This is a genomic window from Brevibacterium samyangense (assembly GCF_039529845.1).
In the GTDB taxonomy this organism is placed as follows: domain Bacteria; phylum Actinomycetota; class Actinomycetes; order Actinomycetales; family Brevibacteriaceae; genus Brevibacterium; species Brevibacterium samyangense.
The window spans coordinates 114,563-166,214 of record NZ_BAAANO010000013.1 but is presented as its reverse complement, the minus strand read 5'-3'; the positions used below and the strand labels follow the sequence as shown (position 1 = coordinate 166,214).

Annotated in this window: 40 protein-coding genes; 10 read left to right on the top strand and 30 right to left on the bottom strand. The window is 69.6% G+C overall.

Annotated features, from left to right (window positions below):
* The 3 genes from ABD172_RS07505 to ABD172_RS07495 form a co-directional block, all read right to left on the bottom strand.
* Positions 1-1,432 (bottom strand): ABC transporter transmembrane domain-containing protein (locus ABD172_RS07505; protein WP_344308384.1); only part of this gene is annotated, 1,432 nt, incomplete at its 3' end.
* A 205-nt stretch (positions 1,433-1,637) separates the two neighbouring features.
* Complete coding sequence (gene cydB, locus ABD172_RS07500; RefSeq protein ID WP_344308530.1) at positions 1,638-2,684, bottom strand: cytochrome d ubiquinol oxidase subunit II; 1,047 nt, start codon at positions 2,682-2,684, stop codon at positions 1,638-1,640.
* Between the two features lie 15 nt (positions 2,685-2,699).
* The gene (locus ABD172_RS07495; protein ID WP_344308382.1) at positions 2,700-4,271 is read right to left on the bottom strand and encodes a cytochrome ubiquinol oxidase subunit I; all 1,572 of its coding nucleotides are present in this window, start codon (positions 4,269-4,271) and stop codon (positions 2,700-2,702) included.
* A gap of 379 nt (positions 4,272-4,650) precedes the next feature.
* Here ABD172_RS07495 and ABD172_RS07490 point away from each other — a divergent pair, with 379 nt between their 5' ends.
* Positions 4,651-5,010 carry a BlaI/MecI/CopY family transcriptional regulator gene (locus ABD172_RS07490; RefSeq protein WP_344308380.1) on the top strand — a complete coding sequence of 120 codons (360 nt, stop codon included), beginning with the start codon at positions 4,651-4,653 and terminating at the stop codon, positions 5,008-5,010.
* 35 nt (positions 5,011-5,045) lie between these two features.
* The gene (locus ABD172_RS07485) at positions 5,046-5,957 is read left to right on the top strand and encodes a M56 family metallopeptidase (protein ID WP_344308378.1); all 912 of its coding nucleotides are present in this window, start codon (positions 5,046-5,048) and stop codon (positions 5,955-5,957) included.
* A gap of 38 nt (positions 5,958-5,995) precedes the next feature.
* On the opposite strand, the gene ABD172_RS07480 is transcribed toward ABD172_RS07485, so the two are convergent.
* Positions 5,996-8,146 (bottom strand): DNA gyrase/topoisomerase IV subunit B, encoded by a 2,151-nt coding sequence (locus tag ABD172_RS07480; protein ID WP_344308377.1) that lies wholly within the window; start codon positions 8,144-8,146, stop codon positions 5,996-5,998.
* A gap of 120 nt (positions 8,147-8,266) precedes the next feature.
* Here ABD172_RS07480 and ABD172_RS07475 point away from each other — a divergent pair, with 120 nt between their 5' ends.
* Together ABD172_RS07475 and ABD172_RS07470 are read left to right on the top strand one after the other, a co-directional pair.
* Positions 8,267-9,112 (top strand): N-acetylmuramoyl-L-alanine amidase, encoded by an 846-nt coding sequence (locus ABD172_RS07475; RefSeq protein ID WP_344308375.1) that lies wholly within the window; start codon positions 8,267-8,269, stop codon positions 9,110-9,112.
* A 22-nt stretch (positions 9,113-9,134) separates the two neighbouring features.
* Complete coding sequence (locus ABD172_RS07470; protein ID WP_344308373.1) at positions 9,135-10,013, top strand: VOC family protein; 879 nt, start codon at positions 9,135-9,137, stop codon at positions 10,011-10,013.
* A 174-nt stretch (positions 10,014-10,187) separates the two neighbouring features.
* Here the strand turns inward: ABD172_RS07470 and ABD172_RS07465 are convergent, their stop codons facing one another.
* Complete coding sequence (locus ABD172_RS07465; RefSeq protein WP_425546664.1) at positions 10,188-11,540, bottom strand: RNA polymerase sigma factor; 1,353 nt, start codon at positions 11,538-11,540, stop codon at positions 10,188-10,190.
* A 322-nt stretch (positions 11,541-11,862) separates the two neighbouring features.
* Positions 11,863-13,026 (bottom strand): DUF4192 family protein, encoded by a 1,164-nt coding sequence (locus ABD172_RS07460; protein ID WP_344308369.1) that lies wholly within the window; start codon positions 13,024-13,026, stop codon positions 11,863-11,865.
* Positions 13,027-13,292: 266 nt separating this feature from the next.
* Between ABD172_RS07460 and ABD172_RS07455 the strand changes: the two genes are divergently transcribed.
* Entirely contained in the window at positions 13,293-15,530 is a 2,238-nt protein-coding gene (locus ABD172_RS07455; protein ID WP_344308367.1) for a HelD family protein, read from the top strand.
* 950 nt (positions 15,531-16,480) lie between these two features.
* Here the strand turns inward: ABD172_RS07455 and nrdR are convergent.
* The 22 genes from nrdR to mraZ all read right to left on the bottom strand — a co-directional run bounded on the left by nrdR (position 16,481) and on the right by mraZ (position 42,222).
* Positions 16,481-17,035, bottom strand: a complete 555-nt coding sequence (nrdR, locus tag ABD172_RS07450; RefSeq protein ID WP_344308365.1) for a transcriptional regulator NrdR — start codon at positions 17,033-17,035, stop codon at positions 16,481-16,483.
* Complete coding sequence (gene hisD / locus ABD172_RS07445; protein ID WP_344308529.1) at positions 17,035-18,345, bottom strand: histidinol dehydrogenase; 1,311 nt, start codon at positions 18,343-18,345, stop codon at positions 17,035-17,037. Before hisD ends, nrdR begins: the two co-directional genes overlap by 1 nt.
* 110 nt (positions 18,346-18,455) lie before the next feature.
* Entirely contained in the window at positions 18,456-21,989 is a 3,534-nt protein-coding gene (dnaE, locus tag ABD172_RS07440) for a DNA polymerase III subunit alpha (protein WP_425546669.1), read from the bottom strand.
* A 97-nt stretch (positions 21,990-22,086) separates the two neighbouring features.
* The gene (locus ABD172_RS07435; RefSeq protein ID WP_344308361.1) at positions 22,087-23,016 is read right to left on the bottom strand and encodes an RluA family pseudouridine synthase; all 930 of its coding nucleotides are present in this window, start codon (positions 23,014-23,016) and stop codon (positions 22,087-22,089) included.
* A complete protein-coding gene (locus tag ABD172_RS07430) occupies positions 23,013-23,585 on the bottom strand; it encodes a signal peptidase II (RefSeq protein ID WP_344308359.1) in 573 nt (190 codons plus the stop codon). The genes ABD172_RS07435 and ABD172_RS07430 overlap by 4 nt, the downstream gene beginning before the upstream one ends.
* Before the next feature lie 147 nt (positions 23,586-23,732).
* Positions 23,733-24,521 (bottom strand): DivIVA domain-containing protein, encoded by a 789-nt coding sequence (locus ABD172_RS07425; protein ID WP_344308357.1) that lies wholly within the window; start codon positions 24,519-24,521, stop codon positions 23,733-23,735.
* A 134-nt stretch (positions 24,522-24,655) separates the two neighbouring features.
* Positions 24,656-24,955: a YggT family protein gene (locus tag ABD172_RS07420; protein WP_344308355.1), complete on the bottom strand. Its 300-nt coding sequence runs from the start codon at positions 24,953-24,955 to the stop codon at positions 24,656-24,658.
* Positions 24,956-25,071: 116 nt separating this feature from the next.
* Positions 25,072-25,575, bottom strand: coding sequence for a cell division protein SepF (locus tag ABD172_RS07415; RefSeq protein WP_344308353.1), 504 nt, complete (start codon positions 25,573-25,575; stop codon positions 25,072-25,074).
* A gap of 82 nt (positions 25,576-25,657) precedes the next feature.
* Positions 25,658-26,428 carry a peptidoglycan editing factor PgeF gene (pgeF, locus tag ABD172_RS07410; RefSeq protein WP_344308352.1) on the bottom strand — a complete coding sequence of 257 codons (771 nt, stop codon included), beginning with the start codon at positions 26,426-26,428 and terminating at the stop codon, positions 25,658-25,660.
* Between the two features lie 7 nt (positions 26,429-26,435).
* Positions 26,436-27,608: a cell division protein FtsZ gene (gene ftsZ / locus ABD172_RS07405; protein WP_344308351.1), complete on the bottom strand. Its 1,173-nt coding sequence runs from the start codon at positions 27,606-27,608 to the stop codon at positions 26,436-26,438.
* Between the two features lie 105 nt (positions 27,609-27,713).
* Positions 27,714-28,580 (bottom strand): cell division protein FtsQ/DivIB, encoded by an 867-nt coding sequence (locus ABD172_RS07400; RefSeq protein WP_344308349.1) that lies wholly within the window; start codon positions 28,578-28,580, stop codon positions 27,714-27,716.
* Positions 28,564-30,006 (bottom strand): UDP-N-acetylmuramate--L-alanine ligase, encoded by a 1,443-nt coding sequence (gene murC / locus ABD172_RS07395; protein WP_344308527.1) that lies wholly within the window; start codon positions 30,004-30,006, stop codon positions 28,564-28,566. The genes ABD172_RS07400 and murC overlap by 17 nt, the downstream gene beginning before the upstream one ends.
* A gap of 10 nt (positions 30,007-30,016) precedes the next feature.
* Entirely contained in the window at positions 30,017-31,189 is a 1,173-nt protein-coding gene (locus tag ABD172_RS07390; RefSeq protein WP_344308347.1) for a UDP-N-acetylglucosamine--N-acetylmuramyl-(pentapeptide) pyrophosphoryl-undecaprenol N-acetylglucosamine transferase, read from the bottom strand.
* A 3-nt stretch (positions 31,190-31,192) separates the two neighbouring features.
* A complete protein-coding gene (gene ftsW, locus ABD172_RS07385) occupies positions 31,193-32,503 on the bottom strand; it encodes a putative lipid II flippase FtsW (protein ID WP_344308345.1) in 1,311 nt (436 codons plus the stop codon).
* A complete protein-coding gene (gene murD / locus ABD172_RS07380) occupies positions 32,503-34,074 on the bottom strand; it encodes a UDP-N-acetylmuramoyl-L-alanine--D-glutamate ligase (protein WP_344308343.1) in 1,572 nt (523 codons plus the stop codon). Before murD ends, ftsW begins: the two co-directional genes overlap by 1 nt.
* Positions 34,064-35,170: a phospho-N-acetylmuramoyl-pentapeptide-transferase gene (mraY, locus tag ABD172_RS07375; RefSeq protein ID WP_344308341.1), complete on the bottom strand. Its 1,107-nt coding sequence runs from the start codon at positions 35,168-35,170 to the stop codon at positions 34,064-34,066. The genes murD and mraY overlap by 11 nt, the downstream gene beginning before the upstream one ends.
* Complete coding sequence (locus tag ABD172_RS07370; RefSeq protein ID WP_344308340.1) at positions 35,167-36,618, bottom strand: UDP-N-acetylmuramoyl-tripeptide--D-alanyl-D-alanine ligase; 1,452 nt, start codon at positions 36,616-36,618, stop codon at positions 35,167-35,169. The genes mraY and ABD172_RS07370 overlap by 4 nt, the downstream gene beginning before the upstream one ends.
* 27 nt (positions 36,619-36,645) lie before the next feature.
* Positions 36,646-38,160, bottom strand: coding sequence for a UDP-N-acetylmuramoyl-L-alanyl-D-glutamate--2,6-diaminopimelate ligase (locus tag ABD172_RS07365; RefSeq protein ID WP_344308338.1), 1,515 nt, complete (start codon positions 38,158-38,160; stop codon positions 36,646-36,648).
* Positions 38,157-39,992 (bottom strand): peptidoglycan D,D-transpeptidase FtsI family protein, encoded by a 1,836-nt coding sequence (locus ABD172_RS07360; RefSeq protein WP_344308337.1) that lies wholly within the window; start codon positions 39,990-39,992, stop codon positions 38,157-38,159. The genes ABD172_RS07365 and ABD172_RS07360 overlap by 4 nt, the downstream gene beginning before the upstream one ends.
* Positions 39,993-40,050: 58 nt before the next feature.
* The gene (gene ftsL, locus ABD172_RS07355; protein ID WP_344308336.1) at positions 40,051-40,599 is read right to left on the bottom strand and encodes a cell division protein FtsL; all 549 of its coding nucleotides are present in this window, start codon (positions 40,597-40,599) and stop codon (positions 40,051-40,053) included.
* A complete protein-coding gene (gene rsmH, locus ABD172_RS07350; RefSeq protein ID WP_344308334.1) occupies positions 40,596-41,576 on the bottom strand; it encodes a 16S rRNA (cytosine(1402)-N(4))-methyltransferase RsmH in 981 nt (326 codons plus the stop codon). Before rsmH ends, ftsL begins: the two co-directional genes overlap by 4 nt.
* 214 nt (positions 41,577-41,790) lie before the next feature.
* Positions 41,791-42,222, bottom strand: a complete 432-nt coding sequence (mraZ, locus tag ABD172_RS07345; protein ID WP_344308332.1) for a division/cell wall cluster transcriptional repressor MraZ — start codon at positions 42,220-42,222, stop codon at positions 41,791-41,793.
* A gap of 512 nt (positions 42,223-42,734) precedes the next feature.
* On the opposite strand from mraZ, the gene ABD172_RS07340 reads away from it, so the two are divergent.
* Genes ABD172_RS07340 through ABD172_RS07330 form a run of 3 tightly spaced genes read left to right on the top strand, consistent with a single transcriptional unit; the run spans position 42,735 to position 47,283 of the window.
* On the top strand, positions 42,735-43,694 hold the full coding sequence (locus ABD172_RS07340; protein ID WP_344308330.1) for an AAA family ATPase: 960 nt from the start codon (positions 42,735-42,737) through the stop codon (positions 43,692-43,694).
* A 5-nt stretch (positions 43,695-43,699) separates the two neighbouring features.
* Positions 43,700-44,923 (top strand): DUF58 domain-containing protein, encoded by a 1,224-nt coding sequence (locus tag ABD172_RS07335; protein ID WP_344308328.1) that lies wholly within the window; start codon positions 43,700-43,702, stop codon positions 44,921-44,923.
* Positions 44,920-47,283, top strand: a complete 2,364-nt coding sequence (locus ABD172_RS07330; protein WP_344308326.1) for a transglutaminase TgpA family protein — start codon at positions 44,920-44,922, stop codon at positions 47,281-47,283. The genes ABD172_RS07335 and ABD172_RS07330 overlap by 4 nt, the downstream gene beginning before the upstream one ends.
* A 414-nt stretch (positions 47,284-47,697) precedes the next feature.
* Here the strand turns inward: ABD172_RS07330 and ABD172_RS07325 are convergent, their stop codons facing one another.
* Positions 47,698-48,144: a DUF3040 domain-containing protein gene (locus tag ABD172_RS07325; protein WP_344308324.1), complete on the bottom strand. Its 447-nt coding sequence runs from the start codon at positions 48,142-48,144 to the stop codon at positions 47,698-47,700.
* A 245-nt stretch (positions 48,145-48,389) separates the two neighbouring features.
* Positions 48,390-49,691 carry a DNA polymerase IV gene (gene dinB / locus ABD172_RS07320; protein ID WP_344308322.1) on the bottom strand — a complete coding sequence of 434 codons (1,302 nt, stop codon included), beginning with the start codon at positions 49,689-49,691 and terminating at the stop codon, positions 48,390-48,392.
* 39 nt (positions 49,692-49,730) lie between these two features.
* On the opposite strand from dinB, the gene ABD172_RS07315 reads away from it, so the two are divergent.
* Positions 49,731-50,330 (top strand): hypothetical protein, encoded by a 600-nt coding sequence (locus tag ABD172_RS07315; RefSeq protein ID WP_344308320.1) that lies wholly within the window; start codon positions 49,731-49,733, stop codon positions 50,328-50,330.
* On the top strand, positions 50,327-51,451 hold the full coding sequence (locus ABD172_RS07310; protein ID WP_344308318.1) for a polyprenyl synthetase family protein: 1,125 nt from the start codon (positions 50,327-50,329) through the stop codon (positions 51,449-51,451). The genes ABD172_RS07315 and ABD172_RS07310 overlap by 4 nt, the downstream gene beginning before the upstream one ends.
* Positions 51,452-51,652: the final 201 nt, after the last annotated feature.

Sequence of the window (51,652 nt, the reverse complement as noted above, 5' to 3'; positions counted from 1 at the left end):
CGACGAGAAGCGCCTCGGCGGTGCCGTCGAGAACGCGTCCGAAGGCGCGTGCGAGGGCGAGGCGCCGGAGCTCCCCCGGGCTCAGTTCGGCACACGGGGTGGACGGCGGCAGGTCGAGACCGGCAGCCGCGAGGGCGGCCTCGCGGGCCTGCGGGTCCCCGACGTGGAGCGCGAGCTCCTCGCCGATCGTCTCCTCGGAGGTCCGGGGGGCCTGGGAGGAGTGGGCGAGCGCGGTGGGCCCCGTGACGGTGCCCGTCACCACCTGGTCGTTCTCCTGCCGGACGAGCCCGGTGAGCACGCCGAGGAGCGTCGACTTCCCCGCACCCGAGGCCCCGCGGAGCACCGTGAGGCCGGGACCGGTCGAGCCGGTGAACCCCTCGAGGGCCGCGCCCTCGCGACCGGGATAGGCGACCGTGAGGTCCGCGAAGGAGAATCCCGGCGCCGAGGGGCCCGCGTTCTGCACGAGGGGCGGCGCCACCGGGGCGTCCGTGACGTCCTTCGCCCGACGGAAGGCACGCATGCCGTTCTCGGTCGAGTGGAACGCGGCCCCGAGGCGCCGCAGCGGCAGGAAGCACTCGGGGGCGAGAACGAGGGCGAAGAGTCCGTCCTGGAGTTCCATGCCGCCGTGGACGAGGCGGACGCCGATGAAGACCGCAACGACCGCGACCGAGATCGTCGAGAGCAGTTCGAGCGCGAGTGCACTGAGGAACGCGACGCGGAGTGTCTGCATCGTCGTGTCCCGGTAGGTGCGGGTGACCCGGCGCAGCGCCGCCGTCTGGGCCCGCACCCGCCCGAGGCCGACGAGCACCGGCAACCCGCGGGCGAGCTCGACGAGATGGGTCGAGAGGCGGTCGAGAGCGGTCTGTGCGTGGTCGACGCGATCGGCGGTGTAGGTGCCGATGAGGATCATGAAGATCGGGACGAGCGGCAGGGTGAGGACGAGGACGAGCGCACTCACCCAGTCGGCGACGAGGATGCGGGCGACGAGGAGTGCGGGGATCGCCGCGGTCGTCGTGAGGGCCGGGAGGACCTTCGTGAAGTAGTCGTCGAAGTCGTCGAGGGACCGGGTGGCCAGGAGTGTGAGCGCACCGTCGGACATCCCGGTGTCCCGGCCCGAACCGGAGAGCACCCGGGCGACGAGACCCTCCCGGGTCGCCTCCCGTACCCTGACCGCGGCGCGGGCCCCGGTCGTGCTCGAGGCCCAGGCACACAGGGCCCGCACGAGAGCGCCGAGTGCGGCGACGGCGATCGCTGCCATGGTCCCCGCGTCGTGGACGCCGCCGAAGAGGTCGACGATCCCGCGGGAGAGTCCGTCGGCGACGAGAACGAGACCGAGGGCCTTGCCGACGGCGATGAGGCCGAGGACCCAGAGGGCCCGGCGCCCGGCGTCGGAGGCGAGAGCGATGGAGACGGGGGAATTCCTGCGAGCCACGGAGGGCCACCACCTGGAGGACGAGGGAGAGGAACTGTCGGAAGGGGTCCGCCTGCACGGTGCCCGGCGGGGCACCGCGGTGACGGAGGCGACCCCGGGAGGACGCCCCTCGGCCGCCGACCTCCACCCTAGTGGTGGGGCCGACGGCCGAGGCGGTGGCCGGCATCCGTGGAACGGAGCCGATCGGACTGTGGCGTCCGCGGGATCAGAGTGCCGAACCCTGGTAGCCGCGGATGGCGACCGGCACCTCGTGCGCGGTCGGGATGTGCTCCACCTTGAGGCGCTTCGCGAACACCGTGTAGCTCCAGATCTGGTAGGCGAGCACGATCGGGACGAAGATGCACGCGACGACGAGCATGACGCCGAGGGTGTAGCCGCTCGAGGACGCGTTCGCGACCGTGAGGGAGAACTCCGGATCGATCGTCGAGGGCAGGACGAGCGGGTACATGTTCGCGAACACCGCGAGGACGCCGAGGACGAGGAATCCGGCCTGGGCAAAGAACGCCGGCTTCTCCGCGTCGCGCATGACGAGCATCCACATGACCACCATGCTCACGGCGGCGAGGGCGATGATGCCCCAGCCCCACCAGGAGCCGTGGAGGACCTGCACCCAGACGACCCACACGACGAGCGGCAGGAGCAGGACGGGAGCCCAACGGGCGGCGGTCCGGCGGGCCCTCTGCCGGACCGGTCCGTCGGTCTTGAGGGAGACGAAGAGCAGACCGTGCAGCCAGGTGAATCCGACGACACCGAGTCCGCCGATGACGGCCGGCACCGTGAGCCAGGCGAAGGGACCGCCGATGTTGTCGCCGTTCGCGTTGAGCGGCAGCCCGGTCGTCGTGAGGGCGAGCATCGCTCCCACGCAGAACGCCGCGAGGCCGGAGCCGAGGCCGAGTGCCCACGACCAGAACGACCGCCACCGCTGGGTGTGGCCCTTCCCGCGGTACTCCATCGCGACCGCCCGGAAGATGAGCGCGAGCAGGGCGAGGGTGAGTGGCAGGTAGAGCGCGGAGAAGAGTGAGGCATACCAGAACGGGAAGGCCGCGAAGGTCGCACCACCGGCGGTGAGCAGCCACACCTCGTTCCCGTCCCAGACCGGGCCGATCGTGTTGATGAGGACGCGGCGTTCGCGTTCGTCCTTCGTGTAGAACGCGCTCAGCATGCCGACGCCGAGGTCGAAGCCCTCGAGGAAGAGGTACCCGAGCCAGAGGACGCCGATGAGGATGAACCAGATCGTCGGGAGGAGTTCCATCATGATTCGTTCCTTTTAGTACGCGAAGGAGAGGACGTCGTCGTCGCTGCCGTCGACGGTGGGCGTGTAGTTCTTCGTGTCGAGTTCCGGCATCGCGGACACGACACCGCCGCGGGCGTACTTCATGATGAGTTTCAGTTCGACCACCATGAGTGCGCCGTACACGAGCGTGAGACTGATGAGCGAGAACAGCAGCTCGCCCGGGGTGAGGGTCGGGGAGATCGCGGACGCGGTGAACAGCCACACCCCGTCGATTCCGGACGGGTCCGGGTTCGGAGCGACGACGAAGGGCTGACGGCCCATCTCCGTGAAGACCCAGCCGGCGGTGTTCGCGATGAACGGAGCGGTGATGCTCCACAGCGCGAGGCGGGAGAGTGCCTTGCTCTCGGGCACCGTGCCCTTGCGGGAGAGCCACAGGGCGACGGCGGCGAAGCCGGCGGCGAGGACACCGAAGCCGATCATGAGGCGGAAGCCCCAGTAGGTGACGATCATCGAGGGCTGGTAGTCGATCTCCTGCCCGGAGTACTCGCCGTACATCTCACCCTCGGGGAGGGTGGTGCCGTACTGCTCCTCGTACTCCTCGATGAGGGTCGTGACGCCCGGGACCTCGGTCGTGAAGTCGCCCTTCGCGAGGAAGGACAGGAGACCTGGCACCTCGAGTGCCGGGACGACGTCGTCGCAGGAGTTCGATCCCACGTCACCGAAGGTGAGGACGGAGAACGCGGTCCCGTCGTGGCAGGCCGCCTCGGCCGAGGCCATCTTCATCGGCTGCTGCTCGTACATGAGCTTCGCCTGGATGTCACCGGTGACGGCGACCGCGAGGAACGCGGCGACGGCGACCCAGCCGGCGATTCGGAGGGACTTCCACCACACGGTGTGGTCGGCCTTGTCACGCCCGGGCACGTCGGCGGCCTCCCCGACGACGACACGTCCGTTCGCGTCGACGGTGTCGATCCCGTCCTTGCGGCGACGCCACAGGTGGTGCCAGGCGATGCCGAGCATGAAGCCGGCGCCCACTGCGACCGAACCGGCGAGGGTGTGCGAGTACGCCGCGAGTGCGGTGTTGTTCGTGAGGACCGCCCACACGTCCGTCATGACGGCGCGGCCGTCGATGAGTTCGACCCCGACCGGGTGCTGCATCCACGAATTCGCGACGATGATGAAGTACGCAGAGAGCCAGGAGCCGATGACGGCTGCCCACAGCACTGTGAGGTGCAGGCGCTTGCTGACCCGGCCCCAGCCGAAGATCCAGATTCCGAGGAAGGTCGACTCGAGGAAGAAGGCGATGAGCGCTTCCATCGCGAGAGGCGCGCCGAAGACGTCACCGACGAACCGCGAGTACTCCGACCAGGCCATACCGAACTGGAATTCCTGCACGATGCCGGTCGCGACGCCCATGATGAAGTTGATGAGGTAGAGCTTCCCCCAGAACTTCGTCGCCCGGAGCCAGTACTCGTTGCCGGTGCGGTGGTACATCGTCTGCATGACGGCCACGAGCAGACCGAGTCCCAGGGTGAGGGGGACCATCCAGAAGTGGTAGACGGTGGTGATGCCGAATTGCCACCGGCCGATGAGTACCGGATCCACGTGTGCCTCCTGAAAGCCCGTGGTGGCTCCCGGCGATCGAGGTCGCGGAGCCGACGGACGAAACGTGTCCTTGAATGATGGTGAGGGTGAAGGAGATCCACGGGAACGTGGACTTCTACGCTTCGTAGAATAAGTGTTCGCCGTGAGATTCCCATCGGATTCCGCCAGTGATCACGATTCGTCCCGACTGGTGGACGACGACCCGGAACAGGCCCCGAATGGGCTCCGGCCAGGGCCCGGGGCAAGCCTCCGGTGCGGTACCCGAGGGGCCCGATCGGGGACTTCCCTGTGAGGTGCGGTGCCCCATGCACCGCACTTCTCGACACGGCGTAGAATAGGCGGGAAGCAAGGACCGGACCCCGACCGAAAGACACAACGAGTGGAAACCCTGGGCGAACTCGAACGCACCGTCATGAACGCACTGTGGAACGACGCGGACGGACTCACGGCCGCACAGTTGCGCGACGCCCTCGCCGACCGTGATCTCGCGCTCACCACCGTGCACACCGTGCTCACCCGTCTGGAGAAGAAGGGCTTCGTCCACCGCGACCGCGGAATGCGCCCGCACAAGTACCTCGCGACCACCTCCCGTGAGGATCACGTCGCCGAACTCATGAGCGAGGTCCTCGCACAGGCACCCGACCGTCAGGCGGTCCTCGCCCGGTTCCTCGGATCCGTCTCCGAATCCGACACCGCGTTCATCGGGTCGCTCCTCGGGTCCGGTTCCCGCCGCCACTGACCCGCGCACCGCCCGCCGGCCAGTAGGCTCCTCTCATGGTCCTCACCGGAACGGTCCTCCTCGTCCTCGCCATCGTCCTGGCGTGGTCCGTTCCCCTCCTCCTCGCCTCCCGCACCCGCACGTACTCCTCGGGCCGGGCCGCTCTCGACCCGATCTCCGAGGTGCTCATGTGGCAGGCCGTCGGCCTCGCCGGCGGTCTCTCGCTCATCGGTGCCGCAGTCGTCTTCGCACTCGCCCCCTTCGCCGACAATCTCCACGCCGGGTTCTCGCGTCTGCTCGACCTCGAGGGTCTGCGGGTTCTCGCGTGGTGGCAGTGGATCCTTCTCGTCGCGGCGGTCGCACTCTCCGCACGGCTCCTGGGATGTCTGTTCCTCCAGTGGCGGGACGTCTCCCGGCACCGCAGACGGCACGCCGCACTCGTGGATCTCCTCACCGAGCCCTCGGAGGACCTCCCGAACACCCGGGTCCTCGCCGCCGATGAACCCGTCGCCTACTGTCTCCCCGGGCGCCGCTCGGGTACGACGGTCGTCTCCACGGGGCTGCTCGCGGTCCTCACCCCGGACGAACGGCGCTCCGTCGTCACCCACGAACACGCGCATCTGTTGTTCCGGCACGAGCTCCTCGTTCTGCCCTTCGCCGCGTGGAACCGCGCATTGCCCTTCCTCCCGGCGACCTCGGTCGCGCTGCGCAGCGTCTCCTCGCTCATCGAGCTCATGGCCGACGACCTCGCACGGAGGTTCGTCGCCCCCGAGGTGCTCTCGAGTGCGATCGCCCGGACCGCCGAGGTGTACCCCGGCGAATACCGCAACGACCTCACGGTGGCCCGGATCGAGCGCCTCGCCGCACCGCTGCCGCCGCGCACCGCGCGGGTGCGCGCGACGAGCGCCGTCACCGCGGCCGTGCTGCTCCTCGCCCCCACCGCGATGCTCGTGGCGCCGTTGTTCTGACACCCGGCATCGACGCCCGAACGCCGGTGGGGCTGCTCTCAGGCGTCGATGCGGTCGGCGTCGAGGACGGCGGCACCGGCGACGATGAACTCCTTGCGCGGTGCGACGTCCGAACCCATGAGAAGACCGAAGACCTCCTCGGCACGTTCCGCATCCGCCATCGTCACCCGGCGGAGGGAACGCATCGAGGGATCCATCGTCGTCTCCGCGAGCTGATCCGCGTCCATCTCCCCGAGACCCTTGTAGCGCTGGATGGGCTCCTTGTACTGCTTCTTCGACTTCTGGAGTTTCTTCAGCAGCGTGTGGAGTTCCTGCTCCGAGTACGTGTAGACGATCTCGTTCGGCTTGCCGCGCCCCGTGACGATCTCCACGCGGTGCAGCGGCGGCACGGCCGCGAACACCCGACCGGCCTCGACGAGGGGACGCATGTACCGGAAGAAGAGGGTGAGGAGGAGTGTCCGGATGTGCGCACCGTCGACGTCCGCGTCGGTCATGATGATGACCTTCCCGTACCGTGCGGCGTCGAGGTCGAAGGACCGACCCGCGCCGGCGCCGATCACCTGGATGAGCGCGGAGCACTCGGCGTTCGCGAGCATGTCCGCAACGGAGGCCTTCTGCACGTTGAGGATCTTGCCGCGGATGGGGAACAACGCCTGGTGCTCGGAATCCCGGGCCGCCTTCGCGGTGCCCATCGCGGAGTCGCCCTCGACGATGAAGAGTTCGCTGTTGCCGACGTCCGTATTGCGGCAGTCGTAGAGCTTCGCCGGCAGTGAGGAGGATTCGAGCGCGGTCTTGCGGCGCTGGTTCTCCTTGTGGGTGCGGGCGGAGATCCTGCTCTTCATCTCCGCGACGATCTTCTCGAGCAACTGGTTCACCTGGAGCTTGTCGCTCTTCTTCGCGGACTCGAGGACAGTGAGGAGTTCGGACTCGACCGTCCTCGCGACGATCTGCCGGACGGCCGCGGTCCCGAGCACCTCCTTCGTCTGCCCCTCGAACTGCGGTTCGGCCAGACGCACGGTCACGACCGCGGTGAGACCGGCGAGGACGTCGTCCTTCTCGATCCGGTCCTTGCCGAGCTTGAGCCGACGGGCGTTGGCATCGATGACCTTGCGGAGGGTCTTGAGGAGCGACTGTTCGAACCCGGTGAGGTGCGTACCGCCCTTGGGCGTCGCGATGATGTTGACGAAGCTGCGCACCTTCGTGTCGTAGCCCTTGCCCCACCGCAGGGCGATATCGACGCCGACCTCGCGCTCGACGTCCCGGGACACCATGTGCCCGTGGTCGTCGAGCACCGGAACGGTCTCCGTGAACGTCGCCTCGCCCCGGAGTCGCCAGGTGTCCGTGACGGCCTCGTCGTGGGCGAGGTGGTCGACGAACTCGGAGATGCCGCCCTCGAACCGGAATTCCTCCCTCCGGTGGAGGATCGGTTCCCCGGCCTCGTCGCGGGCGACGCCCCGGTCGTCGTCGATGGTGATGCGCAGACCGGGCACGAGGAACGCCGTCTGCCGGGCACGATTCACGAGGTCCTCGTAGGCGAACTGGGCGTCCTTGAGGAAGATCTGCGGATCCGCCCAGTAGCGGGTGCGGGTGCCGGTGACCCCGCGCTTCGCCTTCCCGACGACCTCGAGGACGCCGGCGCCCTCGAACGGGGTGAAGGTGTTGTCCGGAGAGGGGGTGCCGGAGGAGTCGTCGAAGGTGCCGGGCGTGCCGCGGCGGAACGACATCCGGTGGACCTTCCCACCACGGGTGACCTCGACGTCGAGGCGGCTCGAGAGGGCGTTCACCACCGAGGCACCGACGCCGTGGAGCCCGCCCACCGCGGCGTAGGAACCGCCCCCGAACTTGCCGCCTGCGTGGAGTTTGGTCATGACGACCTCGACACCGGTGAGTCCGGTCTTCGGCTCCGTGTCGACGGGGATCCCGCGCCCGCTGTCCGACACCTCGACCGAACCGTCCGGGTGGAGCCGGATCCCGATGTCGTCACCGTGCCCGGCGAGGGCCTCGTCGACGGAGTTGTCGATGATCTCCCACAGGCAGTGCATGAGTCCCCGGGAGTCCGTCGACCCGATGTACATGCCCGGGCGTTTGCGGACCGCGTCGAGTCCCTCGAGGACGGACAACTGCCGCGCGCCGTACTCGGAACCGGCGGAAGCGGCGACGGACACTCCGGTCGAAACTGCTGGGGGCACGGAATCACCTTTCGATTGCGGACTCGGACAAGTGTACGAAAAAGCACGGACACACTCGTTCAGGCGCACCGGGGCACGCCGGGAGCGGAACAGCGGAGTCCGGTGGGCAATACTGGGGCCGTGCTGCCTCTCCGTCCTGCCCACGCCCTGCTCCCCCTGCTCCTAGCCTCCGTGCTCTCCGGATGCGCCCTCGGCGCGGCGGATCCGCAGACCCGGCCGAGCGAGAATCCCCGGACGGCCGGCGCCTCGGCCTCCACTCCCGGCACACCGGGGACCGTTCCCCCCACCACCGAGGCGCCCCGCCCTCTCGAAGGGAGGACGGTGGCCCTCGACCCGGGGCACAACGGCGGCAACGCCGGGAGCGCCGAGATCACCCGGCAGGTCGACGACGGACGCGGCGGCACGAAGGACTGCAACACGACGGGCACCGCGACGAACTCCGACTACGCCGAGCACGCATTCAACTGGGAGGTCGCGCTCGAAGTGCGCGAACAGCTCGAGAAGCACGGCGCCTCGGTCGTCCTCAGCCGCGACGACGACGAGGGCGTGGGGCCGTGCGTCGACGAACGCGGGGCCTTCGCGGACGACGCGGACCTCCTCGTGAGCATCCACGCGAACGGGACCGAGGACACGAGTGCGCAGGGGTTCCACGTCATCGTGCCCGAGCCCCTCGACGACGAGGTGGCGGCCACCGACCTCGCAGCGGATTCCGCGGACCTCGGCGAGGTGCTCGTCGCGGCGTTCGAGGACGCCGACCTCTCCCCCAATCCCGCGTACGGCGAGGACGGGCTCGTCGCACGCAGCGACATCGCGGGCCTCAATCACGCATCGGTTCCCGCCGCGATGGTCGAGTGCGGGGAGATGCGCAATGTCGAGGACGCGGCGCGCATGGAATCATCCGAGGGGCGGAGCGTGTACGCCTCGGCGATCTCCGCCGGGATCGAGGAGTACCTCATCGGCGACTAGAGGCAATTAGACTTGCCGCGTCATGCAGTCGACAGTTGGGACACCTGTGTTCACCCCACCGAACAATCACCCGTGCTGGATCGAGCTCAGCTCGCCGGATGTCACCGCCGCTCGGGCCTTCTACGGCGGACTCCTCGGGTGGGAATTCACGGAACCGGGGCCGATGGGCTTCGGCCTCACCGCGCTCAAGGACGGCGCCCGGGTCGCGGGCATCAGCCCCCAGCCGGCGGATGCGCCCGAGGGACAGCCGGCGTTCTGGTCCGTCTACTTCCGTGTCGGCTCGCTCGACGATTTCGTCGCCGCGGTGTCCGACGCCGGCGGACAGCCGATGATGGCGATTCCCGAGTTCGACGGCACTGCAGGTGTCGCACTCGTCGCCGACCCCGCCGGAACGGCCTTCGGGGTGCTCGAGTACCCGGACGAGCGCGGCTTCACGACGCTCGACGTCACGGGCGCCCCCGCGTGGTTCGAACTGCACACGAAGGACTTCACGGTGCGCGAGTTCTACGCGAGGACCTTCGGCTGGGAGTTCACCGTCGACGGCGACACCGACGACTTCCGGTACGCCTCCTTCGCACTCGGCGCCGCCGGGGACGATTCCGGAACGACCGACGCGCAGAGCCCGATGGTCGGCGGAGTGCTCGACAACTCTCGATTCCCCATCCCCGCCCACTGGGAGTCGTACCTGCGCGTCGACGACGTCGATGCACTCGTTCCCCGGGTGCAGGAACTCGGCGGAGCCGTGCTCACCGAGCCGCACGACTCGCTCCACGGCCGGGTCGGCCGGTTCATCGACTCGCAGAACGCCGCGTTCACGGTCATCGGACCGAACACGGACTCCCCCGCCGAGGCGCCCGCCGGCGGAGAGCAGACCGGCGGAGAACCGACCGCCGGGGCCTGAACCCGACCCGCCGAGGCGCCTGCCCCACCCGGGCCGGCGCCTCGGCGGGCAGGAGCCGCACCGGATGCGCACACATACGACGAAGGGCCCCGCACCCCTCGGGATGAGGAGTGCGGGGCCCTTCGGCGTGGTCGGGGAGCTCGGGTGCAGAACCCCGGCCGAGGTCGCGGGACCTCAGTCGAGGTAGTCGCGCAGGACCTGCGAACGCGAGGGATGGCGGAGCTTCGCCATCGTCTTGCTTTCGATCTGGCGGATCCGTTCACGCGTGACACCGTAGACCTTGCCGATCTCGTCGAGCGTCTTCGGCTGACCGTCGTTGAGACCGAACCGCATGGACACGACGCCGGCCTCCCGCTCGGAGAGGGTGTCGAGCACCGAGTGCAGCTGCTCCTGGAGGAGCGTGAAGCTCACAGAATCCGCGGGCACGACGGCCTCGGAGTCCTCGATGAGGTCACCGAACTCGGAATCCCCGTCCTCACCGAGCGGGGTGTGGAGGGAGATCGGCTCACGGCCGTACTTCTGCACCTCGACGACGCGCTCGGGCGTCATGTCGAGTTCCTTCGCGAGTTCCTCGGGGGTGGGTTCGCGACCGAGGTCCTGCAGCATCTGACGCTGGACGCGGGCCAGCTTGTTGATGACCTCGACCATGTGGACCGGGATGCGGATGGTGCGGGCCTGGTCGGCCATCGCACGGGTGATCGCCTGTCGGATCCACCAGGTCGCGTACGTCGAGAACTTGAAGCCCTTCGTGTAGTCGAACTTCTCGACCGCACGGATGAGACCGAGGTTCCCCTCCTGGATGAGGTCGAGGAAGAGCATGCCACGACCGGTGTACCGCTTCGCGAGGGACACCACGAGGCGGAGGTTCGCCTCGAGGAGGTGGTTCTTCGCGATCCGCCCGTCGTGGACGATCCACTTGTAGTCACGCACGTCACGGGAGTCCGTGACCGCACCCTCCTTGAGGAGGTGCTCGGCGTACATGCCGGCCTCGATGCGCTTGGCGAGGTCGACCTCCTCGGCCGCATTGAGCAGTGCGACCTTACCGATCTGCTTGAGGTAGTCCTTCACCGGGTCCGCGGTGGCACCGGCGGACACGACCTGCTGGGCCGGGGCGTCGTCCTCGGCGTCGGAGACGACGAAGCCGCCCTTCTCCTCGACCTCGGTCTGCGGCTTCTCGGTGGTGGCCTCCTCGGTCGGCTCCTCCTCCGGCGGTGCAGCTGCCTCCGCCATGACCTCCGCGACAGGATCCTCGGACTTCTTCCGGCGGCCCTTCGTGGCAGTGGTCTTCGCCGCGGTCGTCTTCTTCGCGGCGGTCTTCTTCGTCGTGGTGGCCTTCTTCGTCGTGGTGGCCTTCTTGGCGGTCGTCGACTTCGCGGCGGTCTTCTTCGTGGTCGTTCTCGTACCGGTCGTCTTCGAGGCGGACGCCGAGGTCGCGGACTCCTCTGTCGTAGTTTCAGCAGCCATGCTCGAATCCTTCTGGTCTGTCGGCACGAGTACACCTTTCGGAAGAGTCTTGCGGTGGTCCACCGGATCCGGCAGAGCGCGCCGGGCACAGGTAAGACCCAAGTCAAACCCGGACCGACTCGCTGCGCGCTTCTCGCCACGTGCATCGCGCTGCACGTACCTCGTTGCGAACAACTCGTCACGGACGACTTCACGCCCACCCGGTCCGGAACGACTGGGTCAACACAGCATTCTGGCACGTTATTCCGACGCAGGCGAATTACCACCGCTGCGCGACTCGCGCAAGAGAGACCTTCGTCATCCACTCCACACCGCGGTCCGACGCCCCCTTCCGGCACCACCGCCTCCTGCCGTCGCACCGGCATGCCGTCGCCCCGTTCCGCCGTCACCCCGTTCTACCCAGGATGCAGGCCGGCCCCGCCACCCAGCCGGGCGTCACTCCGGCGTTGACCGCGTCCCGGACGAGGAGAGCGAGCGTGTAGTCGGGGTCGAGGGCGAGGGACTCCGCTGCGTACCACTCGGCGAAGGAGTTCCGCATCCGCGCCCATTCCATCCACGCGAGAACCGCGAGAACCGCCGGCCGGATTCCCGACCGCACGAGGAGCACGAGGCTCCGTAGGTAGTCGACGGACCGTCCGAGCAGGTCGAAGTCGGGCGGCAGCGGGGAGAGCCCGACCATGGACCGGACCGATTCGTCGCTGCCGGCCGCCTCACGCGCGAGCGGGAGGAACTCGGACGCGGAGAGCACCCGGAGATCCTCGGGGTGGAAAGCCGGATGGTCGAACCCGAGGATCATCTGGAGCGCGTCCCGGCTCCAGGGTTCCTCGCACATGTGCTCCACCCCGAGGAGCCCGAGCGGGCTCGGCCGGAACCTGCCGGGGACAAAGTCGACCTCGTCGTACAGACGCAGGACGTCGGTGACGACCGCCCACACGAGGTCCTCCGCCGCGTGTCCGCGACCGCGCAGGGCGGCGGCCTCGTCGACGAGGGAGAGATCCGCGGGTGCGAACCGCACCGCCGCATCGAAGTCCTCGACGACCTGCGACCCCTCGAAGATCATCGAGACTGCGGCCTGCGATTCGTCCGCGGTGGCACGGGTGTGCACGACGTCGGGGTCGAGCACACTTCCGTGGAACTCCGCGGACGCCCACAGCGGTTCCGCGACGTGCACACCCGCGCGGACGAACGCTTCGCAGAGCGCGTGCACCGGAGCATCGATGAGGTCCCGCAGTCCGGGGTCACCCTCGCCTCCGTCGAGTCCGAGCGCCACCGCGTACACCTCGGAGAAGACGACCGGGACGATCGCATCGAGCGGGTCCGGGCTGCTCGTGAGGACGGTGTCGACGACGTACGCGGTGTGTTCGTCGTTCCAGCGCTCGGCGAGCGCCGTGTCGAAGTCCCACCGGCTGCTCGCCCCCATGAGGACGGTCCCCTCCTTCGTCCGGGAGGCGGTGACGAGAACGAGGGAGTCACGGGGACGGAACCCGAGGAGGTGGGGCAGGGCACCGACGATGTCGAACGAGGTCCGGAGAGTCTTGAGTTTCTTCATGGCTCCACGCTGACGCGGTCTCCGGCCGACCCGACAGGCTCTGCGTCGCCCTGTGGAGGGCCGGCTCCCGGACCGGTGTGTTGTGACCGCCGGAGCGCCTCGGGTGTGGACCGAGGTGGATGCGCCGGTAGCGCCGGTGCGGGACGCGTCCGGGCCGACCGGACCATCGTGTGACGACCGCGTGAACATTTCTCGGAATCCGGGCCGGATCACACGGAATCCACCGCCGGAGACGGCATAATTGAATGCCGATCGAAAGGTGGAAGGTGAGCGAACAGACCGAGATCAACCACGAACAGGAGAACCTGGACGTGGTGTACCGCCGGCTCGACGAGATCCGGGAGGAGACCCGGGGCAAGCTCGGGACCGTACGCCGGACCCAGGTGGGCGGGAATCATCAGAACCGCTCCGAACGCGATGCCTTCGCGACGATGTACGAGGACGACCTCATCCGGCTCGACAACGCCGAGGAAGGTCTGTGCTTCGGCCGGATCGACTCCGAATCCGGGGAGACCACGTACATCGGGCGGATCGGGATCTCCGACCGCGACCGCACCCAGCTCCTCATGGACTGGCGCGCCCCGGCATCCGAACCGTTCTACCGGGCGACCGCCGCGAACCCCGGCGGTGTCGTCCGCCGCCGGCACATCGCCACCCGCCGTCGTACCGTCACGGGCATCGAGGACGACGTCCTCGACCTCGACGCGCTCAGCGACGACCAACGCGGCAGTCTGCACGGCGAGGGTGCACTCATCGCCTCGCTCTCGGCGCACCGCACCGGACGCATGGGTGACATCGTCGCGACCATCCAGTCCGAACAGGACCGCATCATCCGGCAGGACCTCGAGGGCGTCCTCGTCGTCCAGGGCGGTCCGGGAACCGGCAAGACCGCGGTCGCGCTCCACCGCGCCGCGTACCTGCTGTACCAGCACCGGAGGAAGATCGCGAAGTCCGGCGTCCTCCTCGTCGGCCCCTCCCCCGTGTTCCTCAAGTACATCGAACAGGTCCTGCCCTCGCTCGGGGAGACCGGCGCCGTGCTCCTCACTCCGGGACAGCTCCTTCCCGGCGTGGAGACCACGCTGCGCGATGCCGGTCCGGCGGCGGCCGTGAAGGGCGACCTCCGGATGGTGCAGGTCATCGCGAAAGCGGTCCGGAACTACCAGCGCATCCTCCCGGAGGACCGCCAGGTGCGGGTCGGGCAGTACACGCTCACCCTCACCCGCGGCATGCTCCGGAAGGCGCGCGAACGGGCCCGCCGCACGGGTGATCCGCACAATGTCGCCCGCAGCACCTTCGTGAATGCGACGCTCCGTGCACTCGCCCCGGCCCTCGCGACCCAGATGGGGGTCGAGGCGGACGAGGCCCGGACGCCCGAACTCATCGACGAACTGCGGAACTCCCGGGACGTGCGCGTCGCCGTCAACCTCGCCTGGCTGCCGCTGACCCCGGCAGGGGTCCTCGATGCGCTCTTCTCCAAGCCGCACAAACTCGTGGCCGCGGCAGAGGGCATCCTCTCCTTCGAGGAGATGGCGGAGCTGCGTCGCGAGGCGGGGTCACCGATCACCGTCGAGGACGTCCCGCTGCTCGACGAACTCGCCGAGCTGCTCGGCGAGGCCGAGGTGAACCGGGCCCGCAAGGACTCCGAGGAACTCGAGTACGCCCAGTCCGTCATCGACATGATGGGGGTCGAGGGCATGCTCGCCGGCAGCTCCGTCACCGCGGAGTCGCTCGCAGGACGCTGGGAGGGCGGCGGTCCCGCTCTCACGGTGGCCGAACGCGCCGTCGGTGACCGCGAGTGGACGTACGGGCACCTCGTCGTCGACGAGGCCCAGGAGCTCAGCCCCATGCAGTTGCGACTGCTGTTCCGCAAGGTCCCGAGCAAGTCCGCCACCCTCGTGGGAGACCTCGCGCAGGCGTCCGCGGTGGACGCCTCCCGCACCTGGCGGTCGGTCCTCGATCCGCACGTCGGGTCGCGGTTCCGCCTCGAGGAGCTCACGGTGTCCTACCGCACCCCCGGGCGGATCATGTCGCTCGCGAACGCGCTCCTGCGGGAGCACTTCCCGGCACTGTCCGCCCCGGATTCGGTTCGGGAGGGTGCGTACCCGCCGGTGTTCGACCGGCTCGACGACGTCTCCCGGGTCTGTGCTTCCGTTCCGGCGGTCGTGGCGGAGGAACTCGAGATCCTCGGCGGCGGGCGGGTCGCCGTCATCGCAGCGCCCCAGCACATCGAACTGCTCGGGCACGCGTTCGGGGAGGACGGTCGCGTCGACCACGGTTTCGGCCCGGCGGGCATCGACCACACGGTCGCCGTCCTCACCCCGTACGAGGCGAAGGGCCTCGAGTTCGACGGCGTCGTCATCGTCGAACCGGCATCGATCGCCCCGGCCGGGGACGACCGCGGGATCGGAGAGCTCTACGTCGCCCTCACCCGCTCGACGTCACGGCTGCGCATCGTCGAGGCGCACGACAGCGTCCTCGCCGCGGGCCTCGCCGCCGCGTCCTGAGGAACTCCTCCTCCCCTTCCCCCACCCACGAGGCCCCACCGGTTCCGCACGACCGGTGGGGCCTTCTCGTCGGCCGAGGCGCAGCTTCGAGGAATGCGTGGACCGTGCTTTCGTACCGACGGTGCTTTCGTACAGAAACGGCGCGAACATTTTCACAGTCCGGGGACTTCCGGGCGCACCCGGGGACTTCCGGCCGGCACTCACGCGTGCTTCTCGGCCTGCGTCGACACCTGACTTTGCGCCGTCGGCACCGCGGGTGATGGTTCGACTGCACGTACTCGCCCGAGTGGAGTCGAGTGCCCGAGCGTGTGCGATCGACGATCTTCACATCGCGATTCGCTGCGGGCGCCGCTGTTGAGATCGCAATCGATGGTGGGGTTTCGGCGAGATCGCGCAGCCGATCGCGACCTGAATCCCGCATTCGCAGCCGATTGCGATTTCGATGCACGGTCGGGCTCATCCGGGAACAAGGAATGCGAAGACGTACCAGTCCTGGCCGCCTCTGACGGCATCCCACGATCAGCTGCACGATTTGGCACGATCCAGCCGTATGAAATCGTGCCAAATCGTGCAGCTGATTCCGAGATCGTGCCGACGTGCACAGCTGATTCCGGCTGCCTCCGGATCTCCACCCGGGAACTCCACCGGGGAACGTGGAACCGCGCGCCCGGAACAGAAGGGGTGAGTAGCGAGGGGGTGAGTGCCCAAGAAAAGGGCCGCGGGGCATCGGCTTCCCCTCCGATGCCCCGCGGCTGAGTCCTAGCATACATGGAAATCCAGCTCGGTCACACCTGACCCTCAGGAATTCCGGTTCCGCTCGAGTTTTTTCTGCGGGCCGTCCCACCTGGGGTTTCGCACCGTTCCCGGCGTGTCGTCACCCGCGCGTTCCGGCCGTCACCGACCCGGCCGCACGGAGGTCCGATCTCTCACCGGCCCCGCCGTCGGAGGGCCTATGCCCCGGGATTCGTCTCTGCCGAGCCCGGTGCAGCACCCGCGGTCCCGGCACCGGAACCCGAGGAGTCCCGGGCCCCGTGTGCACCCTCGGTACTCCCGGAATCGCGGGCCTCCGACCGGAGCGACTCGATCGCGGCCTCGAAGTCCTCGAGGGTCGCGAAGGACTGATAGACACTCGCGAATCGCAGGTATGCGACGTGATCGAGTTCCCGCAGCGGATCGAGGATCGCCAGCCCGATCTCGTCGGCATCGATCTCCGCGATCCCGCGCGACCGGATCGTCTCCTCGACCCGCTGGGCGAGCTTCGCGAGGTCGTCCTCGCCGACCGGGCGTCCCTGGCAGGCCTTGCGCACTCCCCCGACGACCTTCTGGCGGGAGAACTCCTCGGACACGCCCGAACGCTTGATGACGGTAAGACTCGTCGCCTCCATCGTCGTGAAGCGCCGACCGCAGTTCGGGCACTGACGGCGCCGGCGGATCGAGGAGCCGTCCTCCGCGGTGCGCGAGTCGACGACCCGGGAGTCCACGTGACGGCAGAAGGGGCAGTGCATTACACGTCACCCCCGAAGCGGACGGTCACCGCGGTGCCGTGGGCCGGCAGATCCTCCTCCGTCGCGAGCACCGTGACGTGCTCGGCGACGGCGGCGAGGGCGTCCCGCGGGTAGTCGACGACCTGGCTGCCCTTGAGGAAGGACTGCACACCGAGCGCGGACGAGTAGGCAGCGGTCCCGAGTGTCGGCAGGACGTGGTTCGACCCCGAGCAGTAGTCCCCGAGCGCAACCGGCGAGTGATCGCCGAGGAAGAGGGTGCCACCGTTCGTCACCCGTGCGGCGACGGCCTGCGGATCGGCGACCATGAGCTCGACGTGCTCACCCGCATAGGCGTTGAGCACGGCGATACCGGCATCGAGGTCGTCGACGAGCACGATCCCGGACTGGTTCCCGGCGAGAGCCCGCCGCACCCGGTCGGTGTGGGCCGTGGCGGCGACCTGGGTCCGCAGTTCGTCCTGGACCGCCTCGGCGAGGGAGGCCTCCGCGGTGACGAGGACGGAAGCGGCGAGCGGATCGTGCTCGGCCTGGCTCACGAGGTCCGCGGCGACGAACCGCGGGTCCGCCGTCGCATCCGCGAGCACGATGATCTCCGTGGGCCCGGCGACCGCGTCGATCCCGACGACCCCGCGCACACTCGCCTTGGCCGCGGCGACGAAGGCATTGCCCGGACCGGTGATGAGGTCGACGGGTTCGAGGTCCTCCCCGTCGTCGAACCCGTAGGCGAACGCCGCGATCGCCTGGGACCCGCCCATCGCCCACACCTCGTCGACGCCGAGCATCGCCGCAGCGGCGAGCACGGTCGGGTGCGGAAGCCCGTCGGCCTGCGGGGGCGAAGCGATCGCGAGAGAGGGCACCCCGGCGGCCTGCGCCGGGACGACGTTCATCACGACGGTCGACGGGTAGACCGCGAGGCCGCCGGGCACATAGAGCCCCACACGATCGACCGGCAGCCAACGGGTCGTCACGGTGCCGCCGCCGGTGAACTCGGTCGTCACGGCGGACCGGACGTCCGCCTCGGCGACCGCCCGGGCACGGGTGATGGTCTCCTCGAGAGCACTACGGACCGCGGGCGCGAGGCCCTCGAGCGCCGCCGCGAGTGCCGCGGCGGGGACCCGCAACGTGTCCGGCTGCACGTGGTCGAACCGTTCCGTGTACTCGAGGACGGCGGCGCGGCCACGTTCGCGGATGTCCTGGATCATGGGTCCGACCGCGGAGATCGCGTCGGAGATGTCGACCGAGGCGCGCGGCACCCGGGTCCGGAGCGTCCGGCGGTCGAGCGGCGAGTTGCGGAAGTCGAGCACATTCATCATCGGTTCAGTCACCCGTGCATTCTACGTCCGCACGTCCCACCACCGGTGTCGGGACCGTCACCCGAACGGCGCCCACCACCGGGCGTCCCCGGCGCCGGTGCACCGAGCGCTCAGGCGAACGGGTTCGTGGCGCCGGAGGCGACGAGGCACCGGGGACCGAGGAGTCCTTTGAGGTCCCCGAACAGGTTCGGTCCCGGCGTCACCCGGAGGGAACGGTCGAGGCGCATCACGGTCGTCCGCCCGGGCCCCGTGAGCTCGAGGTGGACCTCCGAGCTCCCGGCGTTCGCGACGAGGACGTCCTTGAGGCGACGGGCGAGGTCCTCCGTGCACCGTTCGATCGGCAGCGTGATCCCGACCGGGCGGTCCTGCGGATCCGTGACGTCCGGGATCGTCATCGACTGCGCCATGAGGGAGGTCCCGCGGTCCTCCGAGGTCCGGATGCGTCCGGTGACGGTGATGACGAGGTCGTTCTGCAGGAGCGTCGCGACGGGTTCGTAGACGTCCCCGAAGAACATCACCTCGATGCTCGCGTTGAGGTCCTCCATCGTCACGATCGCGTACGGCTTGCCGGAGTTCTTCGACACCTTCCGGGTGACCGTCGTGATCATGCCGCAGATCCGGGTCTGGGATCCGTCGGGACGGTGGCTCTCGGGATCGACGATCTCCGCGATCGAGGCCTCGGCCTCCGAACTCAGCACGCCCTCGAGGCCGTTGAGCGGATGGTCGGAGACGTAGAGACCGAGCATCTCGCGTTCGAATGCGAGCTTCTCCTTCTTCTCCCAGTCCGGCCGCTCCGGGATCGTCACGGAGAACACCGCTTCGTCCTCGCCGCCGTCGAGCGCGGCGAAGAGGTCGAACTGGCCGGCCGCCTCCTGCCGCTTCACCCCGACGACCGCGTCGACGGCCTCCTCGTGGATCTCGACGAGCGACCGGCGGGTGTGCCCGAGCGAGTCGAAGGCACCGGCCTTGATGAGGGACTCGATCGTGCGCTTGTTGCACACCTGGCTCGGCACCTTGTCGAGGAAGTCGTTGAAGGAAGTGAACGCACCCTTCCCCTCGCGCGCCTCGACGATCCCGGCGACGACGTTCGCACCGACGTTGCGGACCGCACCCATGCCGAAACGGATGTCGGAACCGACCGGGGTGAAGGTCTGGGCGGATTCATTCACATCGGGGGCGAGGACGGTGATGTGCATGCGACGGCACTCGTTGAGGTACATCGCGAGTTTGTCCTTGTTGTCACCGACCGAGGTGAGGAGGGCCGCCATGTACTCCGCTGGGTAGTGCGCCTTGAGATACGCGGTCCAGTAGGACACGACACCGTACGCGGCCGAGTGGGCCTTGTTGAACGCGTAGTCGGAGAAGGGCAGGAGGATGTCCCAGAGGGCCTGCGCGGCCTCCTTCGAGTACCCGCGTTCCTTCATGCCCCCGAAGAAGCCGACCTGCTGCTTGTCGAGCTCGGACTTCTTCTTCTTGCCCATCGCGCGGCGCAGGATGTCCGCCTGGCCGAGGGAGTAGCCGGCGACCTTCTGCGCGATCGCCATCACCTGCTCCTGGTAGATGATGAGGCCGTAGGTCGTGTCGAGGATCTCGCGGAGCGGTTCCTCGAGCTCGGGGTGGATCGGGGTCTTCTCCTGCAGACCGTTCTTGCGCAGCGCGTAGTTCGTGTGCGAATCGGCACCCATCGGGCCCGGCCGGTACAGTGCCAGGGTTGCGGAGATGTCCTCGAAGTTGTCGGGCTTCATGAGCCGCAGGAGGCTCTGCAGACCGCCGCCGTCGAGCTGGAACACGCCCACCGTGTCACCGCTCGCGAGGAGTTCGTACGCCTTCTTGTCGTCGAGCGCGAGGTGCTCGAGATCGAGGTCGAAATCGCGGTTGTACCGGATGTTCTCGAGCGCGTCGGAGATGATCGTGAGGTTGCGCAACCCCAGGAAGTCCATCTTGATGAGGCCGAGGCCCTCGGACGTCGGGTAGTCGAACTGCGTGATGACCTGGCCGTCCTGGAACCGGCGCATGATGGGGATGACGTCGATGATGGGGTGCGAGGACATGATGACGCCGGCGGCGTGGACGCCCCACTGCCGCTTCAGCCCCTCGAGGCCCTTCGCGGTCTCGAAGGTCTCCCGTGCCTCGGGGTCGGTGGCGATGAGTTCCCGGAACTCACCGGCCTCGCCGTAGCGCTTCGCCTCCGGGTTCTCGATGTCCGCGAGCGGGATGTCCTTCGCCATCTGTGCCGGCGGGAGGGCCTTCGTGAGGCGTTCGCCCATGGAGAAGGGCTTGCCGAGCACACGTGCGGAGTCCTTGAGTGCCTGCTTCGTCTTGATCGTGCCGTAGGTGACGATCATCGCGACGCGTTCGTCGCCGTACTTCTCGGTGACGTAGTCGATGACCTCGGAACGCCGACGGTCGTCGAAGTCGACGTCGAAGTCGGGCATCGACACACGGTCGGGGTTGAGGAAGCGCTCGAAGATGAGGCCGTGCTGGATCGGATCGAGGTCGGTGATGCGCATCGCGTACGCGACCATCGAGCCGGCACCGGAACCACGACCGGGACCCACGCGGATCCCGTTGTCCTTCGACCAGTTGATGAAGTCCGCGACGACGAGGAAGTAGCCGGGGAACCCCATCTGGATGATGATGTCGAGCTCGTAGTCGGCCCGTTCGCGCACATTCGTCGGCACGCCGTCGGGGTACCGGTACTGGAGTCCCCGATTGACCTCCTCGATGAGCCACGAGGTCTCGTCGTGCCCGGGCGGGCACGGGAACTTCGGCATGTAGTTCGCCTCGGTGTCGAAGGACACCTCGCAGCGTTCGGCGATGCGCAGCGTGTTGTCGCACGCCTCGGGGAACTCGGAGAACAGCGAGCGCATCTCCGCGGGCGACTTGAGATAGTACCCGGTCCCGCTGAAGGCGAAACGGCTGCCGCCCTGGTCGTACGTCGGTTCGATGAGTTTCGACCCGGACTGGATCGCGAGGAGTGCCTCGTGCGCCTTCGCATCGGACTCATGGGTGTAGTGGAGGTCGTTCGTCGCCACGAGCGGCAGGTTCAACTGCTCGCCCAGGCGCAGGAGGTCCTTCGTCACCCGGCGTTCGATGTCGAGCCCGTGGTCCATGAGCTCGAGGTAGTAGTTCTCCGCGCCGAAGATGTCGCGGTACTTCGCCGCCGCCTCGACCGCCTGGTCGTACAGCCCGAGGCGGAGCTTCGTCTGCACCTCGCCCGAAGGGCAGCCGGTCGTCGCGATGAGGCCCTTCGAGTACGTCGTGAGGAGTTCCTCGTCGATCCGCGGCCATTTGCCGAAGACACTGTCGAGCGAGGCGATCGACGACATCTTGAAGAGGTTGTGCATGCCCTCGTTGTCGCGTGCGAGGAGGGTCATGTGGGTGTACGCGCCACCGCCGGAGACGTCGTCGCCGCGCTGGCTCTCGTCGGTGCGCCACTTCACGCGGGTCTTGTCGGTGCGGTGCGTGCCCGGGGTGATGTACGCCTCGACGCCGATGATGGGGCGGATCCCCGCCCCGGTGGCCTGTTTCCAGAAGTCGAAGGCGCCGAAGAGGTAACCGTGGTCGGTCGTCGCCATCGCGCTCATGCCGAGTTCGTTCGCCGCGGCCATGAGGTCGCCGAGGCGGGCGGCACCGTCGAGCATCGAGTACTCGGTGTGGACGTGGAGGTGGGCGAAGTCCTGGGTGGCGGTCACGAGGGGTCCTCCGATCGACGACGGGGTGGTGAGCGGTGGAACGCTCTCACCATTGTGCCGCGCGCACGGTGTCGAGTGCGTGCTGCAGGTCCTGCGGGTAGGCGCTCTCGAACTCGACCCACTCCCCCGTCTCCGGGTGCGTGAAGCCCAGTTTCACCGCGTGCAACCACTGTCGTTCGAGACCGAGTCGCGTGGCGAGGGTCGGGTCGGCACCGTAGGGAAGATCACCCGCGCACGGGTGCCCCGTGGCCGACATGTGGACCCGGATCTGGTGGGTCCGGCCGGTCTCCAGGTGCACCTCGACGAGCGTGGCGGACTTGTGGACCTCGAGCACCTCGTAGTGCGTGACCGCGTGCTTGCCGTCCTGTCGGACCGCGTAGAGACCGTCGCGCTTGGGGTTCCGGCCGATGGGTGCCTCGATCGTCCCGACGAGCGGGTCCGGCAGCCCCTGGACGAGCGCGTGGTACGTCTTCTCCACGGTGCGTTCCTTGAATGCGCGCTTGAGGACGCTGTACGCGTGCTCGCCCTTCGCGACGACCATGACGCCCGAGGTGCCCACATCGAGGCGATGCACGATCCCCTGGCGCTCCGAGGCGCCCGAGGTGGCGATCGCGTACCCGGCACCGGCGAGCCCACCGATCACCGTGGGGCCCTTCCAGCCGGCGGCCGGGTGCGCGGCCACGCCGACCGGCTTGTCGACGACGACGAATGCGTCGTCGTCGTAGAGCACCGTCATGCCCTCGACGGGTTCGGCGACGACCTCGAGCGGCTTCTTCGGGTCGGGCATCGTGACGTCGAGCATCGCTCCCGAGCGGACCCGCTCGGACTTCCCGACGACCTGACCGTCGAGTTTCACGCCGCCGTCCGAGGCGATCTGGGCGGCCGCGGTGCGAGAGAGGCCCAGCAGTCGACCGAGGGCGGCGTCCACGCGTTCGCCCTCGAGTCCCTCGGGGACGAAGAAGGTGCGTTCGTTCATGCCGTTTCCCTTTCCTCCGGCGCCTGTGGGCCCGGGCCCTGCTCATCGGTGCCGGGTGCGGGGTCCTCGCCCTCGCGACGGCCGTCGAGTCCGATGCCCCGGAAGGTGAGGACCACGACGACGACCGCGGCGGCGCTGATCGCGATGTCGGCGACATTGCAGATGAAGAAGTACAGATCGATGAAGTCGACGACCGCGCCGTGGAAGGCCCCGGGGGCCCGGAATAGTCGGTCGAGGAGATTGCCGGTGAGACCGCCGAGCAGAAGACCGAGGCCGAGCGCCCACCCACGCGAACCGAGCTTCCGACCGGCGAACAGGATGCCGACGAGGACGACCATCGCGATGAGGGCGAAGACCCACGTGGACCCCGCACCCATGCCGAAGGCGGCCCCCGGGTTGCGGTAGAACGCGAACCCCGCGAGATCGCCGATGACGGGGATCGGTGGCCGGTCCTCGAGGTAGTGGATCGCGAGCTGTTTCGTCACCTGATCGACGGCGACGACGAGGCCGGCGATGCCGAAGAGCGCCACGAGGAGGACCGAGCGCGGCCGGGTTCCGGGATCGTTCACGTGCAGGGTCTCTCCTCGGGGTACGCGGTGCGCTCCGCTGCTGCGGAGCGCCGGTCCATCCTATCGAACGACGCCCGCACACACGACGCGGCCCCGCTCCCTCGAGGAGGGAACGGGGCCGCGGGTGTCGACGCGACAGGGCCGGGCTCAGACGCCCTTGCTCAGGGTCTCCGGGGCAAGCGAACCGGAGGACTCGAGATCGCGCAGCTGATCGTTGAGGTAGCTCTTGAGGCGCGTGCGGTACTGGCGCTCGAAGTTCGAGAGGCCGTCGATCTCGCGTTCGAGGTTCGACTTCTCGGTCTCGAGGGCCTTGAGGACCTCCTCGCGCTTCTTCTCCGCCTCACCGACGAGGTTCTTCGCCTTGGTCTCCGCCTCACCGACGAGGGTCTTGGCCTTCGCCTCGGCCTCGCTGATGAGCTTGTCGCGGGTGGCCTCACCCTCGGCGACGTGCTCGTCGTGCACACGCTGGGCGAGTGCGATGAGTCCGTGGGCGTCCGGTGCGGAACCGGTGACGGCAGAGGCGCCGGCGGGAGCCGGGGACGCCGCGGCAGCGGGCTTCGCCGGAGCGGCCGGAGCGGTGGCCTTCGCCTCGGCGGGCTTCGCGGCCGGAGCTGCGGGCGCCTCGGCTGCGGGCTTGGCCTCGGCGGGCTTCGCGTCGGCGGCGTTCGGCTTCGACGCGGCCGGCATGACCTGGGTGGCGTCGGGGTCCGCCGGAGCAGCGGCGGGGGCCGCGGCGGCCGGTGCGGACTCGAGCTCGGCGACCCGTGCCTCGGCGGTGGAGAGCTTCTTGCGGAGGGAGTCGTTCTCCTCCGTGAGGCGGCGCAGTTCGACGACGACCTCGTCCAGGAAGTCGTCGACCTCGTCCTGGTCGTATCCGTCGCGGAACTTGACGTGCTGGAACCGCTTGTTCACTACATCTTCAGGCGTGAGCGCCATGAGGCCACCTTCGGTCGGGAGTGCTTGCTGTGGAACCGTTGTACCACGTGAGGTGCCACACCGGTCATCACGGACACACTACAACACGGCAACTCGGATTGTCGCGCGGGGCGGTACGGGCCCCTGCGGAGGCCTCAGGCCATCGAACGTGCGGCCGCGAGCAGGAACCCCGAGAGGATCTGCACACCGATGAAGATGATGATGAATCCGAGGTCGATCGCGATCTGACCGAGTCGCAGCGGCGGGATCACCTTGCGGACGAGCTTGATCGGCGGGTCCGTGACGGTGAAGACGAACTCGCACAGCACGAGGACGAATCCCTGGGGGCGCCAGTCGCGGGCGAAGGCCTGGATGAGATCGATGACGACGCGCGCGAGGAGCACGTAGACATACAGGTTGAGCAACCAGGCGAGAAGAACGAGGACAAGGCTCATGACGGGGGTGGTATCACTCTCGTACGAAATCGGACGGCGGACCACCTCCAGGGTAGTCCGCCGTCCTCGGGATTTCTCGACAACCGGCCGGGAGTTCACCCGGCGAACGGGGCCGGTCAGCTCTGGTTGAAGAAGCTGGCCTGGGTGCGTGCGGGCGAGGCGTCCTCGCCGCTCACCTCGACGTTCTCGGGCGTGAGGAGGAACACGTTGTTCGTCACCTTCTCGATGGAGCCGCGGAGTCCGAAGATGAGGCCGGCGGAGAAGTCGACGAGGCGCTTCGAGTTGGCCTCGTCCATCGCCGTGAGGTTCATGATGACGGGGATGCCGTCCCGGAACGCGGTGCCGATCGCCTTCGCGTCGTTGTAGCTGCGGGGGTGGATGGTGCGGATCCGATTCATGGCGGCCAGCGGAGCCGACTCGACCGGGCGGACCGACGAACGGATCGGGGTCACGGCCGCGGGTGCGGCGTCCTCCTCCTCGTCCTCGTAGGTGTCGAACGAATCGGCCGGGGCCTCCTCGACGACGGTGCGGCGATCACGTTCCGCGTGGGCGGGCGTGAAATCGTCCTGGTCCTCCTCGACGAAGCCCAGATACGTGCCGAGTTTCTTCATCGCGCTCATCGCAACTCCTCAGGTCGGAAATCCCTTGCCACGAAAGTACCCGAGGGGCCGGTCACCGCCGCGCAGGCACACCGGCGTGTCGTCACTCGGGGTCGCGCCGCAGCCAGACCACTCCGGCGAATCGCCCGGTCGGCGCTCCCGCACGGTGGGAGAACAGGTCCGGGTGTTCGTACGTACACGCGCGGCTCCAGTGGACGATCTCCACGCCGGCGCGGTGCAGCCCGGCCACCACCCCGGCGGCGACGTCGAGCGCGGGCGTCCCGGTCCTGGACACCGAGGCGCTCACCGGTTCCCGCTCCGCGACCTCCGCGCGCATGTCGGCAGGCACCTCGTAGCACCGCGGGCACACCGAGGGGCCGATGGCGGCACGGATGCGCTGTGCCCCGCGGGCGTGCATCCGGTCGACGGTCTCCCGGACGATACCGGCCGCCATCCCCTTCCGCCCCGCGTGGACCGCGGCGACGACCCCGGCGTCGGGATCGGCGAGGAGGATCGGGGTGCAGTCGGCGACGAGGATCACGAGACCGAGGTCGAGTGCGGTCGTGAACTGGGCGTCGGCCTCCACCGGTCCCGTGTCCGTGCCGCTCACGCCCGGGGAACCGGCACCCGGTTCGAGCACCTCGTGGACGTGGGTGCCGTGCACCTGGGAGACGTATCGCATCCGCGCCCCGGCGAGACCGAGCGCCGAGGCGAGGAGTTCGCGGTTGGCCTCGACGGCCGCCGGCTCGTCCCCGACGTGTTTGCCGAGGTTGAAGGAATCGAAGGGCGGGGACGAGAAACCGCCCCGCCGATCCGTGAAGGCCATGTGTGCGGACACACGGTCACCGGGAACGACGAGGCGGTCGTGAAGCACCTGGACCTCAGCGGAGGAACTCGGGGATGTCGATGTCGGAGGGGTCGAAGCGGCTGGGCTTCTCCTCCGGCAGCGAGGACGGGACCGCCTCGGCCGCCTGCGGCGCCGGGGAGACCTCGGCGGCGGGGGCCGGGTCCTGGGTGGGAACGGCTGCCGGGGCGGGCGCGGCGGGGGCCGCCTTCGCCGCCGGGGTCTCCTTGGGCGCGGACACCGGCTTCGTCGGCGTGGACGGACCGGAGTTGTCGAAGCCCGCGGCGATGACGGTGATCCGGCATTCGTCGCCGAGGTTGTCGTCGATGACCGTACCGAAGATGATGTTCGCCTCCGGGTGCGCGGCCTCCTGGACGAGGCGGGCGGCCTCGTTGATCTCGAAGAGACCGAGGTCCGAACCACCCTGGATCGACAGGAGCACACCGTGTGCGCCCTCGATGCTCGCCTCGAGCAGCGGGGACGCGATCGCGGCCTCCGCCGCCTGCACGGCGCGGTCGTCGCCGACGGCCGAACCGATGCCCATGAGAGCGGTGCCGGCGTCCTTCATCACGGACTTCACGTCCGCGAAGTCGAGGTTGATCATGCCCGGCGTCGAGATGAGATCGGTGATGCCCTGGACACCCGAACGGAGGACCTCGTCGGCGGACTGGAACGCCTCGATGACGGAGACGTTGCGGTCCGAGATCGACAGGAGACGGTCGTTCGGAATGACGATGAGGGTGTCGACCTCTTCGCGCAGCTGCGCGATGCCGGACTCCGCCTGCTGGGACCGCCGACGCCCCTCGAAGGTGAAGGGACGGGTGACGACACCGATCGTGAGGGCACCGAGCGCCCGGGCGATGCGTGCGACGACAGGAGCGGCACCGGTGCCGGTTCCGCCGCCCTCGCCTGCGGTGACGAAGACCATGTCGGCGCCCTCGAGCGCCTCCTTGATGGCGTCCTCGGAGTCCTCCGCGGCCTTCCGACCGATCTCCGGGTCGGCACCGGCGCCGAGGCCCCGCGTGAGTTCCCGGCCGATCTCGAGCTTGAGATCCGCCTCGGAGAGGAGGAGCGCCTGCGCGTCGGTGTTGATGGCGATGAACTCGACGCCCCGCAGACCGGCGTCGATCATGCGCTGGACGGCGTTGACACCGCCGCCGCCAGTGCCGACGACCTTGATGTCAGCTCCGGATTGTGGGAATTCAGCCAAGTCGGTTCCTCTTTCGGCGCATCGGTCCCGGATAGGACGAACGGTGGGTGTCTTGCGTGCCACCACTCTAGCGGGTGGTGCGCAGCGGTTCGGGGACGTGTCGGCTCAGTCCTCCGGCGTGTCCCGCACGACCGGAGCGTCCGGTACGGAGACATCGATCGAGGTGGCGCCCTCACCGACGAGGATGCGAGCGATCTCGAACTTCCGCTCGATGTCCTCAGCGGTGCCGAAATCGATCGTCACCTCGCGCGTGTCGGCGCTCTCCTCCCCGGCCTCCGGGCTGCCGTCACGACCGGCGTCCCCGGGGATGCCGAGGACCACCTGGAGATCGGTGGCGCTGCGGACGCGCACCGACCGGACCTGCTCCCGTTCGGTGTCCGGGATCGCCCGGAGCAGTGCGAGCGACTGGGCGACCACCTCGGCACTGTCCTCGGTACCCTCGGCCCCTTCCCCGTCCGGGGCGAGTTCGACGACGGCGATCCCCTCCGGGGCCCGCTCCGCGGTGTCGATCGCGACACCCTCGGCGTCGTACCGGGTCCACGAGTCCCCCGCGTGCAGCGCGAGGACCGGCACCCGGTCGGTGAGGGTGACGACGAGGGTACGCGGACCACCCCAGGACACCTCCGCCTCGGCGATCTGGTGGTGTGCCGCGAGGACCGCCTCGGAGACCTCACCCCGGGGCACCTGTGGCAGCGGCGTGCCGGCATAGGTCTCGGTGAGCGAATCCGCGAGTGCCGAGCCGTCGACGTACTCGCTGCCGGTCACCTCGACCGACCGGACCGCGAGCACCGGGGAGAACCACAGCACCGCGGCGGTCGCGAGGACGACGACGGCGCCGCCGATCGCGAGCGACCACGTCCGGATCCGGCGCATCCGCCGGGCCCGGAGTCGCTCGCTCAGACTCGCGGGGGCCTCCTCCGTCCCGCGCACGGCCGGTCCCGAGGCGCCCCGCGGCTCAGTCCGCCGTCCCACCGTTTCCTTCCGCGAGGGTCTCCTCGAGCGCCTCGACGAGCACCGGACCGAGCATCGTGACGTCTCCGGCACCGGCGGTGATGACGATGTCACCGGGGCGTACGCGCCCGGCCACGAACGGCACTGCCTCGCTGAACGCGGGCAGGAAGGTGACGCGGTCCGCCGGAAGCGGCACCTCGTCGGCGATGATCTGTCCGGTGACCCCGGGGATCGGGTCCTCGCGGGCGGGATACACGTCGAGCACGATCGCGTCGTCGGCGAGCCCGAGCGCCGCTCCGAACTCCGCCCGGAAATTGCGGGTCCGGGAGAACAGGTGCGGCTGGAAGATCACGTGCACCTGCGAACCGGGGTCCACGACGGACCGGGCGGCCGTGAGGACCGCGTGGAGCTCCGTCGGGTGGTGCGCGTAGTCGTCGAAGACCCGCACACCGGCCGCGGTGCCCTTGAGCTCGAACCGTCTGCGGGTGCCGCCGAACGACTCCACTCCGGCCGCCGCCTCGGTGACGTCGAGACCGAGGGCGTGGACCGCGCACAGGGCCGCGGTCGCGTTGAGGGCGTTGTAGACCCCGGGCTGGACGAGGGAGATCGGACCGACGGTGCGGTCCGGGAACGAGAGCGAGAACGTCATGCCCGACTCCCCCGGTGCCACGTCGACGAGGCGCACGTCGGCGTCCTCGGACTGCCCGTAGAGGAGGACGGTCGTCCCCGACTCACGCGCCTCGAGGGCGATCGACCGCGCACCCTCGTCGTCGGCGCACGCGACGAGCGTCCCCGCGCGCTGCCGGACCTTGGCGGTGAAGTCGACGAAAGCCTGCCGGACGGCCTCCCACGACCCGTAGTGGTCGAGGTGATCGGGCTCCGCGTTCGTGATGATGCCGACCGCGGGTTCGTAGAGGAGGAAGCTGCCGTCGCTCTCGTCCGCCTCGGCGACGAAGACGTCCCCGGAGCCCTGGTGCGCGTTGATGCCGGTCGCGGTGAGCACGCCGCCGATCGCGAAGGACGGGTCGGCACCGCACGCCTGGAGGGCGACGGTCGTCATCGAGGTGGTCGTCGTCTTCCCGTGGGTGCCTGCCACGGCGACCGTGCGGCTGTCGGTCATGAGCGAGGCGAGGGCCACCGAACGGTGGACGACCCGCAGTCCCTGTGCGTGGGCGGCCACGAGTTCGGGATTGTCGGCACGGATCGCGGAGGACACGACGACGGTGTCGACGTCGTGGATGTTCTCGGCCCGCTGCCCGATGTCGATGCGGGCACCCTGGGCGCGCAGTGCGGTGACGACCGAGGAATCCTTGGCGTCCGAACCCGTCACCGTCATGTTCCGCATGAGCATGATGCGGGCGATACCGGACATCCCCGCTCCGCCGATGCCGACGAAATGCACCCGACCGAGGTCCTCGGCGGGCACGATCTCGGTGCTGTCTGTGATCGTCACGGGTTCACCGTTCCTTCTTCGTGAGCAGATGCGCGGGGTACGCGCGGGCGGGGTGGGGACGACCGGCGGCGGCGAAGATCTTCCCCACCATCGTGCGCGCGGCGGCGAGGGGGAAGTCGAGGGCCTCCGCAGCCCGTTCCATCGCCTCGAGCTGTGCGGGGTTCGTCACGAGCGGCAGCACCGAGGTGCGCACGTGCTCGGCCGTGAAGTCGGCGTTCGCGACCATCGTCGCGGCACCGGCCTTCACCGCGGAGGACGCGTTGAGGCGCTGCTCACCGTTGCCGATCGCGAGCGGGACGTACACCGCGGGCACGCACATCACGCTCACCTCGGCGACGGTGCCGGCCCCGGCCCGGCACACGAGGAGGTCCGCGGCGAGGTAGACGTTCTCCATCCCGTCCACGTAGTCGACGACGTGGTAGTGCGGCTGGCCCGCGGCCGCGGCGCGGAGGTCCTCACCCTTGCCGCGCCCGGTGATGTGGAGGACCTGGACACCGGCGGAGGAGATGTCCTCCATCGCGCCGAGCATCGCATCGTTGATGGTCTGTGCACCGAGCGAACCACCGGTGACGATGATCGTCGGCAGGGCCGGATCGAGGCCGAGGTGCCGCGCGGCGGCCTCCCGGGTCGCCGGGTCCCGGCGGTCGAGGTGTTCGATCGCCGCGCGCATCGGCATGCCGACGTGCTCACCCGGCAGCGGAGTGCCGGCGAACGCGAAACCGATCCGCTCGGGCGGCGTGAAGCGTGCTCCCAGCTTGTTCGCCATACCCGGGTGGGCGTTCGCCTCGTGGATGACGATCGGGGTGCCGGTGAGGCGTGCCGCGAGGTACGCGGGGGTCGACACGTACCCACCGACCCCGACGACGACGTCGACGTCCCGTTCGCGGATGAGCTTCCGCACCCGGGTGATCGTGCCCAGCAGCTTGCCGGGGAACCGCACGAGGGAGGTGTCGAGGGAGCGCGGCATCGGGACCTTGTCGATCGTCACGAGGTCGTAGCCGGCCTCCGGCACGAGTCGGGTCTCGAGCCCTTCCGGGGTGCCGAGCACGGTGAGACGCGCCTCGGGGTCCTGGTACCGCAGGTCGTCGGCGATCGCGAGGAGCGGGGAGATGTGGCCGGTGGTCCCGCCGCCGGCGAAGAGGACGGAGAGACTCCCGGGGGCCTGGGAGGAGGTCATGGATCAGCGCTTTCTGGACGGACGACTGGCGAGGACGGCGAGCGAGGCGCGCAGACTCCGGGAGTGTGCGCGCATCGCCTCCGCGGCGCCCGGTTCGTTGCGGGCGAAGGAGAGGATCATACCGACGGTGAGGAGTGTGGCGATGAGCGCCGAACCCCCCGCGGACACGAAGGGCAGGGGCACACCGATGACCGGGAAGAGGCCGGCGACGACACCCATGTTCACGACCGCCTGGCCGATGAGCCAGAGGAACACGCCGGCGGTCGCGGTCTGCGCCAGTCGCGAGGGCGACCGCATGACGATCCGGACGAGGCCGTAGCCGAGCACCGCGAACAGGAGGACGACGACGAGCGTGCCGACGAGGCCGAGTTCCTCGCCGATGATCGCGAAGATGAAGTCGTTGTGCGCCTCCGGCAGCCAGTACCACTTCTCACGGGACGCCCCGAGGCCGACCCCGAACCACCCGCCGGAGGCGAGGGCGAAGAGGCCGTGGTTCGACTGCCAGTGCTGGCCGAGGGCATCGGCCTCCGGGGAGTCGGCGCCGGTGAACATCGCGGTGATACGGGCCATGCGGTTGGCGCTCGTGAGAACGAGCACGGTGACGGCGAGGAGGATCGCCGCGGTGCCGGTGAGGAAGTACCGCCAGGGCAGTCCGCCGACGAACACACATCCGATGACGAGCGCCATGATGATCATGCCGGTGCCGAGGTCGCGCCCGTAGAGCACCGGACCGAGGCTCAGCAGGATCGCGCCGATGAGCGGGACGAGGTGGGAGAACTCGCGGAGGCGGGAGGCCTTGCGGGCCATGTACATCCCGATCCACAGGGCGAGTGCGGGTTTGACGAACTCGGCGGGCTGGGCCCGGAATCCCCCGACCTCGATCCAGCTGAGCGAACCGTTGACCTCGACGCCGACCCCGGGCACGAACGGCAGGTACTGGAGGAGGATCGCGATCCCGAGAACAGGCCACGCGACAGCGGTCCAGAACCGTTCCCGTGCGAAGGACAGTGCGAACATCCCGGCGAGTCCGACCGCGGCGAACAGCGCCTGCCGGTTGAACACCGCGAAGGAGTTGCCCTCGCCGCCGGCGTACGCCTCGATCGACGAGGCGGAGAGGACCATGACGAGGCCGAGTCCGGTGAGTGCGAGCGTCGAGGAGAGAACGAGGTAGTAGCTCGTCACCGGAAGGTCGAGGACCCGGGCGAGTTGCCGCACCCAGGCCGGACCCCGCCGGCCTGGGCCCCGCTCCGCCGGAGCGCCCTGCGCACCCGCGGAGTCCCGGTCACGTCGCACCGCGTGCACGCCGCCGCCCATCAGTCCTCCGGGAGGGCCCGGACGAGCTCGGCGAAGAGGTCGCCACGGGTGCCGTAGTCGCGGAACTGGTCCATGCTCGCGGCGGCCGGTGCCATGAGGACGGTGTCACCCGCCCGGGCGAGGACGCGGGCGCGATCCACGGCCGCTGCCATGACGTCGCGACCGCGCACCTCCTCGGGGAGGTCGCCGTCGGGGACGAGATCGATCTCGACGACGGGGACCTCGGGCGCGTGCGCCGCGAGAGCACCGCGCAGGGGCTCGCGGTCGGCGCCGATGAGGACGACTCCGCGCAGACGGTGCGCGTGCGACTTCACGAGGTCCTCGTAGTGCGCACCCTTCGCGAGTCCCCCGGCGATCCACACGAGGGAGTCGAAGGACCCGAGAGCCGCATCGGCGGCGTGCGGGTTCGTCGCCTTCGAGTCGTCGACCCAGGAGACCTCGGAGAGGGAGCGGACGAGGGCGAGCCGGTGGCCGCCCGCGACGTGGGCGCGCAGGCCGTCGCGGATCGCCGCGGGCGGGACGCCGAGGCTGCGGGCGAGGGCCGCGGCTGCGAGAGCGTTGGAGACCTGATGCGGTGCCGCAGGCCGGCCCGGCGCGCCCGAGGCGGCGGCGACGTTGGCGAAGGACGCGAGTTCGGCCGCGGCGGAGTACCGGTTCGGCACGTAGGCGCGATCGACGAGGAGGTCCTCGACGACACCGAGCTCCCCCGGGCCGGGCATCCCGGTCGTGAAACCGATCGCACGGGCCCCGGCGATGACCTCGGCGTCCTCGACGAGGCGCCGGGTGGCGGGATCCTCGACGTTGTAGACGCACGCCTTCGCGACGTTCGTGTACGCGCGGCCCTTGGCCGCGGCATAAGCGGCGAGGTCGCCGTGCCAGTCGAGGTGGTCCTCCGCGATGTTGAGGACCGCGGCCGCATGGGCGCTCATCGAGAACTGCCAGTGCAGCTGATAGCTCGACAGCTCGATCGCGAGGACCTCGGCGGCGGGGTCGAGCACGGCTTCGAGGAGCGGGGCACCGATGTTCCCGCACGCGCGCGCGTTCAGGCCCGCGGCGCGGAGCATCGACTCGAGCATCGACGTGGTCGTCGTCTTCCCGTTCGTGCCGGTGACGACGAGCCAGGGCGCGGAGTTCGTACCGCGGACCCGCCAGGCGAGTTCGACCTCGCCGATGATCGGGATCCCGGCCGCGGCGGCCGCGGCGAGGACCGGCTGGTCCGGGCGCCATCCCGGGGACGTGACCACGAGGTCGGGGAGCCGACCGGTCCGCGAGGTGGGCAGGCCGGTGACGTGCGCGGCGCCTCGGCGGATGTCGACGTCGAAGACCTCGAGGATCTGTTCCTTCTCGGAGTGGTCGCGGGTCGTGTTCGCGTCGACGACGACGACCTCGGCCCCGCGTTCGGCGAGGTGGACGGCGGCGGGGTAGCCGGACACGCCCAGACCGGTGACGAGGACGGTGATCCCGGCGAGCGAGGACTCCGGGCCGTGGAGGGCGGCCGGGATCCGGTCCGCAGCCGGATAGTCGACCGGCTCGGCGCCCGGCGGGACGAGGGGCGGCAACTCAGCGACCAAGGTGGGACACCCACTCGGCGTAGAAGATCGCGATCCCGGCGACGACGAAGACGAGCGAGATGAGCCAGAAGCGGATGACGATCGTCACCTCGGCCCATCCCTTGAGTTCGAAGTGGTGCTGGAGCGGAGCCATCCGGAACACCCGTTTACCGGTGAGTTTGAACGAGCCGACCTGGATGATGACGCTCAGCGTGATGATGACGAAGAGACCGCCGAGGATCGGGAGGAGGAGCTCGGTGCGGGTCATGATGGCCAGGCCCCCGATCGCGCCGCCGATCGCGAGGGAGCCGGTGTCGCCCATGAAGATCTTCGCCGGGGAGGCGTTCCACCAGAGGAAGCCGACGCAGGCGGCCGCCATCGAGGCGGCGACGATGAGGAGGTCACGCGGGTCCCGGACGATGTAGCACCCGGGACGGGCCGCGGTCATGAGGTCGCACAGTTGCGTGGACTGCCAGGTCGTGATGATGACGTACCCGACGAACACGACCGCCGCCGCACCGGAGGCGAGGCCGTCGAGGCCGTCGGTGAGGTTCACGGCGTTCGACACCGCGGTGACGATGAGGTTCGCCCACACGATGAAGAGCACGAACGCAACGATCACCGCGGCCGTCGAGGTCCCGAGGAACGCGAGGTCGATCGGGAGGTCGCGGACGAAGGAGATCGCGGTCGACGCCGGGGTGCGACCGTGGTCATTGGGGAACAGGAGCGCGAGGACGGCGAAGGAGATGCCGACGAAGCCCTGGCCGATGAGTTTGCCCGCCGGTTTGAGACCGAGGGACCGCTGCTTCGAGACCTTGATGTAGTCGTCGAGGAAGCCCACCGCACCGAGGCCGGCGGCGAGCCAGAGGACGAGCAGGCCCGAGGGCGTCGGCATCGAACCGGTGAGCAGGTGCCCGAGGAAGTACGCGACGAGGGTCGAACCGATGATGACGACGCCGCCCATCGTGGGGGTGCCGCGCTTGATCGCGTGGGAGGCCGGGCCGTCGTCCCGGATGAACTGGCCGTACCCGCGCTTCACGAGGACCTTGATGAAGAGCGGGGTACCGACGAGGGTGAGGACGAGGGCCGCGATGGCGGCGACGACGACTGCGATCACTGTCCGGACACTCCTGCGATCTCGTCACCGAGGAAGCGGAGCCCGGCGTCACGTGAACTCTTGAACAGCACGATGTCCCCCGGCTGCAGCTCCGCCTGGAGGAGCTCGCGGGCGGCCGAGATGTCCTCGACCCACACCGCCTCGTTGCCCCAGGAACCCTCGAGGTTCGCGGAGTTGAAGATCGGCTTGGCGGCCGGCCCGACCGCGATCGTCCGGGCGATGTTGAGGCGGACGACGAGCTCGCCGATGTCCGAGTGCGCCTTGAGGGACTCGTCCCCGAGCTCGAGCATCTCGCCGAGGACCGCGACGGTGCGCCGCGGCGGGGTGTTCTCGTCACCGGCGCCCATCGCCGCGAGGGTCTTGAGGCTCGCGCGCATGGAGTCCGGGTTCGCGTTGTAGGCGTCATTGAGGACCGTCACGCCCGAGGGCGAGTCGATGAGTTCCATCCGCCACCGGCTCGCGGCGTCGGAGGTCGCGAGGGTCGTCTGGATCGACCGGGCCGGCACGCCGCACAGGTGGGCGACGGCCGCCGCGGCAAGGGCGTTCGACACGTGGTGCTCGCCGAGGAGCGCGAGGACGACCTCCGCGGGTTCGGCGTCCGGGACGTGGAGGGTGAAGGTCGTCCGACCCGAGGCGCCGATCCGCGCATCCGTCGCGCGCAGCACCGGTGAGCGGTCGTGCGCATAGCCGGAGGGGCTGAACCACAGGGTGTTGACCCCCTCGGCGAGGGCGTCCTGCATCGCGACGACCCGGGGGTCGTCCGCATTGAGCACGGCCCAGCCGCCCGCGGCGAGGGACTGCACGAGTTCGGTCTTCGCCTTCTGCGTGTTGTCGATCGACCCGAACACGCCGGAGTGGGCGGAGCCGACGTTGAGCTCGACCGCGATGTCCGGCCGGACGAAGGACGTGAGGTACGCGAGGTTGCCGATGTTGCGGGCACCCATCTCGAGCACGAGGAAACGGGTGTTCTCGTCGGCGCGCAGGGCGGTGAGCGGCACTCCGACCTCGTTGTTGTACGAGTTCGGGGGCCACACCGTCTCCCCCACACCCGAGAGCAGATCGGCGACGAGGTCCTTCACGGTCGTCTTCCCGGCGGAACCGGTGATCGCGATGACGGTGATCTCCCCGCTCGCCCGGAGGGACTCGACGTTGAGCCGGGCGAGTCGACCCAGGGCCTCCGTGGCGTCGGCGACCTGCAGCGTCGGGAGGTGGACGCCGTCGACGGTGGGCACCGCCTCCGCGATGACGAGCGCGGCACCGGCCTCGACCGCCGCGGGGGCGAAGTCGAGTCCGTCGAGGTTCTCACCCCGGCGGGCGACGTAGATGTCGCCGGGGCCGACGTCGCGGGAGTCCGTGACGACACCCCCGGTCAAAAGCGTGTCGGGAGCGATTCCGTAGAGTTCGCCGTCGAGTGCGGTTGCCACGTCCTGGGCTGAGAAATGCTTCATATCACCTCGAAACCTTACCGGGTGGAGTCATCGGGAGAGCACGTGCGCGATCGCTGCGCGTGTCTGTTCGCGGTCGTCGAAGGGGTGGACGATGTTGCCGACCGTCTGCCCCGTCTCGTGCCCCTTCCCCGCGACGAGGAGGGTGCCCGAGGCCCCGGCGGCCTCGACCCCGGCGGCGATCGCCGCGGCCCGGTCGCCGATCTCGTGGACCGCGGTGGATCTCACACGCGCGTTCCCCGCGGCGATCTCCGCCTGCACCCCGAGGAGCACCGCGGCCCGGATGGTCGCGGGGTCCTCCGAACGCGGGTTGTCGTCGGTGACGATGATCACGTCCGCGTGTCGGGCCGCGGCAGCACCCATGAGCGGGCGTTTGAGCGGGTCGCGATCACCGCCGGCGCCGAACACGACGACGAGCGGCGAGGATTCCCGCAACCCGTGGAGGACCTTCTCGAGCGCGTCCGAGGTGTGGGAGTAGTCGACGACCACACGCGGAGCCTCCGGGTGGACGACCTCCATCCGACCGGGCACCGCGACGTCGAAGGACGCGGCGACGGGAGCGAGGTCCTCGGGCGCGACCCCGTGGAGCACGAGGAGGACGAGCGCGAGCGCGGTGTTCATCACGTTGAAGTCGCCCGGCAGCGGCGAGCGGGCCACGATCCGCTCCCCCGCGGGGCCGACGAGGACGAAGTCGCTGCCCGATTCGCCGGTGACGTGCCAGTCCGGTCGGTCGGACTCCTCGCGGGAGATCGTCACGACCGGGATCGGCGCCTCGGCCGCGAGCTCGCGTGCCCAGTCGTCCGCGAGCACGATCGCACCGGTGCGCGCGAACCGCGGCGTGAAGAGCAGGGCCTTGGCCTCGAAGTAGTCGCGCATCGTCGGGTGGTAGTCGAGGTGGTCCTGCGTGAGGTTCGTGAACCCGACGACGTCGAAGAACACCCCGTCGACGCGGTGCTGGTGGAGGGCGTGCGAGGACACCTCCATCGCACAGTCGTCGACCCCGCGGGCGCGCATGCGCGCGAGGAGCGAGTGGAGTTCGGGGGCCTCCGGGGTGGTCCGGGCGCTCGGCAGGCGTTCGCCCGCGATGAGGGTCGCGACGGTCCCGATGACCCCGGTCGTCCGGCCGAGCGCCCGGAGGAGCCCGTCGACGAGGTAGGTGGTCGTCGTCTTGCCGTTCGTTCCCGTGATCCCGAGGAGGGACGGGGCCACCGGGTCCGTCCCGTAGACCTGTGCCGCGATCCCACCGAGGTGGGCACGGGGTTCCTCGATCACGAGGAAGGTGACGTCCGCGAGGGAGATGCCCTCGGCCTCGGCGGCCTCCCGCACGATCGCAAGACCCGCCTCGTCGGTGAGGACGGCCCGCAGACCCTGTGCCACGAGGGGCGCGGCGAAGGAGGCGCCGTGGACGTTCGCACCGGGCAGGGCGGCGTAGAGGAAGCCCGGGCCGACCGTACGGGAATCGAGGGACACCCCGTTCACCGTCCGGTCGAGGGTTCCGAGCACCCGGATCCCGTCGGGCAGCGTGAGGTCGTTGAGCAGCATCATTTCCATTCCCTGGGCGGAAGCACCGGCTCGGTGGTCGACGGAGGCACCCGGAGGTGTCGCAGGGCGTAGCCTGTGACGTCCGAGAACACGGGCGCAGCGGACGTTCCACCGTAATAGCCGTCGCGCGGCCGCTGCAAAGTCACGGAGACGACGAGACGGGGGTCCTCGACGGGCGCGATCCCCACGAACGACGCGGTGTAGCCGTCGTATCCCCCGCCCTCGTCGGCCGGGGCCTGCGACGTACCCGTCTTCCCCGCGGCCCGGTACCCGGGAACGGACGCCGGAGCACCCGTTCCCCGGGCCACGACGGATTCGAGCATGTTCAGGACGGTGTCGGCGGTCTCCTCGCTCACGACGCGTTCGGGCGTACCCGTCGACACCGGGGTGACCTTGCCGGAGTCGTCGACGGTGCCGGACACGAGCTGGAGGGGTGCGCGCACTCCACCGTTCGCGATGACCCCGAAGGCCTCGTTCGTCTGCACGGCCGTCGCCGCGACGCCCTGCCCGAACATCACGGTGTACTTCGTGCGCCCGTCCCAGTCCTCGACCGGATGGAGGATGCCGGCGGTCCCGCCGGGGAAGTTCACGGCGTTCCGGGTCCCGAACCCGAAGCGGTGGAGGTAGTCGTAGCGCTGGTCGAGCGTGAGCTTGTCCCCGGCGAGGATCGTCCCGGTGTTCGAGGAGTCCTCGAGGATGCCGGTGAACGTGAGCTTCTGCTCCTCGTGCTCGTGCGAGTCCTTGAAGACCTCGTCGTTCGGCGCCGTCCACTCGTAGGGCACCGTGAATTCGGACTCCGGGGTCACGAGTCCTTCCTCGATGAGACCCGCGGCGGTGATCATCTTCGCGGTCGAACCGGGTTCGAAGAGCGCGGTGAAACTGCGGGATCCGGTCGCGCCGGGGTCCGCGGACCCGAAATCGTTGGGATCGACCGAGGGCGCCTCGGCGACAGTGAGGATCTTCCCGGTCTCCGCCTCGGAGATGACGATGGATCCCCATTCGGCCTTGTGTTCCTTCACGGCGTCCGCGATCGCCTGCTGGGCGTAGTACTGGATCGTCGGGTCGATCGTGAGCTGCAGGCCCTGTCCGTTCTCGGCCGGGGTCACGTTGTTCGCCCCGAGCGGGATGAAGTCGCCCTTCGCGCCGCGCTCGTACTGCTGTTCCCCGTCCGTGCCGCGCAGGGTGTCGTCGTACGCGAGTTCGAGACCCGCGAGGGCCTGACCGTCGGACCCGACGAAACCGAGGAGATTCCCGCCGACCGCGCCGGCCGGATACGTACGGATCGCGTACTCCTCGACCGTGATCCCGGGGATACCGAGCGCCTCGATCTCGGCCCACACCTCACTCGTGATCCCGGTGGCGACGACGTTCCACAGTCGGTCGCCCTCGAGTTTCTCGTACACGAGGCCGGGGTCGGTCGAGAGGATGCCCGCGATCCGTTCGGCTGCGCCCCAGGCACCGACGAGTGTGCCGTTCTCGTCGGTGTAGCGGGCGACGTTCCGCTGGTCGACCACGAGTCGGTAGCGCATCGCGTTGTCGGCGAGTACGGTCCCGTCCGCGGCCATGATCGTGCCGCGCGAGGCGGGCAGGGTCTTCGTCACGAGGCGCGAGGACAGCGCCTTCTCCGCGAGCTTCATCTGGTCCATGCCCTGGATCGCGACGAGGCGTCCGGCGACGAGCACGAGCAGCAGTGCCGCCGCGACGACGAGGAACCACATGCGACCCCGGGGGTTCGCCGCCCGAGGTGCCTCCACCCGCGGTCCGCGGCCCGTCCCCGAGCGCGGGGAGGACGCGGCAACGCGTTTCGGAGGATTCCGCTTCGTGGTTCCGGGCATGTCACCTTCCGTCGGTCGGTCGGGCACGCGCTCGGTGCGTGCGTCGGTTCGGTGCGCGTCAGTTCGGTGCGCGCTGTGCCGGTGCCGGCAGCGGATCGCTCGATCCGCCGACCGCCGGCAGCACCTCCGACGATCGTAGATTGGGGCGGACGGCTTCCCGGGTATCGGCGCGCGGTCCCGGTACGGATCCGTTGTCGACCTTCGTGCGACCGGGGACCTCGCCGATATCGACGATCTTCCCGTCGGACAGCCGGATGTACTGCGGTGAGTTGTCGCGCTCCATCCCCTGCGCCTCGGCCGCAGCCGCGATGTTCTGCGGACTCTCCTTGTAGGAGATGTCCTCCTCGAGGCGTTCGCGTTCGGCGTGCAGCTCCTGCTGCGTCGCCGTGAGTTCCTCGGCACGGTAGGAGGAGTGCGAGATGAGGATGTTGAGGAGGAGAACCCCGACGAGCCCGAGCACGAGCATGCCGATGCACACGACGGAGAACGGGACCGAGCGGCGGGCGATGTCGGGGACGAGGAGGCGGAGCCGACGGCTCTCCCCCGCCCCGAGCGGCAGGGCGCGGGGTGCCGGAAGCGTCGGGACGCGTGCGGTGTTGTCGCTCATTCCTGCTCCTCCCGGACCCTCTGTACCGCGCGCAGGCGGACGCTCGCGGCGCGCGCGTTGTGGGCGATCTCGTCCGCGTCGGCCTTCTCCGCGCCGCGGACGATCTCCTTCAACCACGGCTGCAGGTGCTCGGGGACGACCGGCAGCCCCGGGGGTGCCTTCACCGATGTCCCGTCCTTGAAGACGCGTTTGACGATCGTGTCCTCGAGGGACTGATAGGACTCGACGACCACGACCCCGCCGAGGTGGAGCGCCGTGAGTGCGTCCGGCAGTGCGGTGCGCAGGATGTCGAGTTCGCGGTTCACCTCGATCCGGAGCGCCTGGAAGGTGCGTTTGGCGGGGTGGGACCGTTTGCGGGCGTTCTTCTGCTCCGGGATCACCCGCTGGAGCATCGCGGCGAGCTGGTCCGACGTCTCCCACGGACGCTCGGCGCGGTCGGCCACGACGATCCGGGCGATCTTCCGGGCGAAGCGTTCCTCGCCGTACTCGGAGATGATCCGAGTGAGGTCGTCCTCGGAGTAGGTGTTGAGGACGACGGCCGCCGTGAGCGGGTCCTCACGGTTCATCCGCATGTCGAGAGGTGCGGGACGGGAGTAGGAGAATCCGCGTTCGTCCTCGTCGAGCTGGAGCGAGGACACGCCGAGGTCGAAGAGCGCACCGGAGAGTCCGTGGTCGGGCACACCGTTCTCCGCGAGCACCGTGAGGAGTTCGTCGTCGGTCGTGTGGGCCGCGACGAAGCGGTCACCGAAGCGGTCGAGGCGCTCGCTCGCGAGGGCGATCGCGTCCGGATCGCGGTCGATGCCGATGAGGAGGACGTCGTCGAAGGCCTCGAGGACGCCCTCGCTGTGCCCGCCCATGCCGAGCGTGCAGTCGACGACCACCGGCCGCCGCCCCTGTTCCCGTGCGGCCTCGATGCCGACCCCGAGGAGTTCGACGCAGCGGTCGAGGAGGACGGGGACGTGTGCGTATTCCGACATCGCTGGGCTCCTCCTCGTCGTTGGCGTCCGCACGGCTGCCGGACCGCACCTGCCGTACCGCTGCTCGCGTGCGGGTGTTCCGGACCGCTGGTGCCAGATCCAGAACCCCGTCCGTCGGTGCCCTGCCACCGGGGAAGTGCGTCAGGACGTGTGGCTTCGGAACCGGGGAAGTGCCCCGAAACCCTCCACGACGGACGGAGATCTGGACCGGGCGTCAGATGACTCCCGGAATCACTTCGTCCGCACGGTCTGCAAAGCCCTGCTCGGTCTGCTCCAGGTACTGCTCCCAGGTGGAGGAGTCCCAGATCTCGACACGGTTGCCCATGCCGATGACAGCGACGTCCCGGTCGAGGCCGGCGTACTTGCGCAGGAGCTGCGGAACCGTGAACCGCCCCTGCTTGTCCGGTTGCTCGTCCGAGGCGCCGGAGAGGAAGACGCGCAGGTAGTCACGGGCGTCCTTGCTGGTCAAGGGCGCCGAGCGCATCTGCTCGTGGATGGACTGGAACTCACGGGCCGGGAACAGGGTGAGGCAGTGTTCCTGGCCGCGCGTGATCACGAGACCCTCCGCGAGCTCCTCCCGGAACTTCGCAGGCAGGATGAGCCGGCCCTTGTCATCGAGCCGCTGCATGTGCGTGCCCAAGAACATCGCCGTCTCACCCCTTTCGAAACCCCAATCGGCTCCGATGGCCACCACTGTACTCCACTTTCCCCCACAATTACGGCCGTTTCCGTGGCACCAGCGCTCAAGCACCTTGTTTTCCCAGGTGAGAGCAGTGGTGGAAAGTGGGGGATTTTCGGGACGCGCGTGTTCCCGTCGCTCTCCGGAGGTGGAGTGGAGGCGCCACCGCCGCGCCGGGACACACCCGGCGACACCGCCTCGGATCCGCGGAATCACGGGGATCCCGGGCCGTCCGTGCGCCTGCGGCACGCCGTGGGGAGCGAAGTGGAGGGTCCCGGTGAGGCGAAGTGGGGAGGAAAGTGGGGACCGACCGGGCAAGGCAGCGGGGAGGGATGTGGGGAGGGGCCGGGAGGAGAGTGGGGAGGGATGTGGAGGGTCGCCTCGGCGGCGCTGTCATCGGCGCGTCCTCGGCCGGTTCGTCCGCGCTTTCCACGGCCCTTTCATTGGCCCGGACGGGACCGATACGGGAGAATGGAGGAATGACTCCTGCTTCCGCCCCCGATGAGACCCAGGTCGCTCACGTCCGCGGGATCGCCGCGCAGATGGAAACGGCGATGAACGCCGTCCTCGAAGGCAAGGCGTCCGTCGTCCGGACCGCCGTCATCACGCTGCTCGCCGGCGGCCACCTCCTCCTCGAGGACGTGCCGGGGGTCGGGAAGACGCTCCTCGCGAAGTCGCTCGGTCGGGTCGTCAACGGCAGCGTGCGTCGTATCCAGTTCACCCCGGACCTCCTCCCCGCGGACGTCCTCGGCGTGAACGTGCTCGACCCGCGGACCCGCGAGTTCGAGTTCCGGGCGGGACCGGTGTTCGCGAACGTCGTCATCGCCGACGAGATCAATCGCGCCTCCCCCAAGACCCAGTCCGCGATGCTCGAGTGCATGGCGGAGAACCAGGCGAGCATCGACGGCACCACGTACCTCATGCCCGCACCGTTCCTCGTCGTCGCCACGCAGAACCCGATCGACATGGAGGGCACGTACTCCCTGCCGGAGGCCCAGCGCGATCGCTTCCTCGCCCGGGTCTCGATGGGATACCCGGACGCCGCCGCGGAGTCCGCGATGCTCGATCACCACGTCGACCACGACCCGCTCGCGTCCCTCGGCGCGGTCACGAACCCCGAGGAGGTCACCCACGCCCGGGAGGTCGTCCGGCACATCGCGGCGAGCCAGGACCTGCGCGACTACGTCGTCGACCTCGTCACCGCGACCCGGACGGATCCCGCGGTGACGCTCGGGGTCTCCCCGCGCGGCGGCGTCCAGTTGCTCCGCGCGGCGAAGGCCCTCGCAGTCCTCGAGGGACGGTCGTTCGTCACTCCCGACGACGTCCAGGCCCTCGCCGTCGACGTGCTCTCGCACCGCATCATCGCGCGGGACGGCGACGATGCCGGGATCGCCACGGAGATCGTCCGCGGAGTCCTCGCACGCACCCCCGTGCGGTGAGCGCCGTGTCGGCGGTCCAGCCCAGAAGCGTCGCCCGTCGGGTCAGGATCCGCACCTCCGGCGTCCTCTTCCTCCTCGTCGGAGCGACCCTCGTCGTCGCCGCGTACCGGTTCTCCCTGCCGGGCCTGCTGCCGGCCGGGATCCTCCTCGGTGCGCTCGTCCTCGTGAGTCTCCTGACGGCGCTCGTCACCGTCTCCCGGCTCGATGTCCGGGTCCACGTCGGTGCGCGCCGCGTCGACGGGATCCCCGTGGTGCACGCCTTCGACGAGGTCGTGCTCCACACCGTGCTCACGAACCGGTCCCCCGTCCCCCTCGGCCCCTTCGCCGTGCGCCTCGAACCGCGGCCCGGGTTCGACGACGAGAAGTCCGCTCCGGTCCCCGGGCTCGCACGCGGCGCGTCCATCACGGTCGAGGCCGCGTTCCGCCCGACCCGCCGTCGGCTGTCGGGCCTCGAGGCGGTCCGTGCCGATGTCGACGGTCCCTTCGGACTCGTCTCCGTGAGCCGGACGATCGGCCGGTCGGTCGAGGTCGCGGTCGGTGCTCCGATCGCCGCCGTCACCCCGAGCCGCCCCGGTGGCTCCGCCCACGAGGACTCCGCGCGGCCCCGGGACACCCGTGGCACCACCGACAGGGACTTCCGCACCCGCGAGTACGTCCCCGGCGACGACCTGCGCCACGTCCACTGGAAGTCGAGCGCCCGGGCGGGCGAACTCCGGGTCCGGGCCGAGTTCACGGAGGAGAACCCGCGTGCGGTCCTCGTCCTCGACACCCGGGGTGCCACGGAGGAATCCCCCGGGCACCCGGATCCGGCGACGGAACTCGCAGTCCGCGGAGCCGCCTCGATCGCGGTCGCGCGCATGAATGCCGGGTACGACGTCCAGTGGATCGACGGTGACGGCCCGGTGCTGCTCACGGGCGCCTCGGGCGAGGAACGCCTCCGGCTGCGCACTGCCCGGCTCGTGCCGGGCACCGGCCCGGAACCCGAGGTCCTCGCGCGGTTCGCGGCCGTCGCCGAACCCGTCGTCGTCGCGGTGACCCGTCAGGCCGCGGACGAGGCGCGCGCCGCCTTCCGCAGGCCCGCCGAGGTCCGCGTCCTCGTCGCCGAGGAGGCACCGCTCACGGACGAACTCGCGGACACCGTGTTCGGCGGACCTCCCGGTCTGCCCGAGGACTGGACCCACGACACCCGTCCCGGCGGTGCAGGTCGTACCGGAAGGAGCTCCCGATGACCCCCGACTCCCCTGCCGCGGGAGGTACCTCGCATAGCACCGCCGGAGGGACATCGCCGGGCGGTCCGCTGCTCGGGAGCGCCCTGCTCGTGTGCGTGGCGATGGTTCTCACGGCACTCAGCCTCTCCGCGGTGTTCTCCGACTCGGTGTGGTTGCTCCAGGTCGCGTTCGTCGTGCTCGCGGTCGCCGGCAGTGGTGCAGTCCTCCGGTCGATCCCCGTGGTCCGCAACCTCGGTGTCACGGTGATCCCCCAGGCGCTCGTCGCGGTGTACGCGACCCTCGTCCTGTGCGTGCCGGACACCCTGGCCCTCGGGTTCCTGCCGACGCCCGCCTCGCTCGGGGCGGAGGTGGATCTCCTCGGACAGGGCCTCGACGACGTGTGGGCCACCGTCGCGCCGGCGGAGTCCACGCCCGGGTTCAGGGCTCTTCTCGTCGCCGGTTTCGCGCTCATCACGCTGCTCGTCGACGGCCTCGTGACGGACCTGAGGACGCCGAAGGCCGCCGGCATCCTCCTCCTGCTCGTCTACGTCATTCCCGTGACCATCGCACCCGCGCAGTTGAAGTGGTGGCACTTCGTGTGCATCGCCGCTGCGTTCCTGCTCCTCATGCTCTCGCCGCACCTCGGGCGGACCCACCTCCGCGTGCCGCTCACCGCCTCGGCCGCCGGGCTCCTCGCCCTCGTCCTCGGGGTGGTCGTGCCGCTCGCCCTGCCGCAGATCACTCCGGCTCCCGAACCGGTCGCGCAGCAGCAGAGCGATCTCACGGTCGTGAATCCGTTCCTCGACCTGCGGGAGGACCTCGAGAGCGATTCCGACGAGGTCGTGTTCTCGTACACGAGCGACGATCCGCTCGCCCCACCGATGCGTCTGACCTCGGCGTCGGTGTTCGACGGCGAGGTGTGGGCGCCCGCCCCCTTCGATCTCGACCCCTTCGCGGTCGCCGTCGACGGCCTGCCGTATCCGACCGGACTGAACGGCGGGGTCACGCGGACACAGCGTTCGGCACAGGTGTCGGTGGCGTCCCTCGACCAGCAGTACCTGCCGGCCCCCTACGCCCCGCAGTCCGTCGACGGTCTCACCCGTCGGTGGATCTACGACCCGCGCACGCTCACGGTCGTCGGAAATGGGGAGATCACCGCGGGCCAGCAGTACGGCGTCGACTACCTGTCGGTCGAACCCGACGCCCGCACCCTCGCCGAGGCGCCTGCCCCCGACGCCTCCGCGTTCGCCGAGGAGCTCGAGGTGCCCTCCGGGACCCCCGAGGTCGTGCAGGCCACGGCCGAGGAGGTGACGGCGGGGTCCGCGAACACCTGGGAGGCAGCGGTCGCCCTGCAGGACTACTTCCAGAGCGACGAGTTCGAGTACACGCTCGATGCCCCGGACAGCGCCTCCGTCTCCGCGGTCGCCGACTTCCTCGAGACGAAACGCGGTTACTGCGTCCAGTTCTCCGGGAGCATGGCCCTCATGGCCCGGACGCTCGGCATCCCGAGTCGCGTCGCCATCGGGTTCACCCCCGGCACCCCGACCGAGGACGGCACGTACGAGGTCCGCCTCGATCAGGCGCACGCGTGGCCGGAACTGTGGTTCGAGGGCGCCGGCTGGGTCCGCTTCGAACCCACTCCCGGCGGCCCGGCGGGCACGCCGCCGCCGTGGACCCTCGAGGACGCCTCCGAGGCGCCGGAACCCACCGAGAGCCCGGAGCCGACCGAGTCCGAGGCACCCGCACCGAGCGAGTCGGCGGCACCGGAACCGAGCACCGCCCCGCCCTCCCAGGCGGCTGCTGGAGAGGAGGACTCCGGGAGTTTCCCCGTCCCGGGCTGGGTGTGGGTCACGCTCGCGGTCCTCGCGGGGATCGTGGTGCTCGGAGCGATCCCGTCGGTGCTGCGGGCAGCCGCCCGTCGGCGCCGGCTCGCGGACCCGCTCGACCCCGAACGCGTGTGGGAGGAGGTCCGGGCCCTCGCCCTCGACCACGGACACCCGCTCGATCCCGCCGTCACGGTGCACGACCACGGCGAAGCGCTCGCAGGGGTCATCGGGAGCGGCGCCGGTGGCAGCAGCGCGGTCGGGCGCACCGAAGTCGGGCCCACGGACTCGGTCGGTGGGGACACGCTCCGCGGTGACGCCGGCGATGGGGACATCCGCGGTGACATTCCTGGTGACGTGGACGGCTTGCGGGCTCTCGCCTCGGCGGTGGAGCAGGTGCGCTATGCACCGGGTTCGGGAATGCCCATGCTCGACCGCGAGCGGACGGTGTCGGCGCTCGATGCTCTCCACGCGGCGTGGTCGGAGGACGAACCGATGGGTCGGCGCCTGCGCAACCGTCTGTTCCCCGCGAGCGTGTTCACCCTGCGTCGGGGGTGAGGGCTCGACTCCCTGTCGTTGTGCCTGTCGCTGCGCGGGCCGAGTGCTCGATTCTCTGAGACCGGCCCCGTCGAGATCGCGATTGGATGCTGGAGAATCGTGGGACCCAGCATTCAATCGCGATCTCGACGAGGAAACCGCAGGGAATCGTGACCTCAGCACCGAACACTCGGTCCTCGGAACTCAGCACTCAGCACCCGAGAAGTACGCCCACCTCCAGAACGTCCCCGCCCTCCGGGTACGAAACCGCTGTCCCCACCGGTGCGGTCCCCGGAACGAACGACACCGACGAAGACAACGAACCCCCGAACACACCGAACCCCCGGAGCGTCTCTGCTCCGGGGGTTCGTCGTATTCAGCGCTCCTGTATTTCGCGCGCTGTGTTCAGCGCTGCTGCGCTGTGCGGGGACCGGGTCACTCGCCGCGGCGGCGACGCTCCCAGCGGTCCTCCATCCGGTCCATGAAACCGGGCCCCTGCTTGGGAGCGGAGCCCGACGGCGACGAGGGGCCGCGACCCGGGGTTCCACGACCGCCGTCCTTCGAGGCGTTCGGGCCCGCACCCTCGGATGCGGAACCACGATCACCGGACATCGCCCAGAAACCGGCACCGACCATGATCGCGAAGCCGAGAACACCCCCGATGACGCCCCAGGGCATCCCGATGATCCAGATGGAACCGATGGCGACGGCGACGCCGGCGATGACGCCGAGGACACCCCCGACGAACCGCTTGGCCGAGACGGAACCGCCTGCCGCAGTGGGACGCGGCTGGGAGATGTTCTGGGCGAAGCGGGGGTCCTCGCTGCGCAGCTGCTTCTCGAGTTCGTCGAGCAGTTGCTGTTCGTGATCAGAAAGCGGCATCCCGATCCCCCTTGTTGAGCTGAAGAGCTTGAGAGTGCTCGTTCCTCGACGACGTACACGGTGTGTACGTGCGCGATGGAGCGAGAACACGGCACGGACAGTGCATATCAATGATAGTCGGCAGCTCGACCCGCCCGCATCCCGAATGTGGCGAATTCATCACGTTCGCCGGATTTGCACAGGGACGACACACTGCGGGTGGGGTCCGGGTCACCCGGAGGCGCGTGCGGCACACCGACCGGCCGTCAGTGGTCGAGTCCACGCTCCCCGCCGAGGCGCTTCTGCCCCGGCGCAGTCCCCGTGCCGTGTCCCCCGTCGGGGTCGGGCCCGCGCAGCAGGGACGCCGAACCGATCGCCGCCCGGCCGAACCGGTCGCGGACCGCGTCGAGGGCCAGTTCGGCCTCACGGGGTGACCGTTCGGGTTCGTCGAGCGTCGCCTGCCGGCCGCTCGCCTCGAAGTCGACGAGGTCCGCCGCCCGCAGACCGAGGAGCCGCACCGCCGCACTGTGGGAGTCGTAGAGGGTCCGGAGCGCCGGCAGCAGGGCCTCCTGGAGTTCGCGTGCGACGTCCGTGGGCGCCGGCAACGTGACCGAGCGCGAGTACGTCGTGAAGTCCGCGAGGCGGTACTTGAGGCCCACTCCCCCGGCGGCCTTGCCCTCCTTCCGGAGTCGGTAGGCGACGGTGTCGGCGAGGCGCAGCAGTTCGAGTTCGAGCTTCCCGAGGTCGCGCACGTCGTGCCCGAAGGTGTGCTCGGCGCTCACCGAGTGGTCCTTCGCATGCATGTGCACCGTGCGGGAGTCGCGCCCGTGCGCGTGGTTCCACAGGGAGCGGCCCCAGGCACCGAGCGTCCGCGACACCCAGTCCTCGTCCGCGTCCGCGAGATCCGCGATCGTCCTGATCCCGTACCTCGCGAGGGTCGACTGGGTCTTCGCCCCGACGCCGGGCAGCGCCTCGACGGGCATGGGCCGGAGGAAGTCGTCGACCCGTGCGACGGGGACGACGAGGAGCCCGTCCGGCTTCGCCCGGGTCGAGGCGAGCTTCGCCACGACGAGCGTGTTCGCGACCCCCACGGAGGCGACGAGGCCGGTCTCCCGGCGGATCCGTTCCCGCAGCCCGGCGGCGATCGTCGCCGGGCTCCCGAGGCGCCGCACCGCGGAGGCGACGTCGATGTATCCTTCGTCGACGCTCACCTTCGCGAAGTCCTCGGTGACCTCGGCGATGAGGCCGAACACCCGCCGGGAGTACGCGGAGTACTGACCGCGGGAGGGTGGGATGACGGTCGCCTGCGGACACAGGGTGACCGCCCGTGCCATCGGCATCGCGGCGTGGACGCCGTACTCGCGGGCTTCGTAGGAGGCGGACACGACGACCCCGCGACCGCCTCGGCCGCCGACGATGACGGGGGTGCCGCGGAGTTCGGGACGGGTGAGCAGCTCGACCGACACGAAGAAGGAATCCATGTCGAGATGGAGGATCGTGCACCCGGTGTCGTCGGTGCCGAGGGCGTGGAGATCACCGCCCGAGCGGGCGAGTTGCTTGCGACTCATTTTTCGACTCATCTCACGGCCGCCGGTACTGTGGAAGGCATGATAACCGCTTCCGCTCTGCGTCGTGGCCTCACCGCCGGCACGCTTCTCCTCGCCGGTGCCACGGTCCTCGCCGCATGCACCTCCGGTACCGGGGATTCCGGTACCGCGAGCCCCTCCTCCTCGGCGTCCACGGGCGCGAGCGCGGAGGCCTCCCCCGCAGCCGCCGAGGTGCCCGGCGTCTCCACCACGCACGGCGCTCTCGTCCCGGACTTCCCGGCGACGATCGAGCAGTACCCGGACAGCACGATCGTCCGTTCCTCGGTGAGCGACTCCTCCGCCCCCGCTGCGGATCCGAGTGGCTCGGCCGCACCCGCTCCGGAGGCCTCGGCTCCGGCCGCGAACGTCCCTGCCGGCATGGTGAATGCGAGCCTCGTGTTCTCCGTCGCCGCGGGCCCCGACGAGATCATCGATTTCTACACGACGTCCCTCGAGGGCAAGGGGTTCAGCGCCGTCGGTGACACCTCGTGGGCCGGCGGGGTCGCCTCGCGCGCCTTCCACAAGGCCGACGACGGCCAGACCGTCTCCGTGTCCGTCTCCGGTGATCCGGAGACCGAGGGCAACCACCTCGCGACCGTCGGTGGCGTGGTCGTTCCGTGACGGGACGCCTCAGCGGTTCCGGTCGCCTCAGCACCCGTGATCGGATCATCGGTGCCGTCGACGATGTCCTCGCCGCCGATCTCGACGCCACGGCCGCACGACTGCAGGAGATCTCCCCGGTCGCGGCAGAACTCATCGATCCGCTCCGGGCGTTCACGGCCCGCGGCAAGCGCATCCGCGCACTCGTCACGTGGTGGGGATTCGAGATCGCCTCCCGGACCCCGGCGGATCCCGAGGCGCTCGCACGCATCGCCGGGTCCGTCGAACTCCTCCACGCCGCCGCCCTCGTCCACGACGACATCATCGACGACTCGGACACCCGCCGTGGCCGTCCCGCGGTACACGCGGCGTTCCGCGACGGGCATCGGACGGATGTGTGGGAGGGCGATCCGGTCCTCTTCGGCACCGGTGCCGGCATCATCGCCGGGGACCTCTGCCTGTCCCTGAGCGAGGAGATGTACACCGCCGCCGGGCTGCCGGGGCTCCTCGCTCCCGAGGTGGTGCGGCGCCACGACGACTTCCGCCGGGACGTCATGGTCGGGCAGTACCTCGACATCCGTCTGCAGGCGGCTCCCGTGCCTGCGGCGGACATCGCGGCACGGGCCGAGGAGGTCCTCACCTTCAAGTCCGCGAAGTACTCGGTCGAACAGCCCCTGCTCCTCGGTGCGGCGATCGGCGGCGCGGACGGCGGACTGCTCGAGGCGCTCTCCGCGTTCGGCCTGCCGCTCGGTCGCGCGTTCCAGATGCGCGACGACGAACTCGGGGTCTTCGGCGATCCCGCCGTCACCGGCAAGCCAGCGGGCGACGACCTGCGGCAGGGCAAGAAGACCGTCCTCGTCGGCATGACGCTCACGGCACTCGCGGAGGCCGGGCGCGACGACGACGCCGCGTGGTTCTCCGCCCGCCTCGGGGCCGCGGACCTCGAGGACGCCGAGGTCGATCGGATGGCGGCGCTCATGCGCGACAGTGGTGCCGTCGCCGCGTTCGAGGACGCGATCGAGACACGGATGCACGAGGCCCGGGGAGCACTCGAGGATCTCCGCACGCGCGCGGACCTCCACGCCGACGACGTCGAGCTCCTCGACTTCTACGTGCGGACGCTCACCCACCGCACGTCCTGAGACCGGACGCGCACAGGCCGCACGCCCCTGCCGGCCGGTTCGCGACTCGGCCGATCCACCTGACGCGCAGACAAAAGAAGCAGTTCACTCTCCCGGCACGGGTTCGCACAGGTCCCGGGAGAGCAAACCGTTGGAACGGCAAACCCGACCCGCCGGCCGAAGGCGCGAATCCAGCCCACTGGGCCACGACCCCTGGGACGA

What these genes read in the sequence shown, in the direction of transcription:
- ABD172_RS07420 (WP_344308355.1), bottom strand. Translation starts at nt 24,955, where the DNA reads ATGAGCCTTGTCCTCGTTCTTCTCGCCTGGTTGCTCAACCTGTATGTC.
- ABD172_RS07390 (WP_344308347.1), bottom strand. Translation starts at nt 31,189, where the DNA reads ATGACCTCCTCCCAGGCCCCCGGGAGTCTCTCCGTCCTCTTCGCCGGC.
- ABD172_RS07370 (WP_344308340.1), bottom strand. Translation starts at nt 36,618, where the DNA reads ATGAAGCATTTCTCAGCCCAGGACGTGGCAACCGCACTCGACGGCGAA.
- hisD (WP_344308529.1), bottom strand. Translation starts at nt 18,345, where the DNA reads ATGATGAATGTGCTCGACTTCCGCAACTCGCCGCTCGACCGCCGGACG.
- nrdR (WP_344308365.1), bottom strand. Translation starts at nt 17,035, where the DNA reads ATGCACTGCCCCTTCTGCCGTCACGTGGACTCCCGGGTCGTCGACTCG.
- ABD172_RS07435 (WP_344308361.1), bottom strand. Translation starts at nt 23,016, where the DNA reads ATGAACGAACGCACCTTCTTCGTCCCCGAGGGACTCGAGGGCGAACGC.
- ABD172_RS07325 (WP_344308324.1), bottom strand. Translation starts at nt 48,144, where the DNA reads ATGCCGCTTTCTGATCACGAACAGCAACTGCTCGACGAACTCGAGAAG.
- ABD172_RS07485 (WP_344308378.1), top strand. Translation starts at nt 5,046, where the DNA reads ATGGTCCTCACCGGAACGGTCCTCCTCGTCCTCGCCATCGTCCTGGCG.
- ABD172_RS07360 (WP_344308337.1), bottom strand. Translation starts at nt 39,992, where the DNA reads ATGCCCGGAACCACGAAGCGGAATCCTCCGAAACGCGTTGCCGCGTCC.
- rsmH (WP_344308334.1), bottom strand. Translation starts at nt 41,576, where the DNA reads ATGTCGGAATACGCACACGTCCCCGTCCTCCTCGACCGCTGCGTCGAA.
- ABD172_RS07415 (WP_344308353.1), bottom strand. Translation starts at nt 25,575, where the DNA reads ATGAGCGCGATGAAGAAACTCGGCACGTATCTGGGCTTCGTCGAGGAG.
- ABD172_RS07330 (WP_344308326.1), top strand. Translation starts at nt 44,920, where the DNA reads ATGACCCCCGACTCCCCTGCCGCGGGAGGTACCTCGCATAGCACCGCC.
- ABD172_RS07460 (WP_344308369.1), bottom strand. Translation starts at nt 13,026, where the DNA reads ATGAAGAAACTCAAGACTCTCCGGACCTCGTTCGACATCGTCGGTGCC.
- ABD172_RS07470 (WP_344308373.1), top strand. Translation starts at nt 9,135, where the DNA reads ATGCAGTCGACAGTTGGGACACCTGTGTTCACCCCACCGAACAATCAC.
- ftsL (WP_344308336.1), bottom strand. Translation starts at nt 40,599, where the DNA reads ATGAGCGACAACACCGCACGCGTCCCGACGCTTCCGGCACCCCGCGCC.
- mraZ (WP_344308332.1), bottom strand. Translation starts at nt 42,222, where the DNA reads ATGTTCTTGGGCACGCACATGCAGCGGCTCGATGACAAGGGCCGGCTC.
- dnaE (WP_425546669.1), bottom strand. Translation starts at nt 21,989, where the DNA reads ATGCTCGACGGTGCCGCCCGCCTCGGCGACCTCATGGCCGCGGCGAAC.
- dinB (WP_344308322.1), bottom strand. Translation starts at nt 49,691, where the DNA reads ATGAGTCGCAAGCAACTCGCCCGCTCGGGCGGTGATCTCCACGCCCTC.
- ABD172_RS07315 (WP_344308320.1), top strand. Translation starts at nt 49,731, where the DNA reads ATGATAACCGCTTCCGCTCTGCGTCGTGGCCTCACCGCCGGCACGCTT.
- cydB (WP_344308530.1), bottom strand. Translation starts at nt 2,684, where the DNA reads ATGGAACTCCTCCCGACGATCTGGTTCATCCTCATCGGCGTCCTCTGG.
- ABD172_RS07425 (WP_344308357.1), bottom strand. Translation starts at nt 24,521, where the DNA reads ATGGCGCTCACGCCTGAAGATGTAGTGAACAAGCGGTTCCAGCACGTC.
- ABD172_RS07365 (WP_344308338.1), bottom strand. Translation starts at nt 38,160, where the DNA reads ATGATGCTGCTCAACGACCTCACGCTGCCCGACGGGATCCGGGTGCTC.
- ABD172_RS07340 (WP_344308330.1), top strand. Translation starts at nt 42,735, where the DNA reads ATGACTCCTGCTTCCGCCCCCGATGAGACCCAGGTCGCTCACGTCCGC.
- ftsW (WP_344308345.1), bottom strand. Translation starts at nt 32,503, where the DNA reads ATGGGCGGCGGCGTGCACGCGGTGCGACGTGACCGGGACTCCGCGGGT.